The organism is Sphaerisporangium sp. NPDC005288 (genome assembly GCF_040607475.1).
Classification (GTDB): Bacteria; Actinomycetota; Actinomycetes; order Streptosporangiales; family Streptosporangiaceae; genus Sphaerisporangium; species Sphaerisporangium rhizosphaerae.
The window spans coordinates 57,672-113,213 of record NZ_JBEXGT010000034.1 but is presented as its reverse complement, the minus strand read 5'-3'; the positions used below and the strand labels follow the sequence as shown (position 1 = coordinate 113,213).

48 protein-coding genes and 1 pseudogene (1 of these 49 cut by a window edge) are annotated in these 55,542 nt (G+C 72.4%); 15 read left to right on the top strand and 34 right to left on the bottom strand.

The features are described 5' to 3' along the window. From ABZU32_RS28505 to ABZU32_RS28450, 12 genes are all read right to left on the bottom strand, one after another. Positions 1-1,590, bottom strand: a 1,590-nt coding sequence (locus ABZU32_RS28505) for a DEAD/DEAH box helicase (protein ID WP_354926740.1), incomplete at its 3' end; no start/stop codon positions are given. Between the two features lie 390 nt (positions 1,591-1,980). Beyond that, positions 1,981-2,355, bottom strand: a complete 375-nt coding sequence (locus ABZU32_RS28500) for a metal-sulfur cluster assembly factor (RefSeq protein WP_354844944.1) — start codon at positions 2,353-2,355, stop codon at positions 1,981-1,983. A 73-nt stretch (positions 2,356-2,428) separates the two neighbouring features. Continuing rightward, positions 2,429-2,866, bottom strand: a complete 438-nt coding sequence (gene sufU, locus ABZU32_RS28495) for a Fe-S cluster assembly sulfur transfer protein SufU (protein ID WP_354844941.1) — start codon at positions 2,864-2,866, stop codon at positions 2,429-2,431. A gap of 3 nt (positions 2,867-2,869) precedes the next feature. After that, positions 2,870-4,132 (bottom strand): cysteine desulfurase, encoded by a 1,263-nt coding sequence (locus ABZU32_RS28490; protein ID WP_354844938.1) that lies wholly within the window; start codon positions 4,130-4,132, stop codon positions 2,870-2,872. Beyond that, complete coding sequence (sufC, locus tag ABZU32_RS28485) at positions 4,129-4,875, bottom strand: Fe-S cluster assembly ATPase SufC (RefSeq protein WP_354844935.1); 747 nt, start codon at positions 4,873-4,875, stop codon at positions 4,129-4,131. Before sufC ends, ABZU32_RS28490 begins: the two co-directional genes overlap by 4 nt. Next, entirely contained in the window at positions 4,876-5,214 is a 339-nt protein-coding gene (locus ABZU32_RS28480; RefSeq protein ID WP_354844933.1) for a non-heme iron oxygenase ferredoxin subunit, read from the bottom strand. Next, positions 5,211-6,332 (bottom strand): Fe-S cluster assembly protein SufD, encoded by a 1,122-nt coding sequence (sufD, locus tag ABZU32_RS28475; RefSeq protein ID WP_354926738.1) that lies wholly within the window; start codon positions 6,330-6,332, stop codon positions 5,211-5,213. Before sufD ends, ABZU32_RS28480 begins: the two co-directional genes overlap by 4 nt. A gap of 2 nt (positions 6,333-6,334) precedes the next feature. Beyond that, a complete protein-coding gene (gene sufB / locus ABZU32_RS28470) occupies positions 6,335-7,747 on the bottom strand; it encodes a Fe-S cluster assembly protein SufB (protein WP_354844928.1) in 1,413 nt (470 codons plus the stop codon). Then, positions 7,744-8,523, bottom strand: a complete 780-nt coding sequence (locus ABZU32_RS28465; protein WP_354926746.1) for a winged helix-turn-helix transcriptional regulator — start codon at positions 8,521-8,523, stop codon at positions 7,744-7,746. Before ABZU32_RS28465 ends, sufB begins: the two co-directional genes overlap by 4 nt. A 93-nt stretch (positions 8,524-8,616) precedes the next feature. After that, the gene (locus ABZU32_RS28460; protein ID WP_354926736.1) at positions 8,617-9,795 is read right to left on the bottom strand and encodes a multidrug effflux MFS transporter; all 1,179 of its coding nucleotides are present in this window, start codon (positions 9,793-9,795) and stop codon (positions 8,617-8,619) included. 293 nt (positions 9,796-10,088) lie between these two features. Beyond that, positions 10,089-12,575, bottom strand: a complete 2,487-nt coding sequence (locus tag ABZU32_RS28455; RefSeq protein ID WP_354926734.1) for a SpoIIE family protein phosphatase — start codon at positions 12,573-12,575, stop codon at positions 10,089-10,091. 87 nt (positions 12,576-12,662) lie between these two features. Then, positions 12,663-13,652, bottom strand: a complete 990-nt coding sequence (locus tag ABZU32_RS28450; RefSeq protein WP_354926732.1) for a VOC family protein — start codon at positions 13,650-13,652, stop codon at positions 12,663-12,665. Between the two features lie 243 nt (positions 13,653-13,895). Between ABZU32_RS28450 and ABZU32_RS28445 the strand changes: the two genes are divergently transcribed. Both ABZU32_RS28445 and ABZU32_RS28440 read left to right on the top strand, forming a co-directional pair. Continuing rightward, positions 13,896-14,810, top strand: coding sequence for an ABC transporter ATP-binding protein (locus ABZU32_RS28445; protein ID WP_354926730.1), 915 nt, complete (start codon positions 13,896-13,898; stop codon positions 14,808-14,810). A gap of 172 nt (positions 14,811-14,982) precedes the next feature. Continuing rightward, complete coding sequence (locus ABZU32_RS28440; RefSeq protein WP_354926744.1) at positions 14,983-15,696, top strand: ABC transporter permease; 714 nt, start codon at positions 14,983-14,985, stop codon at positions 15,694-15,696. A 9-nt stretch (positions 15,697-15,705) separates the two neighbouring features. On the opposite strand, the gene ABZU32_RS28435 is transcribed toward ABZU32_RS28440, so the two are convergent. Further along, positions 15,706-16,080, bottom strand: a complete 375-nt coding sequence (locus ABZU32_RS28435; protein ID WP_354926728.1) for an STAS domain-containing protein — start codon at positions 16,078-16,080, stop codon at positions 15,706-15,708. Between the two features lie 398 nt (positions 16,081-16,478). On the opposite strand from ABZU32_RS28435, the gene ABZU32_RS28430 reads away from it, so the two are divergent. Continuing rightward, positions 16,479-17,390, top strand: coding sequence for an EamA family transporter (locus ABZU32_RS28430; RefSeq protein WP_354926726.1), 912 nt, complete (start codon positions 16,479-16,481; stop codon positions 17,388-17,390). A gap of 67 nt (positions 17,391-17,457) precedes the next feature. Here ABZU32_RS28430 and ABZU32_RS28425 read toward each other — a convergent pair whose 3' ends face one another. Continuing rightward, positions 17,458-17,952: a carbonic anhydrase gene (locus ABZU32_RS28425; RefSeq protein ID WP_354844905.1), complete on the bottom strand. Its 495-nt coding sequence runs from the start codon at positions 17,950-17,952 to the stop codon at positions 17,458-17,460. 168 nt (positions 17,953-18,120) lie between these two features. Here ABZU32_RS28425 and ABZU32_RS28420 point away from each other — a divergent pair, with 168 nt between their 5' ends. Together ABZU32_RS28420 and ABZU32_RS28415 are read left to right on the top strand one after the other, a co-directional pair. Continuing rightward, positions 18,121-18,552 carry a hypothetical protein gene (locus ABZU32_RS28420; RefSeq protein WP_354926724.1) on the top strand — a complete coding sequence of 144 codons (432 nt, stop codon included), beginning with the start codon at positions 18,121-18,123 and terminating at the stop codon, positions 18,550-18,552. Beyond that, positions 18,549-19,172: a TetR/AcrR family transcriptional regulator C-terminal domain-containing protein gene (locus ABZU32_RS28415; protein WP_354926722.1), complete on the top strand. Its 624-nt coding sequence runs from the start codon at positions 18,549-18,551 to the stop codon at positions 19,170-19,172. The genes ABZU32_RS28420 and ABZU32_RS28415 overlap by 4 nt, the downstream gene beginning before the upstream one ends. A 57-nt stretch (positions 19,173-19,229) precedes the next feature. Here ABZU32_RS28415 and ABZU32_RS28410 read toward each other — a convergent pair whose 3' ends face one another. The 8 genes from ABZU32_RS28410 to ABZU32_RS28375 all read right to left on the bottom strand — a co-directional run bounded on the left by ABZU32_RS28410 (position 19,230) and on the right by ABZU32_RS28375 (position 26,739). Then, positions 19,230-19,904 carry a GntR family transcriptional regulator gene (locus ABZU32_RS28410; RefSeq protein WP_354844898.1) on the bottom strand — a complete coding sequence of 225 codons (675 nt, stop codon included), beginning with the start codon at positions 19,902-19,904 and terminating at the stop codon, positions 19,230-19,232. A gap of 211 nt (positions 19,905-20,115) precedes the next feature. Beyond that, positions 20,116-21,102, bottom strand: coding sequence for an ornithine cyclodeaminase family protein (locus ABZU32_RS28405; RefSeq protein WP_354926720.1), 987 nt, complete (start codon positions 21,100-21,102; stop codon positions 20,116-20,118). After that, complete coding sequence (locus ABZU32_RS28400; RefSeq protein ID WP_354926718.1) at positions 21,099-22,118, bottom strand: proline racemase family protein; 1,020 nt, start codon at positions 22,116-22,118, stop codon at positions 21,099-21,101. Before ABZU32_RS28400 ends, ABZU32_RS28405 begins: the two co-directional genes overlap by 4 nt. Before the next feature lies 1 nt (position 22,119). Then, positions 22,120-22,833, bottom strand: a complete 714-nt coding sequence (locus ABZU32_RS28395) for an ABC transporter ATP-binding protein (RefSeq protein WP_354926716.1) — start codon at positions 22,831-22,833, stop codon at positions 22,120-22,122. Next, positions 22,820-23,650: an ABC transporter ATP-binding protein gene (locus ABZU32_RS28390; RefSeq protein ID WP_354926714.1), complete on the bottom strand. Its 831-nt coding sequence runs from the start codon at positions 23,648-23,650 to the stop codon at positions 22,820-22,822. The genes ABZU32_RS28395 and ABZU32_RS28390 overlap by 14 nt, the downstream gene beginning before the upstream one ends. After that, the gene (locus ABZU32_RS28385) at positions 23,647-24,612 is read right to left on the bottom strand and encodes a branched-chain amino acid ABC transporter permease (RefSeq protein WP_354926712.1); all 966 of its coding nucleotides are present in this window, start codon (positions 24,610-24,612) and stop codon (positions 23,647-23,649) included. Before ABZU32_RS28385 ends, ABZU32_RS28390 begins: the two co-directional genes overlap by 4 nt. Beyond that, entirely contained in the window at positions 24,609-25,502 is an 894-nt protein-coding gene (locus tag ABZU32_RS28380; protein ID WP_354844883.1) for a branched-chain amino acid ABC transporter permease, read from the bottom strand. The genes ABZU32_RS28385 and ABZU32_RS28380 overlap by 4 nt, the downstream gene beginning before the upstream one ends. A gap of 70 nt (positions 25,503-25,572) precedes the next feature. Then, complete coding sequence (locus tag ABZU32_RS28375) at positions 25,573-26,739, bottom strand: branched-chain amino acid ABC transporter substrate-binding protein (protein WP_354844880.1); 1,167 nt, start codon at positions 26,737-26,739, stop codon at positions 25,573-25,575. 273 nt (positions 26,740-27,012) lie between these two features. Here ABZU32_RS28375 and ABZU32_RS28370 point away from each other — a divergent pair, with 273 nt between their 5' ends. Both ABZU32_RS28370 and ABZU32_RS28365 read left to right on the top strand, forming a co-directional pair. Then, a complete protein-coding gene (locus ABZU32_RS28370) occupies positions 27,013-27,291 on the top strand; it encodes a hypothetical protein (protein ID WP_354926710.1) in 279 nt (92 codons plus the stop codon). A gap of 132 nt (positions 27,292-27,423) precedes the next feature. Next, positions 27,424-27,582, top strand: a pseudogene (locus tag ABZU32_RS28365) (transposase); the annotation flags it as partial. A gap of 112 nt (positions 27,583-27,694) precedes the next feature. On the opposite strand, the gene ABZU32_RS28360 reads toward ABZU32_RS28365, so the two are convergent. From ABZU32_RS28360 to ABZU32_RS28335, 6 genes are all read right to left on the bottom strand, one after another. Beyond that, on the bottom strand, positions 27,695-29,050 hold the full coding sequence (locus tag ABZU32_RS28360) for an aldehyde dehydrogenase family protein (RefSeq protein WP_354926708.1): 1,356 nt from the start codon (positions 29,048-29,050) through the stop codon (positions 27,695-27,697). Positions 29,051-29,120: 70 nt separating this feature from the next. Beyond that, on the bottom strand, positions 29,121-30,122 hold the full coding sequence (locus ABZU32_RS28355) for a proline racemase family protein (protein WP_354926706.1): 1,002 nt from the start codon (positions 30,120-30,122) through the stop codon (positions 29,121-29,123). A gap of 4 nt (positions 30,123-30,126) precedes the next feature. Further along, a complete protein-coding gene (locus tag ABZU32_RS28350) occupies positions 30,127-31,020 on the bottom strand; it encodes a dihydrodipicolinate synthase family protein (RefSeq protein ID WP_354926704.1) in 894 nt (297 codons plus the stop codon). Then, positions 31,017-32,501, bottom strand: coding sequence for an NAD(P)/FAD-dependent oxidoreductase (locus ABZU32_RS28345; RefSeq protein ID WP_354926702.1), 1,485 nt, complete (start codon positions 32,499-32,501; stop codon positions 31,017-31,019). The genes ABZU32_RS28350 and ABZU32_RS28345 overlap by 4 nt, the downstream gene beginning before the upstream one ends. Then, a complete protein-coding gene (locus ABZU32_RS28340; protein ID WP_354926700.1) occupies positions 32,498-32,827 on the bottom strand; it encodes a (2Fe-2S)-binding protein in 330 nt (109 codons plus the stop codon). Before ABZU32_RS28340 ends, ABZU32_RS28345 begins: the two co-directional genes overlap by 4 nt. Beyond that, positions 32,824-33,948, bottom strand: a complete 1,125-nt coding sequence (locus ABZU32_RS28335; protein WP_354926698.1) for an FAD-dependent oxidoreductase — start codon at positions 33,946-33,948, stop codon at positions 32,824-32,826. Before ABZU32_RS28335 ends, ABZU32_RS28340 begins: the two co-directional genes overlap by 4 nt. 465 nt (positions 33,949-34,413) lie before the next feature. Here ABZU32_RS28335 and ABZU32_RS28330 point away from each other — a divergent pair, with 465 nt between their 5' ends. Further along, a complete protein-coding gene (locus ABZU32_RS28330) occupies positions 34,414-35,448 on the top strand; it encodes a COX15/CtaA family protein (RefSeq protein ID WP_354926696.1) in 1,035 nt (344 codons plus the stop codon). Positions 35,449-35,454: 6 nt separating this feature from the next. Then, a complete protein-coding gene (locus tag ABZU32_RS28325; RefSeq protein WP_354926694.1) occupies positions 35,455-36,186 on the top strand; it encodes an ElyC/SanA/YdcF family protein in 732 nt (243 codons plus the stop codon). A 532-nt stretch (positions 36,187-36,718) separates the two neighbouring features. Here ABZU32_RS28325 and ABZU32_RS28320 read toward each other — a convergent pair. From ABZU32_RS28320 to ABZU32_RS28305, 4 genes are all read right to left on the bottom strand, one after another. Continuing rightward, complete coding sequence (locus ABZU32_RS28320) at positions 36,719-37,792, bottom strand: lytic polysaccharide monooxygenase (RefSeq protein WP_354926692.1); 1,074 nt, start codon at positions 37,790-37,792, stop codon at positions 36,719-36,721. A 266-nt stretch (positions 37,793-38,058) separates the two neighbouring features. Then, complete coding sequence (locus ABZU32_RS28315) at positions 38,059-39,549, bottom strand: PrsW family glutamic-type intramembrane protease (protein ID WP_354926690.1); 1,491 nt, start codon at positions 39,547-39,549, stop codon at positions 38,059-38,061. A 231-nt stretch (positions 39,550-39,780) separates the two neighbouring features. Then, the gene (locus tag ABZU32_RS28310; protein ID WP_354926688.1) at positions 39,781-42,492 is read right to left on the bottom strand and encodes a dipeptide ABC transporter ATP-binding protein; all 2,712 of its coding nucleotides are present in this window, start codon (positions 42,490-42,492) and stop codon (positions 39,781-39,783) included. A 17-nt stretch (positions 42,493-42,509) separates the two neighbouring features. After that, on the bottom strand, positions 42,510-43,490 hold the full coding sequence (locus ABZU32_RS28305; RefSeq protein WP_354926686.1) for an ABC transporter permease: 981 nt from the start codon (positions 43,488-43,490) through the stop codon (positions 42,510-42,512). Positions 43,491-43,592: 102 nt separating this feature from the next. On the opposite strand from ABZU32_RS28305, the gene ABZU32_RS28300 reads away from it, so the two are divergent. Both ABZU32_RS28300 and ABZU32_RS28295 read left to right on the top strand, forming a co-directional pair. Further along, complete coding sequence (locus tag ABZU32_RS28300) at positions 43,593-45,302, top strand: ABC transporter family substrate-binding protein (RefSeq protein WP_354926684.1); 1,710 nt, start codon at positions 43,593-43,595, stop codon at positions 45,300-45,302. 106 nt (positions 45,303-45,408) lie between these two features. Continuing rightward, complete coding sequence (locus ABZU32_RS28295; protein WP_354926682.1) at positions 45,409-46,851, top strand: FAD-binding oxidoreductase; 1,443 nt, start codon at positions 45,409-45,411, stop codon at positions 46,849-46,851. 74 nt (positions 46,852-46,925) lie between these two features. Here ABZU32_RS28295 and ABZU32_RS28290 read toward each other — a convergent pair whose 3' ends face one another. Both ABZU32_RS28290 and ABZU32_RS28285 read right to left on the bottom strand, forming a co-directional pair. Then, positions 46,926-47,405, bottom strand: coding sequence for a hypothetical protein (locus tag ABZU32_RS28290; RefSeq protein WP_354844801.1), 480 nt, complete (start codon positions 47,403-47,405; stop codon positions 46,926-46,928). Positions 47,406-47,649: 244 nt separating this feature from the next. Further along, positions 47,650-48,585, bottom strand: a complete 936-nt coding sequence (locus ABZU32_RS28285) for a heme o synthase (protein ID WP_354926680.1) — start codon at positions 48,583-48,585, stop codon at positions 47,650-47,652. Between the two features lie 422 nt (positions 48,586-49,007). On the opposite strand from ABZU32_RS28285, the gene tkt reads away from it, so the two are divergent. The 4 genes from tkt to zwf all read left to right on the top strand — a co-directional run. Continuing rightward, positions 49,008-51,119, top strand: coding sequence for a transketolase (gene tkt / locus ABZU32_RS28280; RefSeq protein WP_354926678.1), 2,112 nt, complete (start codon positions 49,008-49,010; stop codon positions 51,117-51,119). A gap of 10 nt (positions 51,120-51,129) precedes the next feature. Beyond that, entirely contained in the window at positions 51,130-52,239 is a 1,110-nt protein-coding gene (gene tal, locus ABZU32_RS28275) for a transaldolase (RefSeq protein ID WP_354926676.1), read from the top strand. Between the two features lie 140 nt (positions 52,240-52,379). After that, positions 52,380-54,008: a glucose-6-phosphate isomerase gene (locus ABZU32_RS28270; protein WP_354926674.1), complete on the top strand. Its 1,629-nt coding sequence runs from the start codon at positions 52,380-52,382 to the stop codon at positions 54,006-54,008. Continuing rightward, on the top strand, positions 54,008-55,542 hold the 5' portion of the coding sequence (gene zwf / locus ABZU32_RS28265; protein ID WP_354926672.1) for a glucose-6-phosphate dehydrogenase. It continues 175 nt past the right edge of the window; only the first 1,535 of its 1,710 coding nucleotides appear in the window; it begins with the start codon at positions 54,008-54,010; its stop codon lies beyond the right edge, outside the window. Before ABZU32_RS28270 ends, zwf begins: the two co-directional genes overlap by 1 nt.

Genomic DNA, 55,542 nt, shown 5'->3' with positions numbered 1-55,542 from the left:
CTGGTGGAAGCGGGATTCCCCCGGCACTTCGTCCCCAGCCGGTGGGGCGGGACGGTCGGCCGGGGCCGGGCGCTCGCCGCGGGGGGCGGCGTCGCGGCGGTCGCCGTCCTCGCGGGGACGGTCGTGGAAGCGGCGCGGACGGCGGTCGCCGCCGCCGTGGCCGCCCTCGCGGCGCGGGCGCTTGGCGACCGGGGCCGCCGGCTCCCACACCGGGACCTCCACACCGCTCGGCCGCTGCGCGCCCGCCACCTCGGCCAGGCGGGGGTGCCCCGGCGTGGCCTTCAGGCGGAACGGCTGGACGCCCGCCCGGCGGGTCATCGTCTCGGTGGAGCGGCGCTCGTTGGGCAGCACGAGGGTCAGGACCGTGCCGCGCTCGCCGGCGCGGGCCGTGCGGCCGCCGCGGTGCAGGTAGCTCTTGTGGTCCATCGGCGGGTCCACGTGCAGGACGAGGCTGACGTCGTCCACATGGATGCCGCGCGCGGCCACGTCGGTGCAGACCAGCACGCCGATGGCGCCCTCGCGGAACTCCGACAGGATGCGCGTGCGCTGGTTCTGCCGCTTGCCGCCGTGCAGGCCACCGGAGCGGACGCCGACCCGGGCGAGCTGCTTGACCAGCCGGTCGACGCCGTGCTGGGTGCGCACGAACATGATCGTGCGGCCTTCGCGGGCGGCGATCTCGGCGGTGACGGCGAACTTGTCGTCCCGGGTGACCTGGAGCACGTGGTGCTCCATCGTCTCCACCGGCGAGGTCGCCGGGGCCAGCGAGTGCGTCACCGGGTCGTGGAGGAAGCGGCGGACCAGCTTGTCGACGTCCCCGTCGAGCGTGGCGGAGAACAGCAGGCGCTGGCCGTCGGACGGGGTGCGCTCGAGCAGGGCGCTGACCACCGGGAAGAAGCCGAGGTCGCACATGTGGTCGGCCTCGTCGATCACCGTCACGCGCACGTCCTGCAGCGAGCACTCGCCCTGCTGGATGAGGTCGGTGAGCCGGCCGGGGGTGGCGACGACGATCTCGACGCCGCGCCGCAGCGCCTCGATCTGCCGGCCCATGGACATGCCGCCGACGACGGTCTTGATGCGCAGGGACAGGCCACGGCCGAGCGGCTCGAGGGCGTCGGTCACCTGCATCGCCAGCTCACGCGTGGGGACCAGGATGACGGCGAGCGGCCGGCGCGGCGCCGCCTTGACGCCACCGAGCAGCGCCATGGTGGGCAGGCCGAAGGCCAGGGTCTTGCCCGAGCCGGTCTGGCCGCGGCCAAGGACGTGGCGGCCGGACAGGATGTCGGGGATGGTGGCCCGCTGGATGGGGAACGGGCTGGTGATGCCCTGCCGGGCCAGCGCGGAGATGAGCGGCTTGGGCAGGCCGAGCAGGGAGAACTCCGCCGGCGCGTCGGCGGCGGACTCGGGGAGGGTCTCGCCGGAGGCGGGGAGGGCCTCGGCGGGGACGGCCTGCGGCCGGGTCTCGGCGGGGGCCGTGGACGCGGAGCCCTTCGGACTGGACACCGCCCGCGCGGACCGCGCGGTCGGCGCGTCCTGGTCGTGCCCCGCGCCGGTCATGGCGTCGGCGGGCATGGCGGTGTTGATGATGGTCACGATTGGTCGTGCCTTTCGATCGAAGAGAGATGGCGCGTCACTTCTGCGAAAGGACGAGCCGGGGGCGTGCGGCCTGCGCCGCACTCGAACACGGGCACCCGGAAGGATGCGAAGCGGTGCGCTCATGGCACACGCGAGCACCACTCGAAACAGTGGGCGAACTGAAGTCTAGCCTATCCTCGCCCGGAGGCGATCAAGCGGGTCGCGGCCGAGGCTCCGCGACGGGCCGTACCAGGGCGCGAAAGCGCGCGGATCGCCGTACCGAGGTCTCGCAGACAGGGAGAACGGCGTCCAACAGGACGCCCCGCACCGATCCCGGCGACGGGGCGGCGGCCCGGCAGGGCCGGGCGCCGCGGGCCGGTCTCGTGGGGGCGTCAGGAGATGTGATGGTCAGACGTTGAATCCGAGCATGCGGAGCTGGTCGCGGCCGTCGTCGGTGATCTTGTCCGGGCCCCACGGGGGAAGCCAGACCCAGTTGATCTTGACGTCGGACACCATGCCCTCAAGGGCCGAGTGCGCCTGCTCCTCGATGACGTCGGTGAGCGGGCAGGCGGCGCTGGTGAGGGTCATGTCGATGGTGGCGACCGGCGGCGCACCGGGCTCGCCCTCGTCGAGGTTCACGCCGTAGACCAAACCGAGGTCCACCACGTTGACCCCGAGCTCGGGGTCGACGACGTCCCTCAGGGCTTCGAGGACCTCCTCCAAACTCGCCTCACCGTCGAACCCGGTGACGGTCCCCGTCGGGGTCTCCACGGGCTTGCTCACGCCGCCTCCTCGCCTTGCCTCGCACATGCCGCCCCGCGCGCGGGGCCGTCCAATCCAACCGGCCGCGGGACGCTCATGCCGAGCTCCTCGCCACGGCGTCCTTGTAGGCCATCCATGCCAGCAGGGCGCACTTCACCCTGGCCGGGAACTTCGCCACACCCGCGAAGGCGACGGCGTCACCCAGCACGTCCTCGTCGGGTTCGATCTGACCCCGGCCCTGCATGAGCCGGGTGAACTCGTCCACCACCGCCAGAGAATGGACAACGGTGGAACCGGTGGCCAGCTCGTGCAGGACGGAGGCGGCGGCCTGGCTGATCGAGCACCCCTGGCCGTCGTAGGACACGTCCTCGACCTGGCCGCCGTCGCCCAGCTTGACCCGCATCGTCACCTCGTCGCCACACGTGGGGTTCACGTGGTGCACCTCGGCGTCGAACGGATCGCGCAGGCCACGGCCCTGCGGGTGCTTGTAGTGCTCGAGGATCAGCTCCTGGTACAGCGACTCGGCGATCATCTTTTATCCGAACACCTTCTGGACGTAATGGATGCCCCGGACCAGTGCGTCGATCTCGTCCGTGGTGTTGTACAGATAGAAAGACGCCCGCGTCGACGCCGGTATTCCGAAGCGCAAATGCAGCGGCCGGGCGCAATGATGCCCGACGCGCACGGCGACGCCGAATTGGTCATCCAATATCTGCCCCACATCGTGGGGATGAATGTCCGGAATGGTGAACGACAGAAGGCCACCGCGGTCCTCAGCCGTGGTGGGCCCGATGATGCGCAGGCCCGGGACCTCGGACAACGCCTTCAGACCGTACACGGTGAGCTCGTGCTCGTGCCGGCGGATGTCGTCCATGCCCACCGCGGTGAGATAGTCGACGGCCGCGCCGAGCCCGATCGCCTCGACGATAGGTGGGGTGCCGGCCTCGAATTTGTGGGGTACCGGAGCAAAGGTCGAGTGGTCCATCCAGACCGCCTCGATCATCTCGCCGCCGCCCAGGAACGGCGGCATGGCCTCCAGCAGCTCCCGCCGGCCCCACAGCACGCCGATGCCGGACGGGCCGACCATCTTGTGCCCGGTGAAGGCCACGAAGTCGACGCCGAGCGCCGCCACGTCGACCGCGCGGTGCGGCACCGACTGGGAGGCGTCAAGCATCATCAGCGCGCCGACCTCGCGGACCCTGGCCACGATGCCGTCCACCGGGTTGACCGTGCCGAGGACGTTCGACTGGTGCACGACCGACACGATCTTGGTGCGCTCGTTGACCAGCTCGTCCAGGCCCGACAGGTCCAGGCGGCCCTCGTCGGTCACCGGGAACCAGCGCAGGGTCGCGCCGGTGCGCTGGGCGAGCAACTGCCAGGGCACGATGTTGGAGTGGTGCTCCATCTCGGAGATGACGATCTCGTCGCCGGGTCCCATGCGGAACCGATCGTCGGCGCAGGTCGGGTTGCCGAAGGAGTAGGCCACCAGGTTGAGCGCCTCGGAGGCGTTCTTGGTGAAGACCACCTCGTCGCGGTCCGGCGCGCCGATGAAGGCGGCCACCTTGTCGCGCGCGCCCTCGTAGGCCTCGGTCGACTCGCCGCCGAGCGTGTGCAGAGCGCGGCCGACGTTGCTGTAGTGCTGTTCCATGTGCTCCCGCATGGTCGCGATGACCTGCGAGGGCTTCTGGGAGGAGTTGCCCGAGTCGAGGTAGACCAGCGGCCTCCCCCCGGGCAGCTCGCGCGACAGGATCGGGAAGTCCTTCCGGATCCTGTCCACGTCGAACATGCCGTTTGTCATGCGGTCGCCTTCGTGTAGCGCTCGTAACCCTCGGACTCGAGCCGGTCGGCCAGTTCGGGGCCGCCCTCCTCGACGACCCTGCCGCCCGCGAAGACGTGGACGAAGTCCGGCTTCACATAGCGCAGGATGCGCGTGTAGTGCGTGATCAGCAGCACGCCGGTCTCGCCGGAGGCGCCGAAGCGGTTGATGCCCTCGGAGACGACGCGCAGGGCGTCGACGTCCAGACCGGAGTCGGTCTCGTCGAGGATGGCGATCTTCGGCTTGAGCAGTTCGAGCTGCAGGATCTCGTGACGCTTCTTCTCGCCGCCGGAGAAGCCCTCGTTGAGGTTGCGCTGGGCGAAGGCGGGGTCGATCGACAGGGCGTCCATGCCCTGCTTGAGCTCCTTGGTGAACACCCGCAGCTTGGGCGCCTCACCGCGCACGGAGGTGACCGCGCTGCGCAGGAAGTTCGACACCGAGACGCCGGGCACCTCGACGGGGTACTGCATGGCGAGGAACAGCCCGGCGCGGGCGCGCTCGTCCACCGTCAGCGACAGCACGTCCTCGCCGTCGAGGGTGACCGTGCCGGAGGTGATGGTGTACTTCGGGTGGCCGGCGACGGCGTAGGCGAGCGTCGACTTGCCCGACCCGTTGGGGCCCATGAGGGCGTGGGTCTCCCCCGCGCGGACGGTCAGGTTGACGCCGCGCAGGATCTCCTTGTCCTCCACGGCGACATGCAGGTCACGAATTTCCAGCGTGGACACTTAAGACTCCCCATTTTCAGCATGGTCTGCGCTGTCGAGCGAGACGAGCACGTCGTCGCCTTCGAGCTTCACTCGGTAGACAGGGACCGGGCGCACCGCGGGCGGCCCGGTGGGCTTGCCGCTGCGCACGTCGAAACACGACCCGTGCAGCCAGCACTCAAGGGTGTCGTCGTAGACGTCGCCCTCGCTGAGGCGCACCTCGGCGTGCGAGCACACGTCGTGCAGGGCGAACACCTCGCCGTCCTTGCGGACCAGCGCGACCGGCGTGCCCTCGACCTCGACGCCGACGACCCCGCCGTCGGGGATGTCGGAGATCGTGCAGGCCTTGATGAACGTCATGAGCCGAGCTCCGCCTCCACCGCGGCCAGAACCCGCTCGCGGATCTCCTCGACCTCGATCTTCTGGATGAGCTGGGCGAAGAACCCGCGGATGACCAGGCGGCGCGCCTCGTCGAACGGGATGCCCCGTGCCTGCAGGTAGAACAGGTGCTCGTCGTCCAGGCGGCCGGACGCCGAGGCGTGGCCGGCGCCGGCGACCTCGCCGGTGAGGATCTCCAGGTTCGGCACCGAGTCGGCGCGGGCGCCGTCGGTGAGGATGAGGTTGCGGTTGAGCTCGTAGGTGTCGGTGCCGGTCGCCTCGACGCGGATGATCACATCGCCGATCCAGACGGCGTGCGCGTCGTCGCCCTGCAGGGCGCCGCGGTAGTCGACGTTGCTGCGGCAGTCGGGGACGCTGTGGTCGACCAGCAGGCGGTGCTCGATGTGCTGGCCGGCGTCCACGAAGTACAGCCCGCTCAGGTCGGCGTCCCCGCCGCGGCCGGTGTAGGTCACCGACGGCGACAGGCGCACCAGGTCTCCGCCGAGGGTGACGACGAAGCTCCGGTAGGTGGCGTCCCTGCCCAGGTGGGCGTGGTGCTGGGAGACGTGCACGGCGTCGTCGGCCCAGTCTTGCAGGCTGACGACCTTCAGCTTGGCGCCGTCGCCGACGACGAACTCGACGTTGTCGGCGTACACCGCGCTGCCCTGGTGGTCGAGCACGACCACGGCCTCGGCGAGCGGCTCGACGGCGACCACGATGTGGCCGTACACCGCGCCGCCGCCCTCGCCGCGCAGGCTGATGACGGTCGGCCTGGAGGTGACGGCCTCCTTCGGCACCGTGATCACGGTGGCCTTCTCGAAGGAGGTGAACGCCTGGACGCTGACCCGGTCGGTCGGCGCGAACGCCTTGCCGATGCGGGGGTCGTCGCGGCCGACGGTCTCGACCGAGACCTCGGGCGCGGCGTCCACGTTGACGACGACCGTGCCCGAGCCCGCGGCGGTGCCGTCGTGCAGGCCACGCAGCCGCGACAGCGGCGTGAAGCGCCAGGCCTCCTCGCGGCCGGTGGGGACCGGGAAGTCCTCCAGCTTGTAGGAGGCCTTGCCGTGCAGGGTCGACAGTGGCTTGGAATCCAGCCCCATGGTCAGCCCACCGCTCCTTCCATCTGCAGCTCGATGAGCCGGTTCAGCTCGAGCGCGTACTCCATGGGCAGCTCGCGGGCGATCGGCTCGACGAAGCCGCGCACGATCATCGCCATGGCCTCGTCCTCGTTCAGGCCGCGGCTCATGAGATAGAACAGCTGGTCGTCCGACACCTTGGAGACGGTCGCCTCGTGCCCCATGGAGACGTCGTCCTCGCGGACGTCGACGTAGGGGTAGGTGTCGGAGCGGCTGATCTGGTCGATGAGCAGGGCGTCGCACTTGACCGTGGAGGCCGAGCCCGCCGCGCCCTCCTCAATCTGGACCAGGCCCCGGTAGGAGGTGCGGCCGCCGCCGCGCGCGACCGACTTGGAGACGATCGTCGAGGAGGTCTTGGGCGCCAGGTGCACCATCTTGGCGCCGGCGTCCTGGTGCTGGCCCTCGCCGGCGAAGGCGACGCTCAGCGTCTCGCCCTTGGCGTGCTCGCCCATGAGGTACACGGCCGGGTACTTCATCGTGACCTTGGAGCCGATGTTGCCGTCGATCCACTCCATGGTGGCGCCCTCGTAGGCGACGGCGCGCTTGGTCACCAGGTTGTAGACGTTGTTCGACCAGTTCTGGATGGTCGTGTAACGGCACCGGGCGTTCTTCTTCACGATGATCTCGACGACCGCGCTGTGCAGCGAGTCGGAGGAGTAGATCGGCGCCGTGCAGCCCTCGACGTAGTGGACGTAGGAGCCCTCGTCGACGATGATCAGCGTGCGCTCGAACTGGCCCATGTTCTCGGTGTTGATCCGGAAGTAGGCCTGCAGCGGGATCTCGACGTTCACGTTCGGCGGCACGTAGATGAACGAGCCGCCCGACCACACCGCGGTGTTCAGCGAGGCGAACTTGTTGTCGCCGACCGGGATGACAGACCCGAAGTACTCCTTGAAGATCTCGGGGTGCTCCTTGAGGCCGGTGTCGGTGTCGAGGAAGATGACGCCCTTCTCCTCGAGGTCCTCACGGATCTTGTGGTAGACGACCTCGGACTCGTACTGCGCGGCGACGCCGGCGACCAGGCGCTGCTTCTCGGCCTCGGGGATGCCCAGCTTGTCGTAGGTGTTCTTGATGTCCGCCGGCAGCTCGTCCCAGGAGGCGGCCTGCTTCTCGGTGGAGCGGACGAAGTACTTGATGTTGTCGAAGTCGATGCCCGACAGGTCGGACCCCCACGTGGGCATGGGCTTCTTGCCGAACAGGCGAAGGCCCTTCAGCCGCAGGTCGAGCATCCACTCGGGCTCGTTCTTCAACGCGGAGATGTTTCGCACGACCTCTTCGGACAGGCCGCGGCGCGCGGTCGCGCCGGCCACGTCGGCGTCGGCCCAGCCGAACTTGTAATTCCCGAGGCCTTCAAGCTCCGGGCGGTCGGTGAGAGTCACCTTCCGGTCTCCTTGCTCTCGATCGCGTTCCGCGAAGTGCTTATGGTCACATCGCCGGAGTCGTCTGAGGTGTCCACGGTCGCGGTGCGCCGGGGGGTCACAGGTTGGTTCCGCTGTGCGGCCAGCGCCCTCGGGCTCACGTGGGTGGTGCACACCCCGTCGCCGTGGGCGATGGTCGCCAGGCGCTGGACGGGGGTGCCGAGAAGCTGCCCGAAGGCCTCGGTCTCGGCCTCGCACAACTGCGGGAACTCCGCCGCCACGTGCGCCACGGGGCAGTGGTGCTGGCACAACTGCTCGCCGCCCGACTTCGCCTGGCTGGCCGAGGCTGCATAGCCGTCTGCGGTCAGCGCCTCGGCGAGCACGCGCACCCGCTGGTCGGCGGGCACCTCGCTCATCGCCGGGGCCAGCCGCCGCACCAGGCCGCTCACCTGGGACCGGGCGAACTCCGCGACGGCCTCCTCGCCCGCGCGCTCGGCGAGGAAGCGCAGGGCGCCCCCGGCCAGGCCGTCGTAGGCGTGCACGAAGGCGCTGCGGCCCGCGTCGGTGATCACGAACAGCTTGGCGGGCCGCCCGCGCCCTCGCTGACCGCGGGGACGCACCGTGCGGGGCTCAATCATGCCTTCGGCGAGCAGCGCGTCGAGGTGTCTGCGCACCGCCGCCGGTGTCAGCCCGAGCCGCTCACCCAGGGCGGCGGCGTTGATCGGGCCGTGCTCCAGGATGAGCCGTGCGACGCGCGCGCGCGTACCGCGCTCGGCGCCCTTCTCGGCGTTCGTCATCCCGGTCACGTTTTTCACAACATCAGTGTGCCGTAATTCCTTCCCGGCACACAACTCGACGTTCATGGGGTACGTCACGCAGGTAAGGCTTACCTAAGCTGGGGAAACGCCGGTCGCGGGCGTGCGGCGGCGCAGCCCGAGGAAGGTCATCAGGGCCGCCACGGTGAGCACCACCATGACCAGCGCCATCGGCAGCGCCGTCCCGGTGCCGCCAAGGCCCGCGAGCGGCGCGGACAGCCCGCCGAAGCCGAACTGCAGCAGGCCGAGCAGCGCGGAGGCGCTGCCGGCCACCTGGGGCGCCTGGCCGGCCAGCGCGAGCGCCCCCGACCCGGGCAACGAGAGCCCGGCCCCGCACATCAGCGTGAACAGAGAGGCGACCACCACGGGCAGGCCGAGGCCGGCGAGCACGGCGCCGGCCAGACCGGCGGCGCCGACCACGCCCAGCAGCAGGCCGATCAGCACCAGCCGCGCCGGGGGGACCCGGCCCGCGGCCCGGCCGCCCACCTGGGCCATCAGGGTCAGGCCGAGCGCGTTGGTCGCGAAGATCACCGAGAAGCCGGTCGGGGACACCCCGTAGATCTCCTGGAGCACGAACGGCGACCCCGAGATGTAGGCGAACATGCCGGCGAAGCCGAGCCCGCCCGCCATCGCCGCCGCCATGAACGACCGGTCGCGCAGCAGCACTCCGAAGATCACCAGAGTGTGCCGCAACCCGCCGCCGCCCCGCTCCCCGGCCGGCAGCGTCTCACGCACACCGGCCAGCACGGCCAGCAGCAGGACCAGCCCGGCGGCGCCGAGGGCGACGAACACCCCGCGCCAGGAGGTGACCCGCAGCAACTGGGCCCCGGCGATCGGGGCCAGGATGGGCGCCAGCCCGCTCACCAGCATCAGCGTCGCGAAGATGCGCGCGATCGCCGGTCCGTCGTAGAGGTCGCGCACGATCGCCCGGACGATCACCAGCGCCGCGCCGCCGGCCAGGCCCTGCACCAGGCGCAGCCCGACCAGCGCCCAGACCGTGGGGGCGAACGCGCACAGCAGCGAGGCGAGCGCGTAGGCGCCGACCCCGAAGATCAGCGGGCCGCGCCGTCCCCGCACGTCGCTCAGCGGCCCGGCGACGAGCTGGCCCACCGAGACCCCGACCAGGCAGGCGGTCAGCGTGAGCTGGATCTGGGCGGCCCCGGTCATCATCTCCCCGCTGATGGCCGGCAGCGCGGGCAGGTACATGTCGATGGACAGCGGCCCGATCGCCGACAGCGCGCCCAGGATGAGCACGAGCACTCCCCGCCGGCGCCTCTGGCCGGCGGAGCGATCCGCCGGGGCGTCTTGCTGCACAGCGGTCGCGCGCATGCGATCCCTTTCGTGAGCTGAGGTATGAAACAGCCCACAAGGGGGCGAGGAACCCCCAACCTCTACAAAGCCCACCTAATTCCCGGTTCCCTATAACTTTCCGGTCCCCGTCTTCGCGGACGCCCTCGAACCGGACGCCCTCGAAACGGACGCCCTCGAACCGGCCATGGACCTTCCGCGGGAGCGGGCGCAGGATCCCCTCGCCGGTGACGCCACGCTCACACGACTTCCGGGAACGCCTCGCGTGCCCCATCGCTCGGCACGGAGGCCGGCAGAACCTGTTCGCACCAGATCGTCTTGCCCGAGGTGGTCTGCCTCGTCCCCCAGCCCTGGGTCAGCTGTGCGACCAGCAGCAGCCCGCGGCCCCCCTCATCGAAGACGCGGGCTCGGCGCAAGTGGGGCGCGGTGCTGCTGCCGTCCGAGACCTCGCAGATCAGCGTGTTGCCGCGGATCAGCCGCAGCTGGATCGGGGGAGCCGCGTGGCGGATGGCGTTGGTGACCAGTTCGCTGACCACGAGTTCGGTGATGAACTCCATCTCGTCCAGGCCCCAGGCGTGGAGCTGGTCCATGGCCAGCCGGCGGGCGTGCGAGACCCGGGCCGGGTCGGCAGGGACGTCCCACGTGGCGAACCGGTCCGCAGAGAGGGCTCCGGTGCGGGCGAGGAGAAGGGCCGCGTCATCGGTCGCGCGACGACCGTCGAGCAGCGCACCGGTCACGACGTCGCAGGCGTCTTCGAGCGACGCCGCCGGCATCGCCAGGGCACGGCGCAACTCGGCGAGCCCCTGCTCGATGTCGCGGTCGCGGACTTCGACCAGGCCGTCGGTGAACAGGGCGATCACGCTGCCGGGGGCCAGGAACAGCTCGGTGGTCTCGAAGGGCAGGCCGCCGATGCCGAGGGGAGGGCCGACAGGCCCGTTCACGACCTCCGTGGTGCCGTCGGGCATGATCAGGACGGGCAGGAAGTGACCGGCGGTGGCCATGGTGCAACACCGCGAGACCGGATCGTAGACGGCGTACACGCACGTGGCTCCCAGCTCCCCGAAGATCCCCGCCTCGCCTTCGGACGCGCCGGGTTGCTGCTCGTTGAGCAGGTGGATGACCAGGTCGTCCAGATGGGTGAGAAGCTCGTCGGGCGGCAGGTCGACGTCGGCCAGCGTGCGCACGGCGGTGCGCAGCCGCCCCATGGTGGCGGAGGCGTGGATGCCGTGGCCGACGACGTCCCCGATGACCAGGGCGACCCGGCAGCCGGACAGGGGGATCACGTCGAACCAGTCGCCCCCCACACCCGCCTGCACACCCGCGGGCAGGTAACGGGAGGCGATCTCCACCGCCGGCCGGTCGCACAGCCGCTGGGGCAGCAGGCTGCGCTGCAGGGTCAGCGCCGTGTCGCGCTCCTGGGTGTAGCGGCGGGCGTTGTCGATGGCGACGCCGGCCTTGGCGACCAGCTCCGCCGCGTAGGACAGATCCTCATCGTCGAATGCCTCATGCGGATGGGAGCGCCAGAAGCTGACCACGCCCATCCGCATTCCATGAGCGGACAGCGGGGTCGTGATCAGCGAATGGCAGCCGCGATCGAGGATCCGCGCGGCCTCCTCGCCGTCCTGGGACCGCCATGCGGTGCCACCCCGCAGGTCGGGCTCGACCATGGTGATCCCGTGGCGGAGACTGTCCGCCTGCGGGGTGGACGGCCGCCAGGTGATCAGGCTGCCCGCCGGCTGGAAGGGGACGACCTCCCCGATGCCTCCCCTGGCCACCCGGCACAGTTGCTCCCACTCGGCCGGAGGATGCTCCTCACCTCGCTGGACGGACACCGATAGGTCGACGGTGACGAAGTCGGCGAACTCGGGGACCACCACCTGCACCAGTTCTTCCGCCGTCCGGCCCACGTCGAGCGTGGTGCCCACCGCCGTGCCGGCCTCGTACAGCAGCTTGAGGCGCATGTGCGCCTCGTCCGCCAGCCTGCGGCTCTCCTCCAGCGAACTCCCCATGCCGTTGAACGCGGCTTCGAGCGCCCCTATCTCGCCGGTGCCGGTTTCGGGCATGCGCGCCGAGAGGTCACCGCCGGCGAGCCTGGTGGCGACGGCGGCCGCCCGGCGCACCGGCCGGACGATCGCCCGTGTCAGATACCCGTTGTAACCGGCGATGAGGAGGACCGATGCCACCAGCCCGCCGGCCGCCGCCGCGGTCGCCCAGCGAACCTTGGCCTCGGCGGCCTGCTCCTGCGCCGCCAATATGGACCGCGCCTCGCGGTCGAACCGGTCGAACTGAGCCCTGAAGTGGTCGACGCGTCGTTTCCCTTCCACCGTCGTCGCCACGCTCCAGGCGGAGGGATCCCCCCGCTTCGCCGCCTCGACCAGCGGGACCGAATAGTCGCGGAGGAAGGAATCGCCGTCACCGGCGATCTCGACGGCCTGGCGCCGCAGCTCGGTCGTGCGGGCGAGAGCGATCACCTTCCGCGCCTCCCCCGGGAAGGCCTCCCTGGCGGCCTCCCACGGCTGGAGGAAACGCTGCTGACGGGTGATGAGGTAGCCGCGCGCCCCCGTCTCGAGGTCGAGGACGAGCTTCTGGAGGCCGTTCATCTCGACGAGCGTGACGCGGGTGTGCTCTCGCGCGTCCGTCGCGCGGAGCAGGTCGGTGATCGCCCAGAACGGCGCCCCGAAGACAAGCCCCACCAGCATCGCGAGCACGCTGCTCGCGATGAGCATGAGGGGTGTCAGCCCTCTTCCGACACTCCGTCCCGATCGGGTTGCGCTCATGGTGGACCCTGCCGGTAGCCCCGCTACCAGGCGATTCTACCCTCGGGGCGCAACCTGCCCGTTAAGAGGAGGTCCGCTCTCCCCGGACGAGGGGAGCGCCGGCCGGGCCCCGCCGGGAGGGCTCGGAGCCATGACGGCGAAGACGGCGCCGCACGGATCGGCGAGCACGGCGTGCCGTCCGGCGGGCAGGTCCCGCGGCGGGCTCACGACCGCGCCGCCGCACCGTTCGGCGAGGACGGCGGTGGCCTCGCAGCCGGCCACGGCGAAGACCGCCAGCCAGTGCGGCGCGTCCGGCGAGGACGGCGCCCCGCGGTCCGGCACGGGCGGCGTTTCTGCCTCGGACACGGACCGCGTACCTGCCTCCGGCACGGACGGCGCACCTCCCGGAGACGGCGCCACCCGCTCCCCCAGGGACGGCGTCCCGCGGCCGGGAGGGGAGGGCACTCCGTTCATGGTCCGCAGGCCGGCCACGGGCCTGCCGTCCAGCAGCCACTCGGCGCGGTCGCCGCCCCCGGGGCCCGTCAGGCTCCGGGCGCTCCAGCCGAAGACCTCGCCGTAGAAGGCTTTCGCCCCCTCGGGGTCGCGGCAGGCCAGCTCGCTCCAGCAGAGCGCGACCGGCTCGTCCACGAGCTGCGCGCCTTGGTGCCGCACCGGCTCCCAGACCAGGAACGAGGCGCCTTCGGGGTCCTGGAAGACCGCCATGGTGCCCTCGTCGAAGACCTGGACCGGCCCGACGGCGACCCGTCCCCCCGCCTCCTTGATCCGCTCGGTGGCCGACTCGGCGTCCCCGGTGGCGAAGTAGGTGTTCCAGGCCGAGGGACGGTCAGGGGAGAACGTCGGGCCGATGCCCGCCACCAGCCTGCCCCCCTGGGAGAAACGGCCGTACACCCCCGCTTCCCCGCAGGTGTCGAACGCGGCCCGCCAGCCGAACAGCGCCTCGTAGAAGGCGACCGACGCGGTGAGGTCGGTGCTGGCGAGGTCCACCCAGCAGGGCACGCCGGGCTTGTAACCGGTACGCGTGGGCATGCCGGACCTCCTTGACGGCGGATGTTCAACGCCCGAGCCGCCGCCCGCGTCCGCGCGGGCGCGGCAGGGGACGAGCGTCAGCCTCACACGGCGACACGGCCGACATGTCCCGCGACCGCCCGCCTTGATGGGAAGTGCTGCGAAGCTTTACCGTCACGCGGCACGCGAAGCTTTACCGTCGCGCGGCACCGGACGCCCCGGTCGCCGCCGGGACCGCGGCGCGCGGTCCCTAGACTCGTCCTCATGAACGCCCCAGCCGTCGCGCTCACCGACCTGGTCAAGCGATACGGCCGCACGCTCGCGATCAACGGTCTGAGCCTCGTCGCCGAACGCGGCGCGGTCACCGCGATCCTCGGCCCCAACGGCGCGGGCAAGACCTCCACCGTGGAGATCTGCGAGGGGTTCCGGCGCGCCGACGGCGGCACCGTGCGCGTGCTCGGCCTGGATCCCGCGCGCGACGGGGCCGCGCTCAAACCCCGGGTCGGGGTGATGCCGCAGTCCGGCGGCGTGCCCCCGGCCGCCCGCGCCGGGGAGTGGCTGCGGCTGGTGGCCCGCTTCCACGCCGCCCCTCTCGACCCCGGCGTCCTGCTCGACCGGCTCGGCCTGACCGAGCACGCCCGCACCCCCTACCGCCGCCTGTCCGGCGGACAGCAGCAGCGCCTGTCGCTGGCGGCCGCGATCATCGGCCGGCCCGAGCTGGTCTTCCTCGACGAGCCGACCGCCGGGCTCGACCCGCAGGCGCGGCACGCCTGCTGGGACGTCATCGCCGAGCTGCGCGCCCGCGGGGTCTCCACGGTGCTGACCACCCACCACATGGACGAGGCCGAGAAGCTCGCCGACAAGGTCGTCATCATCGACCGCGGCAGGGTCGTGGCCGAGGGCAGCCCCCGGTCGCTCACCGGGGCCGAGCGCCAGCTGCGCTTCCGGGCGCGCCCCGGGCTCGACCTGGACGAACTGCTGAACGCGCTGCCCACGGGGAGCACGGCCAAGGAGTCCCCGAGCGGCCACTACGTCATCGAGGGCCACGTGGGTCCCGAACTGCTGGGCACGGTGACCGCCTGGTGCGCCTCCGAGGGCGTCACCACCGACGACCTGAGCGTCGAGCGCCGCACCCTGGAGGACGTCTTCCTCGAACTCACCGGACGGGAACTGCGATGACCCCTCCGCGCTCGCGCGCCCTCGCCCGGGCCGCCTCCGCTCGCGTCCCGGCCCCCGCGGGCATCGCGACGCCGGGCGCCCACTCTCTGACCCCGATGCTCTCGAGGAGATCCCGGTGACCGCGCCCGTGCTCGACTTCACGCCGGCTCCGGGAGCGGCGCCGCTGCGCCGCATGGTGCTCGCGCAGGCCGGCGCGGAGATCCGGGCCGTGCTGCGCAACGGCGAGCAGCTCCTGCTCACGCTGATCATCCCGATCCTGGTGCTGGTGGGCTTCTCCGCGATCCCGTTGCTGGAGGTGCCCGGCAGGCGGGTCGACTTCGTCACCCCCGGCGTGCTCGCGCTCGCGATCATGTCCACGGCCTTCACCGGGCAGGCGATCGGCACCGGCTTCGAACGGCGGTACGGGGTGCTCAAGCGCCTGGGCGCCACTCCCCTGTCCCGGCCCGGCCTGCTGCTGGCCAAGACCCTCGCGGTGATCACCGTGGAGGCGCTGCAGGTGGTGGTCGTGGCGGCCGTCGCCCTGGCCATGGGCTGGCATCCCCGGGGCAACCCGCTGTGGGCCGCGCTGCTGCTCCTGCTCGGCACGGCCGCATTCAGCGGGCTGGCCCTGCTGATGGCGGGCACTTTGCGCGCCGAGGCCACACTGGCGGCCGCCAACCTCGTCTACCTGGTGCTGCTCGGCCTCGGCGGCGTGGTGGTGCCGGTGTCGGCCTTCCCGCACCCGCTGCGCGCCGTCGTTGAGCTGCTGCCGATCACGGCGCTGACCGAGGGGGTGCGCGCGGCGCTGTCCGGGGCGAGCGGCTTCCCGGCGCGCGACGTGCTCGTCCTGCTGGCGTGGGCCGTGGTCTCCCTGGCCCTGGCGTCCCGCTTGTTCCGCTGGGAGTGAGGCGCCGGACTACGCCGACCGGGTTCTGAGGGGCGCCCGGTGCGGTACCCGGCAGGCGGCGGGAGGCGGGGTGTGCTGAATGGTGAAGGCGTCGGCGAGCCGGGTGACCTCCAGAACGCGCCGCAGGACGCCGTGAACGCCTGTGAGCGTCATGGTGCCCTGGACCTGCGCCAAGGCGCGCTGGGCCCGCAGCAACGCCCACAGTCCCGAGGAGTCGCAGAAGGCCAGTTCGGAGGCGTCCACGGTGAGGTGCCGATGACCGTCGTACAGTGCCGCCTCGACGGCGTCGTCCAGGTGGACGGCCGAGGTCATGTCGAGGTCACCGATCAGGGCGAGGGTGGTGCGATCTTGGTCGTGCGCCATCTGGATCGACAGGGCTGTCACGATCGGATTCCGATCCCACGGTGCGAGAGTAATCGCCTATGCGCTCGAACCGGGCGCGAGCAAGTCACCGCTTCTCTCTCACCCTACGCGCATCGCCGAACTTGTCACAGAAGTCAGGGCGCCCGCGCGTGGGCCGTGTCGGCCGGCGCGCGTTGCCCGCGGAACGCCGCGGTGGCGGCACGTCGGTCATCGGCGACGCCGGTCCGGTGACGACACCGGCGTCGACGGCCCGTGCGGCCCGGTGGCCGATCTGAAGAGCGGCCCACGCGGCCCCCGGTGGCCGATCTGAGGAGTCCGGCGGCCTATGCTCTAACGCGCCGGAGTGCCGCCGGCGAGCGGCCGGCCGCCCCGCCTCCCCGACCGCACGCCCCGTGCGAGGAATCCGAGGACCGACGCCCATGACCGTGCACTCCCTGTCCTCCTCCGCCGGCCCCTTCCCCCGGGGCCGGGCGCGGCCGGGCGCCATGGCGCGCGCCGCGATCGGCGCCGTGCCCCCGTCCGGACTGGTGATCCTGGCGATCCTGTCGGTGCAGATCGGCGCCGGCCTGGCGAAGAACCTGTTCGCCGCGCTGCCGCCCAGCGCGGTGGTGTTCCTGCGCATCGCGGCGGGCGCGGCCATTCTCACCGTGGTCGCCCGGCCCCGCCTGCGCGGGCTCAGCCGGCGCGACCTGGCCGCGGGGGCGGCCTTCGGCGTGACGCTGGGCGTGATGAACCTCTCGTTCTACGAGGCCCTGGCCCGGTTGCCGATGGGCATCTGCGTGACCATCGAGTTCCTCGGACCGCTCGGAGTCGCGGTCGCCGCCTCGCACCGGCGCAAGGACCTGCTGTGGGTGGCGCTGGCCGCCACCGGCATCCTGCTGCTCGCGCCGTGGGGCCAGACGAGCGGGCTGAACTGGGCCGGCATCGCGTTCGCCGCCGTGGCGGGCGGGTGCTGGGCCGCTTACATCCTGCTCTCGGCCGCCGTGGGCGGCCGGTTCCCGGGGACCTCGGGGCTGTCGTTCGCCATGCTGGTCGCGGTGGTCGTGATCGCGCCGATCGGGGTGACCAGCGGCGGCACGGCGCTGCTCACCCCCGAGCTCCTGCTGCTGGGAGCGGGCGTCGGCCTGCTGTCGTCGGTCATCCCCTACAGCGTGGAGCTGGAGGCGCTGCGGCGGATGCCCAAGCGGGTCTTCGGCATCCTGATGAGCCTGGAACCCGCCATGGCCGCCCTGGTCGGGCTCGTGGTGCTCGGCGAGGTCCTCCACCTGCGCGAATGGGCGGCCATCATCTGCGTCGTCATCGCCTCCGCAGGGGCGACCCGCAGCACGTGACCGCCCGCACCACCTGACCGCCGCCCGCCCGCGTCCCCCGACGCCGGCGGCTTCGCCCGGCCGCCCGTCAGGCCTTCACCTCGCGGAGCCGGCCGGTCTCCACCTCGTAGACGAAGCCGCGGACCGAGTCCTTGACGGGGATGAACGGGTCGGCGTGGATGCGGGCGATGGACTGGCGGACGTCCTCGTCCAGGTCGGCGAACGCCTCGGCGGCCCAGTCGGGCTTGAGGCCGGTCTCGCCGGCGATGGCGTCCTTGAAGGCGTCGTCGGTGAAGGTCAGCATGCCGCAGTCGGTGTGGTGGATGAGGATGATCTCGCGGGTGCCGAGCAGGCGCTGGCTGATGGCGAGGCTGCGGCGCTCGTCGGCGGTGACCACCCCGCCGGCGTTGCGGATGACGTGCGCGTCGCCCTCGGTGAGCCCGAGCAGCCCGTACACATTGAGGCGGGCGTCCATGCAGGCCAGGACGGCGACCTGCCGGGCGGGCGGCAGCGGCAGGTGCCCCTTGCCGAAGTCCGCCGCGTAGCGCTCGGCGTTGGCGAGCAGTTCGTCGGTGACGCTCATGAAGCCTCCACGGTCGTTCGGGAGCGGCCGGTCTCCGTCCCAGCTTTCCCTGTATTACCTACTCAGTCAACAGCCTTTAACGTTCGGTCACCAGGCCCGGCCGGACTCTTGCGCCCTAGTTTGTGTACGACGTAAGCTTACCTTGTACACAAACTACATGGAGGCGCCATGACCACGTTCGCGATCATCGTCCCGCTCGTCTGGCTGGCCTGGCTGGCCGTGACCGAGTGGGTGCCCATGTTCCCGCTCAACGACCTGGCCCCCGGCAACGTCGGCCGGCGGCTGGCCGCGGCGGCGATCAACTACCCCTTCCCCCTGCTGATCGCCGCGGGGGTCGCCCTGCACCAGACCTGGTCGCTCATCACGGCCAGCCTGCTGTGCTGCCTGGTCGTGGGCGGCCACCTGTGGAACTGGTGGGTGCCCTACTTCCGCCCCGCCTCCGCCGCCCAGCGGGAGACCTACCTGCGCGACTACGGCCGCACGCTGAAGATCCTGTCCACCGACGGCCACGACGTCGTGATCGACGTCCAGCACATGGTGGTGGGCGCGCTTTCCCTGCAGATGCTCGCGACCACCCTCGCCGCTACCCTGACCGCATGAACCCACCAGCGGGGAGCCGGCCCCGCGCGGCCGGGCGCGGCGGGCGGCCCGCCGTGCTCAGCCGCGAGCGCATCGTGGCCGCGGCCGTGGAGATCCTCGACGCCGAAGGGCTGGAGGCGCTGACCATGCGCCGCCTGGGCACCCGTCTCGATGTGGCGGCCATGTCCCTGTACCGGCACCTGCCCAACCGCGACGCCCTGCTCACCGCGCTGGTCGGCCACCTGTTCGCCGAGGCGGTCGCCGAGCCCGTCCCGGCCGTCCCGTGGACCGAGGCCCTGCGTCTGTTCGCCCTCGCCTACCGGCGGACGCTGCTCGCCCACCCCGACGCCGTGCCCCTGCTGGCCACCCATCCCGTCGACGTCGACACCGGTCTCACCCTGCTGGCCGGCCTGCTGGAGCGCTTCGCCGCCTCGGGCGTCGCCCGGCAGGACGCCCTGACCGCCGTGCAGTCGGTGGGCGTCTACGTCCTCGGCCACGCCCTGGCCCAGGTCGGCCGCCCACCGGGGACGCGGCCGGCCGCCCCGGTCGCCGACCCCGCCGTGGCGGCGTTCTACGACGAGTGGTTCGAGGCCGGCCTGCTCGCCATGGTCACCGGCTTCGAGCGGCGCCTCACCGCGTAGACGGGCGGACGGGCGGGACGGGCCGCGGTTCCGGCGTACCGGCCTCGGGCCCCTTCGTCACTCCGGGCGGTCGGCCCAGATGCCCCGCACGTGCTGGATGTGGTGGTCCATGAGGGTGCGGGTGGCCTCGGCGTCACCGCGGGCGAGGGCGTCCAGGATGTCCAGGTGCTCGCGGGCGGAGTCGGCCAGCGTGCCCCGCTCGGACATGGTCTTCAGGCCGTACAACCGGGCGCGGTAGCGCAGGTCGCGGGCGATCTCCACCAGGTGGGCGTTGCCGGCCAGGGCCAGCAGGTCCATGTGGAAGCGCAGGTCGGCGTTGACGTAGGCCAGCAGGTCGCCGCGCTCCGCCGCCGAGACGATCTCCTCGGCCACCGGCCGCAGCCGCTCGGCGTCCCCGGCGGCGGGGGCGCCCGCCAGCCGGGCGACCGTGGGGACCTCCAGCAGCCTGCGGATCTCGGTCAGCTCGTCCAGGTCGCGCTCGGACAGCTCGGTGACCCGGAACCCCTTGTTGCGCACCGCCTCGACCAGGCCCTCCTTGGCCAGGTCGAGCATCGCCTCGCGCACCGGGGTGGCCGACACGCCGAACTGCGCGGCCAGCACCGGGGCGGAGTACACCACGCCGGGGCGCATCTCGGCGGCCACCAACGCGTCGCGCAGCGCCTGGGCGACCTGCTCGCGCAGGCTCTGGCGCCCGCCCATGACGGGCAGGTCCAGCCTCCCCTCCTCGCTCACGCCCGACCACCCCGCCCGGAGCGCCCCGTCCGGACACTCCCCCCGGAGCCGCTCACGCGGACAGTCCCCCAAGAGCCGCTCACGCGGACGCTTCCCATGGAGCCGCTCACCCGGTCACGCCGCCCGGAGCCGCTCACGCGGTCATGCGGCGCGGGCGCGCACGCCCGGCCACCTCGCTCGGCCCTCGCCATCCCGGCACCCCTCCCCAGGCTCATCGGCCCGCCCACGCCTCGTGGACGGCGGCCGCCACGACCAGATCCTCCCAGGCCATGCCCACGCTCTTGAACACGCGAGGGCCGGGGCCCGGCTCGACGCCGCCCCGCACGAGCTCGGCGAGGTCGCCCGCGATGTGGCCGGCTCCGATCAGGCCCGTCTTGACGGGGATGACCAGGTCGCCGGCCTCCGCGAGCGCGGCGGCCCGGGACTCGACGACCACGGTCGCCCGCGCGACCAGCTCACCGTCGATCTCGCGGGCGTCCGGCTCGTGCGACCCGACCGCGACGACGGTGGCGCCGTCGGCGACGAGCGCGCCCGGGAACAACGGCTCTCTGGCGCTCGTGCAGCAGGCGATCAGGTCGGCGGACGCCACGGCCTCCTCCACCTCCGCCGTCCCCGCCGATCCGGCCCCACCGGCCGGGACGGCGTCGCCGGCGATGCGCAGAGCCGTCGCGGCGAGGCCGAGGCCGGCGCACCGTTCGGCGAACGCGCGAGCGCGGGCGGGGTCGCGGGCCACGACGGTGACCCGCTCGACGGGGCGGACGGAACGCAGCGCCTCGACGTGGCCCCGCGCCTGGGGACCGGTGCCGAAGACGGTCAGCGAGCGCGCGTCCGGCCGGGCCAGGAGCCCGGCGGCCAGCGCCGAGACCGCCGGGGTGCGCAGCGCGGTGAGCGCGGCCCCGTCCATCGCGGCCAGCGGGGCCAGGGTGTCCCCGTCGAGCAGCAGGTAGGCGCCCTGGATGCGCGGCAGCCCGCGCGCCGGGTTGCCGGGCGCCACCCCGGCGACCTTGACCCCCGCGTGCCGGCCGTGCCAGGCGGGCATCAGCAGGAGCTGCCCGGCGGGCACGGCGGCCACGGCGCGGGGCGGGCCGCCGTCGGGGTCGAGCCCGGCGCGCAGCGCGTCGTGCAGGACGCGCACGGCGCGGTCCATCGGCATCAGCGCCCGCACGGTGTCCCCGTCGAGATACGGCAGCTCGCTCATCGCAGCGTGAACCCCGCCCCGAGGGCGTCGCGCGGGTCGATGGTGAACCGGTGGACGCCGGTCCGGTAGGCCATGCCGGTGATCTCGGGGATGACGGCCTCCCCGCGCTCCTCGGCCACCCGCCCGGTGAACACGCTCCCGACGATGCTCTCGTGGACGAGCTCCCCGGTGAACCCGTCGGCGTGCAGCAGGGCGAGCCGGGCGGCGGTGCCGGACCCGCAGGGTGAGCGGTCCACCTCGCCGTCGGCGAAGACGGTGACGTTGCGCTGGCGGCCCGGCGCGAGCTCGTCGTAGAAGATCACCCCGTAGATGCCCGACAGCCGGTCGTCGGCGGGATGCCACGCGGCGGGGTGGTCGGCGAGGAACGCCTTGATCGAGCGGCCGAGGACGATCAGCTCGGTGAGGTGGCGCGGCTCCACGGCCAGCCCGAACGCGCCGGCGGGCACCGAGACGTACAGGGCTCCGCCGTAGGCGATGTCGACCTCGGCCTGCGCCGCGACGCCGCCGGCGGTGACGGCGATCACCGGCACCTTCCGGGCGGCGACGTGGGAGGCCACGTTGCGGAAGGTCACCGACTCGATCAGCCCGCCGGAGCGGCGGACGCGCGCGGTGACCCGTCCCGAGGGCACGTCGACGACCACGTCGGTGTCGCCGTCGGGGCCGGCCTCGACCAGCCCGGACTCCACGGCGTGGACGCCCAGGGCGATCGTGCCGTGGCCGCAGGCGGTGGAGTAGCCGTCCTTGTGCCAGAACAGCGCGCCCAGGTGGGCGCCGGGGTCGTCGGGCGGGACCAGGAAGCAGCCGTACATGTCGGCGTGACCGCGCGGCTCGTGGCACAGCAGCCTGCGCACCCGGTCGATCGCGGGCGCGCGGGCCGCGTCGCGGCGGTCCAGGACCGTGGCGCCGGGGATGCCTTCGACCCCGGCGGTGACGACGCGGAACGGCTCGCCGCCGGTGTGGTAGTCGACGGTGTGGATCTCGGCGCCGTGGGCGGGCGGCTCGGGCGTGGCGGTCATGTCAGACCCCTCCCAGGTATGCCTCGACGACGCGGGAGTCGCCGGCCAGCTCCGCCGCCGACCCGGCCAGCACGCACCGGCCGTTCTCGATCACGTAGCCGCGGTGGGCGATCTTGAGCGCGGCCTTGGCGTTCTGCTCGACCAGCAGCACCGAGACCCCTTCGGCGTTGACCTCGCGCACCAGTTCCATGACCGAGGCGACGACGAGCGGGGCCAGGCCCATCGAGGGCTCGTCCAGCAGCAGCATGCGCGGCCCGGTGACCATCGCGCGCCCGATGGCCAGCATCTGCTGCTCGCCGCCGGACAGCGTGCCGCCCTGCTGGGCGCGGCGCTCGGCCAGGCGCGGCAGCAGCGCGTACACCCGCTCGATGCGCCGGCGGACCTCCGCCTGGTCGCGCACCAGGTAGCCGCCGACCTGGAGGTTCTCGTGCACGGTGAGGGTGCTGAAGACCCTGCGCCCCTCGGGCACGTGCACCAGGCCGGCGCCGACGATGGCCTCGGGCCTGGCGCGGGTCACGTCCCGGCCCCGGAAGGTGATCGTGCCGGCGGTCGGGCGCACCAGGCCGGAGGCCGCCGACAGGGTGGTGGTCTTGCCGGCCCCGTTGTTGCCGAGCAGGGCGACGACCTCGCCCTCCCCGACGGTGAGCGACATCCCGCGCAGGGCGTGGACGCCGCCGTAGTGGACGTCCAGCCCCTCGATCTCAAGCGCCGCCATCGCGGCCTCCCCTCGCCGTCCCGCCGCCCGCCTCGTCGGCGTAGGCGTCGGCGTCGGCGTCGTCGCTGCCGAGGTAGGCCTCGATGACGGCCGGGTCGCGGCGCACGTCCTCGGGACGGCCGTCGGCGATCTCGCGGCCGAAGTTCAGCACGACCACCCGCTCGGACACCTCCATGACCAGACCCATGTCGTGCTCGATCAGCACGATGGCGATGCCGAGGCCGCGGATCCTGCGGATCAGGTCCAGCATCTCGGCCTTCTCGCCGTGGTTCAGCCCGGCCGCCGGCTCGTCCAGCAGCAGCAGGCCGGGCCTGCGCGCCAGGGCGCGGGCGATCTCGACCCTGCGCTGCTCGCCGTAGGGCAGGTGGCGGGCCTCGCCGAACCGGTCGCCGCGCAGGCCCACGAAGTCGAGCCAGTGGTGGGCCTGCTCGGTGGCCTCCCGCTCGCCGCGGCGGTAGCGCGGGGTGTGCAGCAGCGCGTCCAGGAAGTTCTGCCGCAGCCACAGGTGGGCCCCGGCGCGGACGTTGTCCAGCACCGACATCTCGCCGAACAGCCGCAGGTTCTGGAAGGTCCGCGCCACCCCGAGCCCGGCGATGCGGGAGGGCCGCAGGCCGGTGATCTCCCGGCCGGACAGCACGACGCGCCCGGCCGTGGGCTTGTAGAACCCGGTCACGCAGTTGAAGGCGGAGGTCTTCCCCGCGCCATTGGGGCCGATCACCGAGACGATCTCGGCCTCGCCGACCGTGAACGACAGCCCGTCGATGGCCAGCAGTCCGCCGAAGGACAGCCGCAGATCCTCCACCGCCAGCAGGGTCATGAGCTCGCCTCCCTGGACCGGTGCGGCCACAGCCCCTGCGGGCGGAGCAGCATGACGACGATGAGCAGCACCCCGAAGGCGAAGAACCGGTAGTCGGCGAAGTCGCGCAGCACCTCGGGCAGCAGGCTGATGACGATGGCGCCGATCACGACGCCGGGCGTCGAGCCCATGCCGCCCAGCACCACGGCCATGAGCACCAGGGCCGACTGCAGGAAGGTGAAGCTGCCGGGCGAGATGGCCGACAGCTGCGCGGCGAACAGCACGCCGGCCAGCCCGCCCCAGATGGCGCCCGCGATGTAGGCGGCCAGCTTGACCCGGTAGGTGTGCACGCCCATGGCCTCGGCGGCGTCCTCGTCCTCGCGGACGAACCGCCACGCCCGCCCGAGGCGGGAGCGGCCGAGCCGGGAGGCGCCGATGACCGCGAGCGCCACGATCACCACCGTGAGGTAGTAGAAGACGACCGGGCCGCCGCCGAGGCCGGGGATGCCGTAGATCCCCGAGGGGCCGCCGGTGACCTCCAGGTTGTTGGCGGTGATGCGGATGATCTCGCCGAAGCCGAGCGTGACGATGGCCAGGTAGTCGCTGCGCAGCCGCAGGGTGGGGGCGCCGATCACGACGCCCGCGACCACGGTCACCGCGATGACGGCGGGGACCGTGACCAGCAGGGGAAGGTCGAACCGCGTGCTCAGCACGCCGCTGGTGTAGGCGCCGACGGCGAAGAAGGCCACGTATCCGAGGTCGAGCAGGCCGCAGAAGCCGACGACGATGTTCAGGCCGGAGGCCAGCATGACGAAGATGGCCGCGCTGGTCATCACCGACAGCGCGTACGGGGTGGCGATCACGAACGGGGCCAGGGCGGCGACGGCCAGGCCGGCCAGGCCCGCCCACTTGCTGTCCAGCAGCCGCGACGCGGCCCGGCCGACGGGCGTCCCCCGCCCGCGCGCCTTGGCGCCGGTCGTCATACCCGCTCCGTCACGCGCTCGCCGAGCAGGCCGGTCGGCCGCACGGACAGGAACAGGATGAGCACCCCGAAGGCGAACACGTCGCGCCACTCGCCGCCGAGCCAGTAGGTGCCGAAGGACTCCAGCAGGCCGAGCAGCAGGCCGCCGAGCATGGTGCCGGGGATGTTGCCGATGCCGCCGATCACCGCCGAGGTGAACGCCTTGAGCCCGATGAGGAACCCCATCAGGAAGTCGATCTTGCCGTAGTAGGCCCCGGCCATCACCCCGGCCGCGCCGGCCAGCGCCGAGCCGAGGAAGAAGGTGCGGGAGATGACGGCGTTGACGTTGATGCCCATCAGCGCGCTCGTGCGCGGGTCCAGGGCGATGGCGCGCATGGCGCGTCCCTCGCGGGTGCGCGTGACCAGCAGATTCAGCCCGGCCATCAGGGCGACGGCGACGATGATGAGCGCGATCTGCTGCAGGGTGACGCGGGCGCCCAGCACCTGGACCGCCGTGCCGCCGAGCCGCAGCGGGTAGACCTGCGGGTCGGCGCCCGCGGCGGCCCGCATGCCGTACTCCAGGGCGAAGGAGGCGCCGACGGCGGTGATGAGCAGCGAGAGCCTGGGCGCGTTCCGCAGGGGGCGGTAGGCGACGCGTTCGAGGACCACGCCGGACAGGCCCGTCACGGCCATCGTGACGACGAGCACGCCGAGCAGCACCGGGAGCGCCATGCCGGGCGAGACGCCGCCGACCGCGCCGAGGACGGCGAAGCCGGTGAAGGCGCCCAGCATGTAGATGTCGCCGTGGGCGAAGTTGAGCAGCTTCATGATCCCGTAGACCATGCTGTAGCCCAGCGCCACCAGCGCGTAGAACGAGCCGACGAACAGGCCGTTCCAGATCAGCTGTGACATGTGAGGTTTCCTCCGGGGCCCGCGACGGCCGGCGCGCCGCCGGCCGTCCCTGGGTGTCGCTCGCGCACGGTCACTTGAGCGCGTCCTGCAGGGCGAACTTGCCGGACTTCACGACCAGGATCTGGAAGCCGCCGGTGGACAGGGTGTGGTCGGGGGTGAACTTCAGCGGGCCGGAGAACATCGCGAACCCGTTGACGGCCTCCAGCGCGGAGATGACCTTGGCGCCGTCGGTGGACCCGGCGTTCTTGACGGCCTCGGCGGCCAGGCGCACGGCGTCGTAAGCCTGGTTGGAGTACGGGCCGGGGGGCGAGCCGAACTTCTTGGTGTAGTCGGCGATCCAGGTCTCGGCGCCCTGAAGGGTCTCGGGGGTCTGGGTCATCGTGGCGTAGACGCCCTCGGCCGCCTCGGCCCCGGCGATCTCGGCGATCTTCTCCGACACCGACCCGTCGCCGACCATGATGGCGCCCTTGTACCCGGCCTGCCGGAGCTGGCGGATGATCAGGCCGCCCTCCTGGAAGTAGCCGGTCCAGTACACGAAGTCGGGGTTCTTGGCCATGATGTTGTGGATGTTGGCGCTGTAGTCGCTCTCCTTGGGCGTGACCGCCTCGAGGATCGCCGTCTCCGGGCCGCCCTGCTCGTCCAGGAGCTTCTGGGTGCGGACGGCGATGTCCTTGGAGTAGCTGGTGTTGTCGTGCACCAGCGCGACGTTCTTGGCGCCCTGCTTGGTGATCCACGCCATGGCGGCCGTCGCCTGCTGGGTGCCGGTGCCGTTGATCAGGAAGACGTGCTTGAGGTGCTGGTCGACCAGCTCCTGCGAGTTGGCCGCGGGGATGATCATCGGAATGTTCGCCTTGCCGAAGACCGGCAGCGTGGGCAGCGTGGCCCCCGAGCAGTAACCGCCGACCGAGACCTTGACGCCCTCGGTGACGAGCTTGTTGGCGCCGGCCACGGCGGTCTGGGCGTCGCAGGCGTCGTCGGCGACCTTGAGCTCCAGCTTGCGGCCGAGGACGCCGCCCTTGCCGTTGATCTCGTCCACGGCGAGCTGGGCGGCGTTCTTCATGTACGGGCCGATGGCCGCCTCGCTGCCCGACTGCGGGACGAGCATGCCGAGGGCGATGGGGCCCTTGTCCCCGCCCTCCTCCGAGCCGCCGCCGAGCAGGCCCTGGCCGCATCCGGCCGTCAGCATGCCCACGGCCGCCGCCAGCGACCAGACCAGCGCTATGCGCGATTTGCCCATCGTGTATCTCCTCGCGGGTGCTGCACGGCTCAGATGATGTGTGACATTGCACACGTGCCGACAGCGCTCGTCAAGGCCCCGATACCAGACCGTTGCAAGCCTGGCGAACGCCGATATGCCCGGTGAGACCGGACATCTCCGCCCGGCCGGAGCCCCGCCGCCCGGGAGGACACCGTTGGCGAAGCAGACCAGACGGAAAGGCCCCGTGATCACCAATGTGACCACGGGGCCTTTCCGATCGGCCTGTTCCCGGTCACCCGATCCGGCCTCGGGATGGCCCTGCTGGCCTGCCAGGACGACGAGAACGTCCGCGCCATGTGGGCCACCAGCGCGAACGAGACCCCGGTCGAACAGGTCCTCACCGATCTCGCGGAGATCCGTGAAGCCGGTTTCGCCCTGCGCGCCGGCAAAACCGAACGCACCGTTGCCGTCACCGTCGGCTCGGCACCGTACGCCGCGGTCGGCATGTCCGGCCGCTTCACCGACGCGCACTTACCTGAACTCGTCAGCGCACTCCGGCACGCGGCAGAAATGATAGAGAAGAACGGCTGAGGCGGACCGGGCCGGACCGTCGCCTGGCCCCGTACGCCGATCGGCGGTCTCCGGAGTCACCCCCGCGTGAACAGGAGGAGATGTCGGCCGCCGAGGTCATCAGGAGGGCAGCGGCCGCACGGACGGCAGCAACGCCATGCCCACAGGGCAGGCGTGGAGGGCACCATCGCCCAGGGCGTCAGAGGCTTCGGCCTGCGGCGATCCCGCTACCGCGGGACCGCCGAGACCCATCTCCAGCACATGCTCATCGCGGCGGCGATGAACCTGACCAGGCTCGACGCATGGCTTACGGAACACGGCGGGCGGGGGCTCCAGGACCGGGTACACGCGATGGCGTGCCCGGGACTCCGGGCCGGGCGCCGGGAGGCGGGGCGGGGCCTCCCGGCCCGGGTCGCGGAGCCGGTCAGGCGCCGGCGGGGCCCAGGGCGATGGTGTGGGTGGAGGTGTAGAACTCCTGCGCCGCCTTGCCCTGCTCGCGCGGGCCGTAGCTGGAGTCCTTCTCGCCGCCGAAGGGCAGGTAGAAGTCCACGCCGCTGGTCGGGTTGTTCACCTTGACCAGGCCGCTCTCCAGCCGTGAGGAGACCTCCAGCGCCCGGTCCAGGTCGCGGGTGTAGACCGCGGAGGCCAGCCCGTAGGGCACCCCGTTGGCCAGCGCCACCGCCTCCTCCACCGACCCGGCGTCCTGCACCAGGCAGATCGGCCCGAACACCTCGTCACGGGCGAGAACGTGGTCGGCGGCCACCCCGTCGACCAGGGTCGGGGCGGCGAACCACCCGTCGCGGTCGAGGGCCTGCCCGCCGGTGAGCACCCGGCCGCCCTCCGCGGAGGCCACCACCCGGTCGCGGGCGGACTCCTCGATCACCGGCCCGACGGCGGTGCCGGGGTCGGCGGGGTCGCCCACGCCGAGCTTGGCGACGGCGGCGACCAGCGCCTCGCGCACCTCCCCGGCGTTGCCCACCGTGATCACCCGCTTGGTGGCGGTGCACTTCTGCCCGGCGTACCCGAACGCCGCCGCGGCGATCTGCGCGGCGGCGGCCTCCAGGTTGGCGTCGTCCAGCACGATGCTGGGGTTCTGCCCGCCCATCTCGGCCTGCACGGGGACGCCCCGGGTCGCCGCGGCGACGCTCACCTTGCGGCCCACGGCGGCCGACCCGGTGAAGGACACGACGTCCGCCGCCTCGATGAGCGCCACGCCCTCCTCGGCGTCCCCGGGGACCACCTGGAACAGCTCCTCGGGCAGGCCGAGGATCTCGGCCAGGCGCAACGCGGTGCCGAGCGCCTGCGGAGCGGGCTTGAGCACCACGGCGTTGCCGAAGGCAAGAGCGGGCGCGGCCTTCCACAGGGGGATGGCCAGCGGGAAGTTCCACGGCGTGATCAGCCCGGCGACGCCGCGCGGGCGCCTGCGGGTGTAGGACAGCCCCGCGCCGGACGGCTCGTACAGGGCGCCCACCGGGTCGAAGACCTGCTGGGAGTAGTAGCGCAGGATGGCCACCGCGCGCGCCACCTCGCCCTTGGCCTCGGTGACCGGCTTGCCGACCTCCCGGACGGCGAGCGCGGCCAGTTCGTCGGCGGCGGCGGCGACGTTCGCGGCGGCGGCGGCCAGGACGCCGGCCCGCTCGGCGGCGCCCGCCCCCGCCCACCGCCGCTGCGCGGCGCGCGCGCGGCGCACCGCCTCGGCGACGCCCTCGCTCCCGGCGGACGCGGCGCTCGCGACCACGTCGGCCGGGTTCTGGGGGGACCGGCTCTCGACAACACCCATCGTGAATCCCTCTCCAACCTCAGGGGTGAAATCCCGCTTCATGGAAACCTAGTCCACGTCATCGACCGGCTCAGAGCAGGAAGCCCTCGGGGAAGGGGTCGGACGGGTCCAGGAAGTGCTGGGCGGTGCCGGTCACCCACGCCCGGCCGGTGATGGCGGGGACGACCGCCGGCAGGCCGGCCACCTCGGTTTGTTCGACCAGGCGCCCGGTGAAGCGGGTGCCGATGAACGACTCGTTGACGAAGTCCTCCCCGACCGCCAGCTCGCCGCGCGCGTGGAGCTGCGCCATGCGGGCGCTGGTGCCCGTCCCGCACGGCGAGCGGTCGAACCAGCCCGGGTAGATGGCCATGGCGTGCCGCGACAGCCGGGCGTCGGAGCCGGGGGCCACGAACTGCACGTGGTGGCAGCCCCGGATGCCGGGGTCGAGGGGGTGGACCGGCTCGGCCGCCTCGTTGATCGCCGCGGAGACCGCGAGGCCCGCGTCCAGGATGCGCTGCCCGTAGGCGCGCTCGAACGGCAGGCCCACCGACTCGATGGGCAGGATGGCGTAGAAATTGCCGCCGTAGGCCAGGTCGTAGGTGATCTCGCCGACGCCGGGGACCTTCACCACGGCGTCCAGCGCGACGCTGAAGGAGGGCACGTTCTGGATGGTGACCGCCGTGGCGGCTCCGTCCTCCACGCGCACCGAGGCGACGACCAGCCCGGCCGGGGTGTCCAGCCGCACGGTCGTCACCGGCTCGGCCACCTCGACCATGCCGGTCTCCACCAGCACCGTCGCGACGCCGATGGTGCCGTGCCCGCACATCGGCAGGCAGCCGGAGACCTCGATGAACAGCACGCCGTAGTCGGCGTCCGGCCGGGTGGGCGGCTGCAGGATCGCGCCGCTCATCGCCGCGTGCCCGTGCGGCTCGTACATCAGCAGCTTGCGGACGTGGTCCAGGTTCGCCATGAAGTACTCGCGCCGCTCGGCCATGCTCGCGCCGGGGATGACGCCCACTCCCCCGGTGACGACGCGGGTCGGCATGCCCTCGGTGTGCGAGTCGACCACGTGAAAGATCTTCTTGGAGCGCACGACGTCACCGCAGCCCTTCGGCCAGCGCCTTCTCGGTGGCCGCGCGGACCACGGCGTCCTGCTCGGCCGTCAGCGACACGCGCGGCTGCCGGCACGGGCCGCCGTGCAGGCCGGCCAGGTCCATCGACAGCTTGATCGCCTGGACGAACTCGGTCCTGGCGTCCCAGCGCAGCAGCGGGTGCAGCGTGCGGTACAGCGGCAGCGCGGTGGCCAGGTCGCCCGCGACGGCGGCCCGGTACAGCGCCGCGCACGAGGCCGGGAGCGCGTTCGGGTATCCGGCCACCCAGCCGGTCGCGCCGGCGAGCGCCAGTTCCAGCACCACGTCGTCGGAGCCGATCAGCACCTCCAGGCCCGGGGCCAGCTCGGCGATCTCGTAGGCCCGCCGCACGTCGCCGGTGAACTCCTTGACGCCGACGATGAGCCCCTCGGCGTGCAGTTCGGCCAGCAGCGAGGGGACCAGGTCCACCTTGGTGTCGTAGGGGTTGTTGTAGGCCACGATCGGCAGGCCGGCCTTGGCGACCTCGCGGTAGTGCGCGAGGACGGCCCGTTCGTCGGCCCGGTAGGCGTTCGGGGGCAGGAGCATGACGACCTGGCAGCCGGCGTCCCTGGCCTGCTCGGCCCAGCGGCGCGCCTCGGCCGCGCCGTAGGCGGCCACGCCCGGCATCACGCGGTCGCCGCCGATCGCCGCGACCGCCGTCTCGACGACGCGGGCGCGCTCCTCGGGGGTGAGCGTCTGGTACTCCCCGAGGGAGCCGTTCGGCACCACGCCGTCGCACCCCTGCTCGACCAGCCGGCGGCAGTGCGCGGCGTAGCCGTCGAAGTCGACGCTCAGGTCCTCGCGCAGCGGCAGCGCGGTCGCCACCATCACGCCGTGCCAGGGCTTCTCACGGGTCGTCATCGAGGGTCCTCTCCTCCGGGGTCTCCTGCTGGTTCTTCTCCGAGGTCTTCCGCCGGGTCTCCCGCGAGGTCGCCGAGCCTGACCGGCTGGGCGACCGGCCGCCGCGGCGGCCCGGGGTCCTCGCCGGCCAGGCGGGCCACGGCGTAGCCGCAGACGCGCCCTTGGCACCAGCCCATGCCGGGGCGGGCCAGCAGTTTCATCGAGCGGGCGTCGGTGGCTCCGAGCCGCGCCGCCTGCTTGATCCGCGCGTAGGGGACCTCCTCGCAGCGGCAGATCAGCGTGTCGTCCGTCAGCCAGCCCTTCCACCCGTCGCGGACGGGGTAGGCGGCCTGCAGGGCCCTGGCGAAGGCCGCCAGCCGGTCCCTGCGCGCGGACGGCCCCGGATCGGGCGGCACCCGGCGGCCGAGGTCGGCGGCGGCGGCGCGCCCGGCGATCCGGCCCTCCACCTCGGCCAGCTCGGCCCCGCCGACGCCGGTGGGCTCCCCCGCCGCGTACACGCCCGGCACGCTGGTGCGCATCCCGGCGTCCACGGCGACGACCGGGGTGCCGTCGGTCCCGGCGCGGGTGGCGCAGCCGAGCTGGACGGCCAGTTCGATCTGCGGGACGAAGCCGTAGCCGACGGCCAGCGCGTCGCAGGCGATCGTGCGGCGGCGGCGCGGCGCCCAGTCGCGGTCGAGGTCGGCGACGGTGACGTGGGTCAGTTCGCGGTCCCCGTGGGCGGCGATGACGGCGTGCCGGCCGAGATAGGGGATGCGGTGCCGGGCCAGGCCGTAGCCGTAGCCGGCGGCCTCGGCGAGCCTGCCCGGGTGGCCCGCCATGGCGGAGGCCGGGCCGAAGCGGCCGTTGGCCTCAAGGACCGCGGCGACGCGGGCGCCGGCGGCGGCCAGCGCGGTCGCCACCGGCAGCAGGAACGGGCCGGTGCCGGCCACGACGACCCTGCGCCCGGCGGTCACCAGGTCGCCCTTGAGCAGGGCCTGCGCGCCTCCGGCCGTGAACACTCCGGGCAGGTCCCAGCCGGGGAAGGGCAACGGCCGGTCGTGGGCCCCGGTGGCGATCAGCAGCCGGCGGGCCTCGACGCTCTCCCGCCGCTCCTCCCGGTCGCCCGCCAGGCAGTGCAGCACCACGCCGCCGTCGCCGGCGGCATCCGTCGCAGGTGGTGTGACCGGCGAGCCCGAGTCCGTCGCGGGTGGTGTGACCGGCGAGCCCGGGTCCGTCGTCCGCTCGACGGCCCAGACGCGGCGGCGCAGGCGCACCTCGACGCCACGGCGCCCCAGCTCGGCGGCCAGCGCGGCGAAGCGCCCGAACCCGTGGTGCAGCGCCCCGGGCCGCCGCGCGCGAAACCCCGCGGGCGCGTGGCGGAAGTACTGCCCGCCCAGGCGCGCCCCGGAGTCGACGAGCACGACGCTCAGCCCGGCCCGCGCCGCCGCGACGGCGGCGGCCATCCCGGCCGGGCCGGCTCCCACGATCGCCAGGTCCCTCATCCGGTCGTCACCTCGTCTCCGGGGCGGGCCTCGGTCTGGCAGGCGCGCAGGGACGGCTCGCCGTTGACGGTGACCAGGCAGTCGAAGCACACGCCGATGCCGCAGAACAGGCCGCGGGGACGCCCGCCCAGGCGGGTGGTGCGCCACGACCGGACGCCGTTGGCGTACAGCACCGCCCCGACCGTCTGGCCCGGCACGGCCATCACCGGCCGCCCGTCCACGGTGATCGGGAACCCCGGCTCCGGCCGCGCCCTCACCAGGCGACCGGCGTGCGGCGGCTCCCCGGCGGGCGGGACGAGGCCGTGGGGATCGGGTGATGAGGTCACGCCGCGAACCTTTCCGGTCGGAAGGGCGCCGGGTCGAGGCCGGGGGCGGCGCCGGTGAGCTGCCCCGCGATCAGGTGGCCCGTGGCGGGGGCCAGGCCGATGCCCGCGCCCTCGTGGCCGCAGGCGTGGTACAGCCCGGGCGCGCGCGGGTCGGCGCCGATCACCGGCAGATGGTCGGGGCAGTAGGGGCGAAAGCCGCAGTAGGCCCTGATGACCCGGCGCGCGGCCAGAGCCGGGAACAGGGCGACGGCCTGGCGGGCGAGCGTCTCCAGCACCGGGATGGAGACGGTGCGGTCGAAGCCGACCCGCTCGCGGCTGGCGCCGATGAGCACCGTGCCGGCGGGCGTGCCCTCGATGACGGCGCTGGTCTCAAGGGCGGCCGAGTCGCTGGCCACGCCGGTGACGTACGCCGCGGTGTAGACCTTGTGCCGGATCAGCGGGGCGGCGAGCGGCTCGGTGACCAGGATGAAGCCCCGGCGCGGCAGCACCGGCAGGTCGAGGCCGGCCAGCGCGGCCACCTCGCCGCTCCAGGTGCCGGCCGCGTTGACCACCGCGCCCGCCGGGATGTCCCCTTTGTCGGTGCGGACGCCGGTGACCCGGTCGCCGTCGCGCAAGAGGCCGGTGACCGTGGTCCCGGTCCGCAGGCGCGCGCCGGGAGCGTGCCGCAGCAGCACGGCGGCGGCGAGCATGGGCTGGACCTGCGCGTCCTGCGGGTAGAAGACGCCGCCCGCGAGGCCGGGGGAAAGGTGGGGCTCGTAGTCGCGCAGTTCGCCGGCGCCGACCGGCCGGCGCTGGACGCCGAACCCGTCCTGGGCCACGGCGAGCGCGGTGAGCGCGTCGAGCACCTCGCCGGTCTCGGCGACGACCAGGCCGCCCTTGGGCTCGAACTCGAACCCGCCGAGGGCCGCCAGCTCGCGCCAGAGGCGGTTGGACAGCAGGGCGAGGTCGAGCTCGGGGCCGGGCTCCTTGTCGGAGACCAGGATGTTGCCCTCGCCGGCCCCGGTGGTGCCCGAGGCGACCGCGCCGCGCTCGACGACGGTGACGCTCAGCCCGGCGCGCGCGGCGTAATAAGCGCAGGCCGCCCCGACGACCCCCGCCCCGATCACCACGACGTCGGCCATCCCACCCCCAGCCCTTTCACAAACAAGTCAGTAATATGTCACATATCCACCACGGTAATCAATGCTCGCCCCACCCCCGAGCCCGGCGACGCCGACCGGCCCTCTCCGACCACCACCTCAAGGACACCCCGAACCCGCTGAACGATTCCAACGGATCGGCCACAAGACCCGCTCGGGGCGCGGCGGTGCTGTGAGGAGGAGGGAGGGGTCAGGAACGAACCCCGTACGACGACGAACGGCGCCGCCTCAAGGGCGCCCCGAGCCCGCCTAGCGGAGCGAGGCCGAGCAGCACGGCTCGGGGCGCGGCGGTGTTCTGAGGAGGAGAGAGCGAGTGCGAGGAACGAGCGCTCGTGAATGACGACGAAGGACACCGCCTCAAGGGCGCCCCGAGCCCGCCGAGCGGAGCGAGGCCGAACAGCACAGCGCGATTCGGGACCGGCTGGGTGGACGCCTACGATGTGTGCCGTGACCGCAGCAGACCAGCCCCGCGACGGTGCGGGGGGCGCCGGGACCGGCGCCCTCCTCGACCGGGCGCGTGGCCAGGCCCTCGACCTGTTCCACTCCGCGTGGTCGGCCACGCCCGCCACCGTCAGGCGGTGGGCGCTGGCAGCCGTGATCGTCAACGCGGGCATCGCGGTGACCGGCGCGGCCGTCCGGCTCACCGGCTCCGGCCTCGGGTGCCCCACCTGGCCGCGCTGCACGCCCGACAGCTTCGTCCCCGCCGCGCACGACGCGCACTCGCCCCTGAACATGGCCATCGAGTTCGGCAACCGCCTGCTGACCTTCCTGGTGCTGGCCGTGGCCGTCGGCTGTGTGGTCGCCGTCATGCGGGTGGTGCCCCGCCGCTCCAGCCTGGTGTACCTGGCGTGGATCCAGCCGCTGGGCGTCGCCGTGCAGGCGCTGTGGGGCGGCGTGGTCGTGCGCACGCTGCTCAACCCGGTCACGGTCAGCGTGCACTTCCTGCTGTCCATCGGCATGATCGCGGCGGCGTTCGCGCTGTACGCGCGGTCGGGCGAGGGCGACCAGCCGCCGCGGCGGCTGGTCCACCGCGACATCCGCACGCTGGGCTTCGTCCTGGTCGCCGCCGTGCTGGCGCTGCTCATCGCCGGCGTCGTGGTCACCGGCACCGGGCCGCACTCGGGGGACGAGGCCGCCTCGCGGTTCGGCTTCGACATCCAGTCGGTGGCCCGGCTGCACGCCGACGCCGTGTGGGTCGTGCTCGGCCTGACCTTCGCCCTGCTGTTCGCGCTGCACGTGACCGACTCTCCCGGCCGGGCACGCCGGGGCGCGCTCATCCTGCTCGGCGTCGAGCTGGCCCAGGGCGTGATCGGGTACGTGCAGTACTTCCTGGCCGTGCCGGCGCTGCTGGTGGGCCTGCACGTGCTCGGCTCGACCCTGGTCTGGATCGCCACGTTGCGCGTGGTGTACCTCATGCGCTCGCGCGGCCCGGCCGGCGCGCCCTTCACCGGGGAGAACCTACTGGACGCCGCCGGCGTCTGAACCATCGTGATCCCTCCTGCCGTGGCGCGGTGGACCCGCGCCGCCCGGGTGTCGCTGCGCTCGCGCGCCGTCCGGCGCCGCGCGTTCCACGGCGCCGTGGCGCTCAGCCTGCTCGGCCTGGCGCCGATGACCTGGGCCTGGCTGTCCACCACGCGCTACCGGCTCACGGCCGGAGCCGCGCCGGGGTGGACGCGCCAGGTCCCGACCGCCCCGGTGGGGCTGGTGCTCGGCGCCGGGCTGTACGGCCACTCCCCCACGCCGATGCTGGCGACCCGGCTGGACATCGCCGCCCGGTTGCTGCGAGTGGGGAAGGTGCGGGCCCTTCTGCTGTCGGGCGACAACAGCCGGCCCGGCTACGACGAGCCCTCCGTCATGCGCGACTACCTGGTCGCGCGCGGGGTGCCGGCCGGGGTGCTGGTGCTGGACTACGCCGGGTTCGACACCTGGGACTCCTGCGTGCGGGCCCGCCGGGTGTTCGGGGTCCGTGCCCTCACCGTCGTCACGCAGGATTTCCACCTGCCGCGCGCCGTCGCCCTGTGCCGGGCCGCGGGCCTTGACGCCTTCGGCGTCGGTGACGACTCCGCCGCCCGGTTCCCCGCCCAGACCTACGTCTACGCCGTGCGCGAGTTCGGCGCGACCGCGAAGGGGTTCCTGGACGCGGTGGTGCTGAGGTCCCCGCCGGTCTTCCCGGGGCCGCGCGAGACCTCGCTCGACCGCGTCCTCGGCGCCCGCCGCTGAACGCCCCCGCGACCGAAGTTTCGGTTCCGGCGCGAAAGTTTCATCGGGCTTGCCAGCGCCGGAGGTCGCAAGCTGCGGCTTCTCGGCCGCCCGCCCTTGCCGTGAAGTGAGGGCTTCGTCACCGGCGGGCCTGCGGGGTATGGTCCCTTCGCGCGCATGGGAGCGCTCCCATAATCATCTGTCCCTCGCCCGCCGGCAAGGAAGGGGTGACGCCCCTCGGCAGTGCCACGACAACCGCGTATCCCGTCCTGAACTCGGACGCTGCAACCGTGAGGCGGAAGTGCCTCTCCGCCTCACGGTCCGGCGCCCGGGTTTCCGCATGCCCGGACGCCGCCTCCCCTCGCCGCCGCCCCCTCCCTGCCGGCCTCTTGACCAGCCGGCCGCTCCCAGCCGCCTCGCCCAGCGGGCCTCTCCCAGCCGCCCCTGCCAGTCGGCCTCTTCCGCTGGTCGTACACGCTTGAGGTCCCTCTCGCGAGGAGCAAACGCGGGCGCGCCGGCCGGCGCCGAAGGCCGGCGTGCCCGCGCCCGCGAACTATCCGCAGTTCACATCGGTGAACGTCGGAGTCCCCGACCCTGTCATGGTGGCCAGGAACCCGGCGGTCGCCGAGGCCCCGGGGTCGAGCTTGAGAGCCCATGACGGCGCGTGGATCATGCCGCTCGGGCCGCTCTGCATCATCGTCCCGTTCCACGCCTGCGTCATGGTGATGCCCAGCGGCATCATCCAGGAGACGTACCACTCGTTGATCGGCGTGGACCCGGTGTTCTTGATCGTCACCGTGGCCTGGAACCCGCCCTGCCAGCTGCTGGCGAGCGTCACCGTGGCCTGGCAGGCGATGGCGCCGGGCGAGGACGGCGTCGGGGTGGGCGTGACCGGCGGCGGCGAGCTCGGCGGCGGGGAACTGGGCGGCGGGGAGCTCGGCGGGGGTGAGCTCGGCGGCGGCGTCGAGGTGCCTCCGAAGATCACGTCCGAGCAGCCGTAGAAGGTCTCCTTGCTGTCGGAGCGGTACCACACCGAGTAGATGACGTGCCGGCCGCTCTTGTTGGGCAGCCGCCCGGAGAACCGGTAGGCGCCGTTGCTCACCCCCGGCTCGGGATCGGCCGTCAGGAACGGCTGATCCTCCATGTCGGCCCAGGTCAGCGGCGCGGTGGGGTTGTAGCCGTCCTTGGTGACGTACAGCTTGAACCCGCCGGGGTGGGGCACCCAGGCCCCGTAGACGAAGTTGAACATCGCGCCGGGCTGCACCACCGTGGCCGGCCAGTCGGCCCTGGGCGCGTCGTAGGCGGCGTACTTGTCGAACCCGCCGCTGCAAAGCTTTCCGTCGGGGATGAAGCCCTTCGTGCGACCGGCGCCGTCCGAGCGCAGCACCCCGTACCAGTCGTACAGCGGCTGGGTACCGCCCGCGGCGACGGCCTGGGCGCAGGCGGGGTTCTTCGGCTTGATCTCGTTGCTGGAGGTCAGCCCGTCGGTGTAGCAGGCGTAGGTCCTGCTGGCGGGCGCCTGGAGCGCGCCGTGCGCCAGGGCCGAGCGCTGGAGGCCCAGCGTCGTCAACCCGGCGGCCACGACCGCCACAGCGGTCAGAATCGCCACCTTTACCTTGGTTTTCACGCTTCCTCTTCACATCGCGGATGCCACCGCGCGGGGGCGGCGGTCGGACGAGCGGGCGCAGGACGCGCGCCGCTCCGGTCTGTCTCAGGGCGCGCGCGGCGGCGGCGCCGGCCGCGCGCCCACTCTGGCCCGGCCACCCGGAAAAGGGCATCGGAAGTGGCCACAGACATCCGCGTAACGCGATTGAAACACGGGGCCACGCGCGCGGCAAGGGCGCGCGGGCGACCAGGGACGATGCGAGGACGGCGGGAGGACTGCGGGGCGGGCTAGCGCGCCCCACCCGGACCGGGCCCGGGCATCCCGGGCGGCCCGGGCCGGTACTCGGGGCCGGACGTACCGGGCCGGTACTCAGGGCCAGACCCGCCGGACCGGAACTCAGGGCCAGACCCGCCGGGCTGGTGCGCGGGGCCGGACGGCCCCGGGCGGTACTCCGGGCCGGGAGTGCCCGGCGGGGCGGGCCGGTATCCGGAAGGCGGCCGGCCCGGGCGGCGCTCGGGGCCGGGCGCGCCGTCGGCCGGGTACGGGTCGCCGGGCAGGCCGTCGCGCGGCGGGTAGGGGGAGACCGAGTGCCAGGTGTCGTGCCCGGGGGCGTAGCCGGGCGGGGCCATGCCCTTGGCGATCGTGGCCTGGTGCCGCTCGGGGACGGGGAAGGCCGCCTTGGCGACGCTCATGCACGCCAGCAGCGCCTCCCGCCGGGTCTCGAACGTCTCACGGTCGATCACCCCGCGCACGCCGCGCTCGTGGAGCAGGCCCAGTTCGGTGGCGGCCACCTGGTAGTCGCGCATGGCGTGCAGCCCCGCCTGACCGCCGTAGGCCTTGGCCCACTGGCGGGCCTGGCGCCGCCCCTGCAGCGACGACAGCATGAACACGTCGAAGTCGGTGACCAGCCCGAGCCCACCGTACGGCGGCAGGTAGAGCTGGATGAGGCCGACGATGCGCTTGCGGTCCTTGACGACCACGCTCAGCTCGACGAAGAACAGGATCATCAGCAGCAGGTAGGCCAGCGACAGCCCCTGGAACCCGCCGTAGGAGGTGAAGCCGTTCCAGATGCCGTGCAGCATGATGGCGCCGGCCCAGCCGAGCAGGACCACTCCACCGCGCACCGGCCCCTGGCGCTGCGCCGCGTACGCGACCGCGATGCCGATCATCGAGGTGAACAGCGGATGCGCGAACGGCGACAGGATTCCGCGCAGCACCACGGTCACCGCCAGCCCCTGGAAGCCGTGCTGGTCCTGCGCCATGATGTAGTAGCTGACGTTCTCGCTCATCGCGAAGCCGAGGCCCACCATGCCGGCGTAGATGATGCCGTCGGTGGGGCCGTCGAGCTCCTGGCGGCGCCAGCGCAGCAGGCCCAGCAGCACCAGGCCCTTCATCGTCTCCTCGACCACCGGGGCCACGAAGGTCGCCACCAGGTTGCGCGCGTCGGTCGGGTCGTGCAGGGCGTTGGTGACGTACCTGAGGTTGAGGCTGTTGAGGATGCCGGCCACCAGCACCGCGACGCCCGCGCCCCACATGAACGCGAAGGCCAGGTCCTTGCCCGGCTCGGGCTCCATGCGGTCCAGGCCGAGCAGCGCGGCCAGCAGCAGCGGCACCGGCGCCAGCGCCAGGACGAGCGCGATGAAGAACTGCACCGGCTCGCCGTTGAAGATGTCGAAGGAGAACGAGACCAGCGCGCAGATGCCGGCCACGACGAGGCCGATGATGAGCCCGAGAGAGGGGCGCTCCCTCAGCACCCAGCGGGGATCACGGTTCGTCATGGGCGCGAGCGTAATCGACCGGCCACGACCTGTCCGCTCGGCGTCCCCGGCCCGCGCCCGGCCCGCGCCCGCACGGCGCGCTACCTCCGCGTCCGTACGGCTCGCCCCACGTGATCACCGCACCACCCCGTACACGACCCGGCTCCGAACCCTTTGGTCTTCCCCCGTCGACCGGCCCCCACACCTGCGCCAAATGGTACATCTTCCGACTTGCCCGCCCGGTGAGCCCGGTCAGGCGACACCGGGGTGGTGGCAGGCGACGACGTGCCCGGCGCCATGGGCCACCGGTTCGGGGTCGGCCGTCTCGCAGGGGACCCGCCGCTCCGCCGGGAGGCTCGCGTAGACCGGGCACCGGCCGCGGAAGCGGCACCCGACCGGCCGCGCGGTGGCGCCCGGAGGGTCGCCGGCCAGCAGGATCCGTTGCCGGCGGCGCTCCAGGGACGGGTCTGGGATCGGGACCGCCGAGATCAGCGCCCGCGTGTAGGGATGCAGGGGCGCCTCGAAGAGCGTGGCGGTGTCGCCGCTCTCGACGGTCCTGCCGAGGTACATCACGCTGACCCGGTCGGCGATGTGCCGGGTCACGGCCAGGTCGTGCGAGACGAACAGGTAGGCGAGGCCCAGCTCGTCGCGCAGACGGGCGAGCAGCGCGAGGATCCCGGCCTGCACGGTGACGTCCAGTGCCGACACCGGCTCGTCCAGGACGACGAGCTTGGGTTCCACCGACAGCGCCCGCGCGATGGCGACGCGCTGGCGCTGCCCGCCGGAGAACTGGTGGGGGTACCGCTCGGCGTGGGCCGCGGACAGGCCCACCTGCTCCAGCAGCGCGGGCACCCGCGCCAGGGCCTCCCTGCGGGGGACGCCGAGCGTGAGCAGCGGCTCGGCGATGATGTGGCCGGTCGTCATCCGCGGGTCGAGGCTGGCCATGGGGTCCTGGAAGACGATCTGGATCTCGCCGCGCAGCCGCGCCGCCTGTCCGCGGGTGAGCGCGGCCGTGTCGGATCCGAGCACCTCGATCGTGCCCTCGGCGGGGCGGGCGAGCGACATGATCTCGAACAGGGTCGTGCTCTTGCCCGAGCCCGACTCGCCGACCAGGCCGAGCGTCTCGCCGCGGCGTACGAGCAGGTCCGCGCCGTCGACCGCGCGGACCGAGCCGACCTCGCGCCGGAACACCGTGCCACTGAACAGCGGAAAGGTCCTGGTCAGGCCGGAGACCCGCAGTACCGGCGGCCGGCCGGACACGTCGCGCGGGGGCGGCGCCTGGTCCAGCCGGGGCACGGCGGCCAGCAGCTCACGCGTGTAGTCCTCCTTGGGCCGGGCGAAGACGTCCTCGACCGTCCCGTGCTCGACCACCAGCCCGTCGCGCATGACCACGACGCGGTCGGCCAGCCCGGCGATGACGCCGAGGTCGTGGCTGACGAACACCAGGGCCGCCCCGGTCCGGCGGCGGGCCTCGCGCAGCAGGTCCAGGATCTGCGCCTGGACGGTCACGTCGAGGGCCGTGGTGGGCTCGTCGGCCACGATGACCTCGGGGTCGTTGGCCATCGCCATCGCGATCATGGCCCGCTGCCGCATACCGCCGGAGAACTCGTGCGGGTAGGAGCCCGCGCGCAGGGCCGGGTCGGGGATGCCGACCATGCGCAGCAGCTCGACCGCGCGCCGCCCGGCCTCGGCCCTGGACACCCGCTGGTGGACGCGGACTGCTTCGGCGAGCTGGTCGCCGACGCGCATCACAGGGGTGAAGGCCGACAGCGGGTCCTGGAACACCATGGCGACCCGCCTGCCGCGCAGTGCCATGAGCGTGGGCACCGGCGCGCCGATGATCTCCGTTCCGGCCAGCCGGACCGAGCCGCTCACCGAGGCGGAGGGGGGAAGCAGGCCCATCGCGGCCAGCGCCGTGACCGACTTGCCCGATCCGGACTCACCGACGATGCCGAGCACCTCTCCGCGTCGCAGGTCCCAGCTCACTCCCTTGACCGCCTCCTGTCCGCCGAAGGCGACGCGCAGGTCCCGGACCGACACAACGACGTCGTCCGGCACCGGCTCGCGGGGAGTGCGCGCCGCCGGCGACGCGGCGGGACGCGGACGGCGGGCGCGGCGGGCACGGCGGGCGGGCCGGGGGGTGGGGTCCACCGCGTCGCGCAGCCCGTCGCCGACCATGCTGACGGCCAGGACGAACACGATGAGCAGGCCGGCCGGGAAGAAGAACATCCACGGGTAGGTGGTGGCGCCGCCGGTCGCGTCGGCGATGAGCGTGCCGAGGGAGACGTCGGGCGGCTGCACCCCGAACCCGAAGTAGGACAGCGTCGTCTCGCTCATGACGGCGCCTCCCACCGCGATCGTGGTGTCGACGATCAGGAACGAGGCCACGTTGGGCAGGACGTGCCGCGCGATCACCCGCGCCCCGCCGACGCCCATGAACTCCGCGGCCCGGACGAACTCGCGTTCCTTGAGCGACAGCGTCATCGAGCGGACGATCCTGGCGCTGACCATCCAGCCGAGGACGCCGAGCAGCAGCGCGAACACCGGCCAGCCCGACCCGCGCAGGACCGGCGAGATCATCGAGATCACCAGGAAGCCGGGGAAGACGAGGAACAGGTCGATCAGGAAGCGGACGGCCCGATCGGCCCAGCCGCCGAAGTAGCCCGCCGCGGCTCCGGCGAGGGTCGCCAGGACGGTGGAGAAGACCGCGACCACCAGGCCGATGACGAGCGACTTCTGCAGCCCGTGGGTCACCTGGGCGAAGACGTCCTGCCCGATGCCGTTGGTGCCCCACCAGTGCTGGGCCGACGGAGGCTCCCGGAGGGCGGTGAAGTCGATGTCCCCGAAGTGCCACGTGGTCAGCAGCGGGCCGGCGAAGGCGAGGGCGAACAGCAGGAGGATGACGGTGAAGCCGGCCGCGGCGCCCTTGGCCGCGGCGAGCCTTCGCAAGGTGATACCGATCACGGAGGTGTCTTCCCGGCCTAGGCGTCGCGGACGCGGGGGTCCAGTACGGCGTGCAGCAGGTCGGCGACCAGGCCCGAGGCCAGGACCACGACCGCGGCGAAGAGGTTGACGGCGACGACCGCGTTGACGTCGTTCTTGTTGACCGCGTCGACGAACCACTCCCCCATACCGTGCCAGCCGAAGATCGTCTCGGTGAGGGTGGCGCCGGTGAAGATGGCGAGGAAGCCGTAGGCGAAGAAGGTCGACAGGGGGATCAGCGCGACACGCAGCCCGTGCTTGAGCAGGGCCGTCCGCGGCGCGAGCCCCTTGGCGACCGCGGTGCGCAGGTAGTCCGAGCCGAGGACGTCGAGGGTGCTCGCGCGCTGGTAGCGGCTGTAGATGGCGATGGCGCCGAGGGCGATGGACAGGGTCGGCAGCAGCAGGTGCACGGCGCGGTCGCCCGCCTGGGCGAGCAGGCCGCCGGTGAGGCCGGGCGTCTTCTCGCCGGTGTAGCCGATGACCTGGCCGAAGGTCTCGTTGATCCACCGCGCGCCGGTCTTGAGCAGCACGGCGAGCAGGAAGACCGGGGTGGACAGCAGGACGAAGGAGGTGACCGTGACCAGGCGGTCCGAGAGCCGGTACTGCCGTACCGCGCTCCACACGCCGGCCAGGATGCCGATCACGGTGCCGAGCAGGGTGCCGACGAGCAGCAGCCGCAGGCTCACCCCGACGCGCCGGCCGAACTCCTCGCCCACCGAGGTGTCGAAGATCGTCCGTCCGAGGTCGCCGGTGAGCGCGTGCCCGGCCCAGGTGCCGAACCGCACGAGGAGCGGGTCGTGGTCGTTGACGCCGAGGTGGGTGAGCTGCGCCTCCACGGCGGCGGCCGGGGGTCTCGGCTGGCGGCCCTCGAAGTAGGCGCGGGGTTTCAGCGCGGTGGCGGCCACGGCGTAGGAGAGGAAGACCGCGACGGTGAGCAGCACCAGGTAGTACCCGGCCCGTCTGACGAGGAAGCCCGTCACGCCGTGCCCCTCCCTTCTTCCCGCCTGACCCGGTGGCTAATGTTGAGTAATCCTACCGTTAAAGTCTGTTTTGTTCGCAAACAGGACCCCAGGGGAGAGCACGTGACGACAGGTACCCGGCTGTGGGCGGTGGCCGCCGCGGCGACGCTGGCACTCGCGGGATGCGGAGGGAACACCCCCTCCCCCGGTTCCGGCGCGGCGGCGGCGGGTTCGCCGGGCGCCGCGAGCGGCGGCCCGGCCGTCGACGCGGCCGACATCAACCCCCAGCCCCTGGACCGCCTCAAGGACGGCGGCACGCTGCGGATGAGCATCCAGCAGTGGATCACGCAGTACAACAGCCAGCAGGTGGACGGCACGCAGGGCGACGGCTCCGCCATCGTGGCCCTCGTCGAGCCCGACCTGTTCTCCTACGACGCCAAGGGCGTCCCCCACCCGGTGCCGGACTACCTGGAGTCGGCCGAGGTGACCTCCACCTCGCCCCAGGTGGTCACCTACAAGCTCAACCCCAAGGCCAGGTGGTCGGACGGCGCCCCGCTGAGCTACAAGGACTTCCAGGCGCAGTGGAAGGCCCTGAACGGCAGGGACAAGTCCTACCTGTCCGCCGGGTGGGCCGGGTACGACCTGATCGGCAAGGTCGAGCAGGGGGCCGGCCCGCAGGAGGTCAAGGTGACCTACGACAAGCCGTTCGCCGACTGGCGGCAGACGTTCGACCCGTTGTTCCCCGCCGCCGCCTACGACACCCCGGAGAAGTTCAACAAGGGCTGGCTGGAGAAGGTGCCGATCACCGCCTCGGCGTGGAAGATCGGCTCCTACGACAAGACGGCGCAGACCATCACCGCCGTCCGCGACCCGAACTGGTGGGGCGCCAAACCCAAGCTCGACTCCGTCGTCTTCCGCGCGCTGGACCCGGCCGCCGCCCTCGACGCCTACCTGAACAAGGAGATCGACTACGTCGCGGCCATCCGTCCGGAGGCCTACGGCCGCGTCAAGGACGACCCGGACACCGCCATCCGCGTCGGCGCGCGCTGGGACGAGGTGCACATCACCCTCAACGGCGGGCGGGGCCCGCTGCAGGACCTCAAGGTGCGCAACGCCGTGGAGAAGGCGGTCGACCGCGGCGCCCTCACCGAGGTGGCCTTCAAGGACCTGCCGTTCAAGGGACGGCCGCTCGGCAACCACTTCTTCATGCCGAACCAGGAGGGCTTCCAGGACAACTCCGGCGAGTACGGCAAGTACGACCTGGAGGGCGCGAAGAGGCTGCTGGACGAGGCGGGCTGGAAGGACAACGGCGCCGGGCAGCCCCGCACCAAGGACGGCGCGCCGCTGAAGCTGTCGTTCGTGATCAGCGCGGACTCCACCTCCCAGCAGGCCGACCAGGCCACGCTGCTGCAGAACATGCTCGCCCAGGCGGGCATCCAGATCACGATCGACAAGGTGCCCGGCAACGACTACTTCGAGAAGTACGTCTACCGCGGCGACTTCGACCTGGTCTCCTTCCGCAACGTCGACCAGCTCTTCCTGTCGCAGGCGTTCCCCCAGTACCAGAAGCCCGAAGGCGAGAACGTCTACCAGAACTACGGCCGGATCAGCTCGCCGGAACTGGTCGACCTGCTGACCAAGGCGCAGACCACCACCGACCGGACCGAGGCCGTCAAGCTGTACAACCAGGCGGACGCGCTGGTCTGGCGGCTCGGCCACACCATCGAGCTGTACCAGCGGCCCCAGGTGCTGGCCGTGCGCAAGGGGCTGGCCAACTTCGGCGCGGGCGGCCTGTCCTCCGACGACTTCACCAAGGCGGGATGGGAGAAGTGAGCCTCTGAGGTACTCCCGCGCCGCGGATGACACGATCGGACCGCCTGGGCCCTAATATCCGTCTTTGGGCTGTATGTCCGCACATACAAGGCGGTAAGGAACGAGTATGACCCGCTTGAACGGCACGCCGTTGACCGACGACTTCGCCAACGGCGGGGTCTCGTTCTGGTACCGGCAGATCGGCGTCCCGGAACGCCGGCCCGCGCTGCCGGGGCCGCGCGACTACGACGTCGCGATCGTCGGCGGCGGCTACACCGGCATGTGGACGGCCTACTACCTGAAGAAGGCGCAGCCGGACCTGCGCGTCGCGATCCTGGAGCGGGAGTTCGCCGGGTTCGGCGCCTCCGGCCGCAACGGCGGCTGGCTGTCGGCCGAGTTCGCCGGCTCCCGCGAACGGCACGCCGCCGCCCGCGGCAGGCAGGCGATGATCGACCTGCAGCACGCGATGTTCGCCGCGGTGGAGGAGGTCATCGAGGTCACCCGCGCCGAGGGCATCGACGCCGACGTCCACAAGGGCGGCCTGGTCCACGTGGCCACCAACCCGGCCCAGGACCGCCGCCTGCGCGCCGAGGTCGCCGACCTGCGCCGGTGGGGGTTCGACGAGCAGGACATGCGGCCGCTCACCGCCCAGGAGCGCGAGGAGCGCATCCACGTGGCGGGGGCGCTGTCGGCCGCCTACAGCCCGCACTGCGCCCGCATCCAGCCCGCCAAGCTCGCCGTGGGGCTGGCCCGCACGGTGGCCGCCCTCGGCGTCGACGTCTTCGAGGGCACCACGGTCACCGAGATCCGGCCGCGGACCGGGGACGGCCCGGGCAAGGCGGGCAGGGCGGCCGCGGTGACCGACCGCGGCACGGTCACCGCCGAGTACGTCATCCGCGCCACCGAGGGCTTCACCGCGAGCATCCGCGGGCAGCGCCGCCAGTGGCTGCCGATGAACAGCTCGATGATCGTCACCGAGCCGCTCGGCGAGCGGGTGTGGGAGCGCATCGGCTGGCAGGGCCGGGAACTGCTCGGCGACCAGGCGCACGCCTACATCTACGCCCAGCGGACCGCCGACGGTCGCATCGCCATCGGCGGGCGGGGCGTGCCCTACCGCTTCGGCTCGCGCACCGACGTGCGCGGCGCCACCCAGCCGCAGACGGTGGCGGCGCTGTACCGGATGCTCACCACGCTGTTCCCGGCGACCGCCGGCGCGCGGATCCAGCACTCCTGGTGCGGCGTGCTCGGCGTGCCCCGCGACTGGTGCTCGACCGTCCACCTCGACCACGCCACCGGCCTCGGCTGGGCGGGCGGCTACGTCGGCAGCGGGGTCACCACGACCAACCTGGCCGGGCGCACCCTGCGCGACCTGGTGCTGCGCCGGCGGACCGAGCTCACCGGGCTTCCGTGGGTGGGCCGTCAGGTGCGCCAGTGGGAGCCCGAGCCGCTGCGCTGGCTCGGCGTGCAGGCCATCTACGCGCTCTTCCGCACCGCCGACCGCCACGAGAACGCCCAGATGTCGCGTACATCCGCCTATGCCCGCCTGGCGGGCCTGATCTCCGGCCGCTGAGGGCCGCTGACGACCGCCGACGACCCTGACGACCGAGGGCGGCCGCGCTTGGCGCGCGGCCGCCGTGGCGGCGCTCAGCCGCAGTTACCCCAGGAGTTGCGGCCGCCGGTGGCGATCGCCGCGTCCCGCCGGGTGTCCCAGATCGTGCCGGAGTACTTGACGCAGAAGCCCTTGGCGTACAGCTTCACCGGGCCCGCGTAGTACTTGTACTTGCGCCCGTCGGTCTTGCTGTTGGTCCTGACGGGCTCGTCCTTGATCCGCTTGGTCTGCGTGGTCAGCGTCGCCGAGGTGTAGGTCGGCGTGCCGACGTACACCGTCTTGATGGTGGTGACGCAGTTGTAGCCGGTCTTGCGGTTGTAGAGCAGGTAGACGTAGCCGAACACGTCCCCCTCGCGGGTCTTCACCACCCGCTTGCTGTCGGCGACGCGGTGGAACCCCGCGCCGCAGACCCCCTCGGGGGTTCGGGCCGAGGCCACCGCGTACGCGGGGTTGGCGACGACGCCTCCGATCGACAGAGCCGCGGCCAGGAGAACCGTCTTGGTGGTCCTTCGCATCCAATGATCCCTTCCAGGCCCCCACCCGCCTGCCGGGCGGCGGCCGGCAGATCATTCTGCCGGACGATCACACATCGGATGACCGTAATAGTCAGATTCGGAAGGCGCGACGGACGCGGAACGGCAGCTCGGCGGCCACAGGGAGCCGCCCCGGAAAGGGAAACCAGAGCCACCTCGGAAAGGGAGGAACCGCCTCCTGAAGGGGAACCGGAGGAACCGGAGCCACCTCAGGAAGGGAACCGCCTCAGAGCAGGGAGTCGACGGCCACGGCGAGGAACAGCAGGGCCAGGTAGGCGTTGGACCAGTGGAAGAAGCGCATCGGGCGCAGCGCCACGCCGGTCTTGCCGGCGTTCAGGCGGCCCAGCAGGCGGTAGACCTCCCACAGGCACACCGCGCCGAGGACGGCGGCCGCCACCGCGTAGAACGGCGTGGTGTGGGCGACCGGCCACAGCAGCAGCGAGCACAGCACGGTGGCCCAGGTGTAGGCCACGCTCTCGAGCACGACCCGGCGCTCGCCGGCGACCACCGGCAGCATGGGCACCTTGGCGGCGGCGTAGTCCTCGCGGTAGCGCATGGCCAGGGTCCAGGTGTGCGGCGGCGTCCAGAAGAACACCACGCCGAACAGCACCACCGGCGCCCAGTCGACGCGGCCGGTGATGCCGGCCCAGCCGATGAGCACGGGCATGCACCCGGCGATGCCGCCCCACACGACGTTCTGCGAGGTGCGCCGCTTGAGCAGCATCGAGTAGACGAAGACGTAGAACAGGATCGCCCCGAGCGACCCGCCGGCCGCCACCCAGTTGACGCTCAGGCCGAGCCCGAGGGTGGACAGGACGCCGAGCACGACGCCGAAGATCAGCGCGTTGCGGGGCGTGACCTCCGCCATCGCCAGCGGGCGGCGGCGGGTGCGGCGCATGGTGGCGTCGATGTCGCGGTCGATGTAGCAGTTCAGCACGTTGGCGCTGCCCGCCGACAGGGTGCCGAAGACCAGGACGGCCACGGCGGCCCACAGCGGCGGGAAGCCGCGTGCCGCCAGGAACATCACCGGAAGCGTCGTGATCAGCAGCAGCTCGATGATCCGCGGCTTGGTCAGCGCCACGTAGGCCCGCACGGTGGCGAGCGTCGATCGGCGCGCGGCCGAAAGCGCGGCCGTGGGCGGCTTTGTGGTCAGCACCGTCATGGCGCTTCCAGCGGGTGCGGGGTCAACGCGTAACCTCTGATTAGAGCGGATCCGTGATTGCGGGCATGAGCCAGCGCTGTGAGGACTCACTGTAGTGCGGGGTGGCGTCGGTCCCGGCATCGGGGGCGAATGCCCCTCGCGCGGGCACCCTGGGGAGGGGGTCGTCCGCGCTGGTGAACGCCCCGTCTTCCCGGCGCCGGCGCGGTTCCCGGCCGGTGGGGCCTTTCGCGTTCCAGACCGAGTCTCAGGGGCAAGGTTGTAAGGACGCGAGCACCATGTTCCCCGGCCGCATGTCACAAGAACAATGCATCTACGGTGGGGGAATCGACCCATTAAGGTCCGGTGTTGGGAGCGAAGGTGCCCAAAGACCGGACGGGCGCGCGAGCCGAACCGGCGCCATTGACCTATAGGAGATCGAGCAGTTGAGCAGCGAACTCGTGCCAAACCTTGAGTGGAGCGACCTCGATCGGCGCGCGGTCGACGTCGTACGCGCGCTCGCCATGGACGCGGTGGAGAAGGCCGGATCCGGACACCCGGGCACCGCGATGAGCCTGGCCCCCGCCGCCTACCTGTTGTTCCAGCGCGTTCTGCGCCATGACCCCTCCGACCCGGCGTGGACCGGCCGCGACCGTTTCGTCCTGTCGGCCGGCCACTCCAGCCTGACCCTCTACATCCAGTTGTACCTGTCGGGCTACGGGCTGACCCTGGACGACCTGAAGGGTCTTCGCCAGTGGGGCAGCCTGACCCCGGGGCACCCGGAGCACGGCCACACGATCGGGGTGGAGACCACCACCGGCCCGCTCGGCCAGGGCCTCGGCAACGCGGTCGGCATGGCCATGGCCGCCCGCCGCGAGCGGGGCCTGTTCGACCCCGACACCGCGGCCGGCGACAGCCCCTTCGACCACCGCATCTGGGCCATCGCCTCCGACGGCGACATCGAGGAGGGCATCAGCCACGAGGTGAGCTCCATCGCGGGCCACCAGAAGCTGGGCAACCTCAACGTCATCTACGACGCCAACCACATCTCCATCGAGGACGACACCAACATCGCCCTGTCGGAGGACGTCGCCGCCCGCTACGAGGCGTACGGCTGGCACGTGATCAAGGTCGACTGGACCGCCACGGGCGAGTACGTCGAGAACGTCGAGGAGCTGTACGCGGCCTACCGGGCGGCCATCGAGGAGACCGAGCGTCCGACGCTGATCCGGCTGCGCACGATCATCGGCTGGCCCGCGCCGAACAAGCAGAACACCGGCAAGATCCACGGCTCGGCGCTGGGCGCCGACGAGGTCGCCGCCACCAAGGAGGTCCTCGGCCTGGACCCGTCCAAGGACTTCGACGTGCCCGAGGAGGTCCTGGCGCACACCCGCCAGGTGGTCGAGCGCGGCCGGGCCCTGCACGCCGAGTGGAGCAAGGGGTTCGAGAGCTGGCAGGCCGCCAACGCCGAGCGCGTCGCCCTGTTCGAGCGCATGAGCGCCCGCAAGCTCCCGGCCGGCTGGGACGAGGCCCTGCCGACCTTCGAGGCCGGCAAGTCGGTCGCCACCCGCAAGGCCTCCGGCCAGGTGCTGAACGCGCTGGCGCCGGTGCTGCCGGAGCTGTGGGGCGGCTCGGCCGACCTGGCCGAGTCCAACAACACCACGATGGAGGGCGAGCCGTCCTTCATCCCCGAGGAGCACCAGACCAAGGCGTTCCCCGGCAACCGCTACGGCCGCACGCTGCACTTCGGCATCCGCGAGCACGGCATGGGCTCGATCCTCAACGGCATCGCCCTGCACGACGGCACCCGCCCCTACGGCGGCACCTTCCTGGTCTTCAGCGACTACATGCGCCCGGCCGTGCGCCTGGCCGCCCTGATGGGCCTGCCGGTCACCTATGTGTGGACGCACGACTCCATCGGCCTGGGCGAGGACGGCCCGACCCACCAGCCCGTCGAGCACCTGTGGGCGCTGCGGGCCATCCCGGGCCTGGACGTGGTCCGCCCGGCCGACGCCAACGAGACCTCGGCCGCGTGGAAGACCGTCCTGGAGCACACCGACCGTCCGGCGGCGCTGGCGCTGACCCGGCAGAACCTGCCGGTGTACGAGGGCACGGCCGACTTCGACAAGGTCGCCAAGGGCGGCTACGTCCTGCAGGACGCCTCCAACGGGCAGCCCGAGGTGATCCTCATCGGCACCGGCAGCGAGGTCGAGCTGGCCGTCGGAGCGCGCAAGCTGCTGGAGGAGGAGGGCATCCCGGCCCGCGTGGTCTCCATGCCGTGCGTCGAGTGGTTCCAGGCCCAGGACGACGCCTACAAGCAGTCGGTCCTGCCTCCCGCGGTCCGCGCGCGCGTCGCCGTCGAGGCGGGAATCGCCCTGGGCTGGCGGCAGTTCGTGGGTGAGGAGGGCGAGGTCGTGAGCCTTGAGCACTTCGGCGCCTCCGCGCCGTACAAGACGCTGTACGAGCAGTTCGGCCTGACCGCCGAACGTGTGGCCGCCGCGGCGAAGGGCAGCCTCGCCAAGACCGGGGCCGACAAGGGCCAGACGACCGGAAACTGAGGAACGAGCCATGAGTGAGAACCTGAAGCGCCTGACCGGCCAGGGCGTGTCGATCTGGCTGGACGACATCAGCCGCGAGCGGCTGCGCAGCGGCAACCTCGCGGCGCTGGTGCGCGACAAGCAGGTCACCGGCGTCACGTCCAATCCCACCATCTTCGCCTCTGCGCTGAGCAAGGGCGACGCCTACGACGACCAGTTGCGCGACCTTACCGTGCGGGGCGTGGACGTGGGCGAGGCGGTCAGGGCCATCACGACCTATGACATCCGCTGGGCCGCCGACGTGCTGCGGCCGGTGTTCGACGCCACCGACGGCGTGGACGGCCGGGTGTCCATCGAGGTCGACCCGCGTCTGGCGACCGACACCGCCGAGAAGACGGTCGCCGAGGCGCGCGCGCTGTGGTGGCTGGTGGACCGGCCGAACGTCCACATCAAGATCCCGGCGACCGTCGAAGGCCTGCCGGCGATCACCCAGGCGCTCGCCGAGGGCATCAGCGTCAACGTCACGCTGATCTTCTCCCTCGAGCGCTACCGCGCGGTGATGGACGCCTGGCTTTCGGGCCTCGAGAAGGCCAAGGCCGCGGGGCTGGACCTGTCGAAGATCGAGTCGGTGGCGTCCTTCTTCGTCAGCCGCTTCGACACCGAGATCGACAAGCGCCTGGAGAAGATCGGCACCCCCGAGGCGCTCGCGCTGCGCGGCAAGGCCGCCATCGCCAACGCCCGCCTGGCCTTCGCCGCCTACGAGGAGGTCATGGCGAGCGATCGGTGGCAGGCGCTCAAGGCCGCCGGGGCGCACCCCCAGCGTCCGCTGTGGGCCTCCACCGGGGTGAAGAACCCCGACTACCCGGTCACCATGTACGTCGACCAGCTCGTGACCTCCGGCACGGTGAACACCATGCCGGAGAAGACGCTGGACGCCACGGCCGAGCACGGCTCCATCGACGGCGACACCGTGCGGTCGGGCTACACCGAGGCATGGGACACCATGGCGGCGCTCAAGCAGGTCGGCATCGACTACGACGACGTGGTGCGGGCGCTGGAGGAGGAGGGCGTCGAGAAGTTCGTCGCCTCGTGGACCGAGTTGCTCGGCACGCTCGAGTCGGAGCTGGAAAAGGCCCGCTAAGGCCCGCCCCCTGCAGCCTGGGCGGGCCGGCCGCGCGACCGCGCCGGCCCGGCCCGCCCCACGGCCGGCACCGGCTGCGGGCGCACGCCCGCAGCCGCGGCCACCGGCCCCGGCCGGCCACGCGAGGAGAAGACTTCAGAATGGATATTTCCGTAACATTCGGTGACGAGGAGGTCGCCGCGCAGGCCGAGGAGGCCGTGCGGAAACTCGTCGAAGACGGGGTGCCGCGGGCGCTGACCGCGGGCGACCCCGCCTTGTGGGGGCCGGAGGCCGAGGAGGAGGCGAAGATCCGCCTCGGCTGGCTGAACCTGCCCGCGTCCTCCCGCGAGCTGCTCCCCCAGATCACCACGCTGGCCGAGCGCGTCCGGGCCGACGGCCTGGAGCACGTCGTGCTCGCCGGCATGGGCGGCTCCTCGCTGGCTCCCGAGGTCATCTGCGCCACCTTCGACGTGCCGCTGACCGTCCTTGACACCACCGACCCGGGCCAGGTGCGCCGGGCGCTCGACGACCGGCTGGACCGCACGGTCCTGGTGGTGGCCAGCAAGAGCGGCGCCACGATCGAGACCGACGCCCACCTGCGCGTCTACGAACGGGCCTTCCGCGAGGCCGGCATCGACCCGGCCGGCCGCGTCGTGGTCGTCACCGACCCCGGCTCCCCGCTGGAGCGCACCGCGACCGAGGCCGGGTACACCGTCGTCCTGGCCGACCCCGCGGTCGGCGGCCGCTACAGCGCCCTGTCGGCGTTCGGCCTGGTGCCGAGCGCGCTGGCCGGAGCCGAGGTGTCGCGGCTGCTCGACGAGGCCGAGCAGGCCCGCGCCACCCTGTCCGCCGATGACGGCCCGGGCCTCGCGCTCGGCGCGGCCATCGGCGCCGCGGCCCTGTCCGGCCGCGACAAGCTGCTGCTGGACGACAGCCTCTCGCCGATCAACGGCCTGCCCGACTGGGCCGAGCAGCTCGTCGCCGAGTCGACGGGCAAGCACGGCAAGGGCATCCTGCCGGTCGTCGGCATCGACCCGACCGGCGCCGCCGACGAGTTCGTCGCCGGCATCGACACCGACGGCGACGTCGAGGTGCGCGGGCCGCTGGGCGCCCAGTTCCTGATCTGGGAGTACGCCACCGCGGTCGCCGGGCGGCTGCTCGGGATCAACCCCTTCGACCAGCCGAACGTGGCCGAGTCCAAGGAGAACACCGCGCGGATCCTCGCCGGGGCGGGCCAGGGCCCGCTGCCGACCGGCGTGCCCGCGCTGGTCGACGGCCCGGTCGAGGTGTACGGCGAGATCCCCGAGCACGTCAAGGACCTTCCAGGAGTGCTGACCGCGCTGCTGGAGGGCATTCCGGCCCACGGTTACCTCTCCATCGGCGCCTTCCTGGACCGCGAGGCCGCCTTCGACGTCCCGGTGCCGGAGGACGCCTCCTTCGAGGTGATCACCGACATCTGGGCGGCGCACGACCCGGCCAGCCTGCAGGGGCTGCTGTCGATCAGGACCGACCGGCCGGTGACCTTCGGCTGGGGCCCGCGCTACCTGCACTCGACCGGGCAGTACCACAAGGGAGGCCCGCGGAACGGCGTCTTCCTGCAGATCACCGGTGCCGTGGACGACGACCTCGAGGTGCCGGGCAGACCGTACACCCTGGGCAGGCTGGAGCTCGCCCAGGCTCTCGGCGACCTGGACGCGTTGCGCGAGCGCGGGCGTCCGGTCCTCCGCCTGCACCTGACCGACCGCGAGGCCGGCGTCAGGCACCTGCTCACCGCCGCACGGGAGGTTTGATGAACGACAGCGAGCAGCCGGGCTCGGCCAACGCCGATGACACGGGCCCGGCGAACGTGCCCGCGCCATCGATCCACGAGACCGAACTGGCCAACCATGCCGGAGAGGACCAGCCGAAGGTCACCCCCGACGAGTCGCTGAAGGCGGCCCAGGCCGTCGCCAGCACCGCGACGACGATCGACGTGATCGAGGCCAACCCGCTCCGCGACCCCCGCGACCGGCGCCTGCCCAAGGTGGCCGGCCCCTGTGTGCTGGTGCTGTTCGGCGTGACGGGCGACCTGGCCCGGCGCAAACTGCTGCCGGCGATCTACGACCTGGGCAACCGCGGGCTGCTGCCTCCGGGGTTCTCCCTGGTGGGCTTCGCCCGCCGCGACTGGGCGCACCAGGACTTCGCCCAGATCACCCACGACGCCGTCAAGGAGAACGCGCGCACTCCCTTCCGGGAGGAGGTCTGGAAGCAGATCTGCGAGGGCCTGCACTTCGTGCCGGGCTCCTTCGACGATGACGGCGCGTTCGACGCGCTGGCCATGGCGCTGAAGGAGATCGACGAGACCCGGGGCACCGGCGGCAACTACGCCTTCTACCTGTCGGTTCCGCCCAAGGCCTTCCCCGTGGTCGTCGAGCAGCTCAAGCGCACCGGCCTGGCCAAGCCGCCGGAGGGCTCCTGGCGGCGCATCGTCATCGAGAAGCCGTTCGGGCACGACCTGCAGAGCGCCCGCGAGCTGAACGCCATCGTCGACTCGGCCTTCAAGCCCGACTCGGTGTTCCGCATCGACCACTACCTGGGCAAGGAGACCGTCCAGAACATCCTGGCGCTGCGCTTCGCCAACACGTTGTTCGAGCCGATCTGGAACCGCGGCTACGTCGACCACGTGCAGATCACGATGGCCGAGGACATCGGCGTCGGCGGCCGGGCCGGATACTACGACGGCATCGGCGCGGCCAGGGACGTCATCCAGAACCACCTGCTCCAGTTGCTGGCGCTGGTGTCCATGGAGGACCCGACGGCGTTCGGCGCCTCGTCGCTGCGCAGGGAGAAGGAGAAGGTCCTGGAGGCCGTCACCCTGCCCGAGGACCTCGGCCTGGCCACCGCGCGCGGCGCCTACACCTCGGGGTGGCAGGGAGGCGTGCCGGTCAAGGGCTTCCTGGAGGAGGACGGCATCCCGCAGGGCTCCAAGACCGAGACCTACGCCGCGATCAAGGTGGAGATCGCCAACCGGCGCTGGGCGGGCGTGCCGTTCTACCTGCGCACCGGCAAGCGGCTCGGCCGGCGGATGACCGAGGTGGCCGTGGTGTTCCAGCGGGCGCCGCACCTGCCGTTCAGCAAGACCGACACCGAGATACTGGGGCACAATGCCCTGGTGATCCGCATCCAGCCGGACGAGGGCATCACGGTGCGGTTCGGCTCCAAGGTGCCGGGCACCGCGATGGAGGTCAGGGACGTCAACATGGACTTCGCCTACGGCGAGGCGTTCCTGGAGTCCTCGCCGGAGGCCTACGAGCGGCTGCTGCTGGACGTGCTCATCGGCGACCC

Bases quoted from the DNA above. Each gene is read 5' to 3' on its own strand.
- sufU (WP_354844941.1), bottom strand. From the start codon at position 2,866: ATGATCGCCGAGTCGCTGTACCAGGAGCTGATCCTCGAGCACTACAAG.
- ABZU32_RS28490 (WP_354844938.1), bottom strand. From the start codon at position 4,132: ATGACAAACGGCATGTTCGACGTGGACAGGATCCGGAAGGACTTCCCG.
- ABZU32_RS28480 (WP_354844933.1), bottom strand. From the start codon at position 5,214: ATGACGTTCATCAAGGCCTGCACGATCTCCGACATCCCCGACGGCGGG.
- sufD (WP_354926738.1), bottom strand. From the start codon at position 6,332: ATGGGGCTGGATTCCAAGCCACTGTCGACCCTGCACGGCAAGGCCTCC.
- ABZU32_RS28465 (WP_354926746.1), bottom strand. From the start codon at position 8,523: ATGACGAACGCCGAGAAGGGCGCCGAGCGCGGTACGCGCGCGCGCGTC.
- ABZU32_RS28455 (WP_354926734.1), bottom strand. From the start codon at position 12,575: ATGCTCATCGCGAGCAGCGTGCTCGCGATGCTGGTGGGGCTTGTCTTC.
- ABZU32_RS28450 (WP_354926732.1), bottom strand. From the start codon at position 13,652: ATGCCCACGCGTACCGGTTACAAGCCCGGCGTGCCCTGCTGGGTGGAC.
- ABZU32_RS28445 (WP_354926730.1), top strand. From the start codon at position 13,896: ATGAACGCCCCAGCCGTCGCGCTCACCGACCTGGTCAAGCGATACGGC.
- ABZU32_RS28440 (WP_354926744.1), top strand. From the start codon at position 14,983: ATGGTGCTCGCGCAGGCCGGCGCGGAGATCCGGGCCGTGCTGCGCAAC.
- ABZU32_RS28430 (WP_354926726.1), top strand. From the start codon at position 16,479: ATGACCGTGCACTCCCTGTCCTCCTCCGCCGGCCCCTTCCCCCGGGGC.
- ABZU32_RS28425 (WP_354844905.1), bottom strand. From the start codon at position 17,952: ATGAGCGTCACCGACGAACTGCTCGCCAACGCCGAGCGCTACGCGGCG.
- ABZU32_RS28420 (WP_354926724.1), top strand. From the start codon at position 18,121: ATGACCACGTTCGCGATCATCGTCCCGCTCGTCTGGCTGGCCTGGCTG.
- ABZU32_RS28415 (WP_354926722.1), top strand. From the start codon at position 18,549: ATGAACCCACCAGCGGGGAGCCGGCCCCGCGCGGCCGGGCGCGGCGGG.
- ABZU32_RS28405 (WP_354926720.1), bottom strand. From the start codon at position 21,102: ATGAGCGAGCTGCCGTATCTCGACGGGGACACCGTGCGGGCGCTGATG.
- ABZU32_RS28400 (WP_354926718.1), bottom strand. From the start codon at position 22,118: ATGACCGCCACGCCCGAGCCGCCCGCCCACGGCGCCGAGATCCACACC.
- ABZU32_RS28395 (WP_354926716.1), bottom strand. From the start codon at position 22,833: ATGGCGGCGCTTGAGATCGAGGGGCTGGACGTCCACTACGGCGGCGTC.
- ABZU32_RS28390 (WP_354926714.1), bottom strand. From the start codon at position 23,650: ATGACCCTGCTGGCGGTGGAGGATCTGCGGCTGTCCTTCGGCGGACTG.
- ABZU32_RS28385 (WP_354926712.1), bottom strand. From the start codon at position 24,612: ATGACGACCGGCGCCAAGGCGCGCGGGCGGGGGACGCCCGTCGGCCGG.
- ABZU32_RS28380 (WP_354844883.1), bottom strand. From the start codon at position 25,502: ATGTCACAGCTGATCTGGAACGGCCTGTTCGTCGGCTCGTTCTACGCG.
- ABZU32_RS28375 (WP_354844880.1), bottom strand. From the start codon at position 26,739: ATGGGCAAATCGCGCATAGCGCTGGTCTGGTCGCTGGCGGCGGCCGTG.
- ABZU32_RS28370 (WP_354926710.1), top strand. From the start codon at position 27,013: ATGGCCCTGCTGGCCTGCCAGGACGACGAGAACGTCCGCGCCATGTGG.
- ABZU32_RS28360 (WP_354926708.1), bottom strand. From the start codon at position 29,050: ATGGGTGTTGTCGAGAGCCGGTCCCCCCAGAACCCGGCCGACGTGGTC.
- ABZU32_RS28350 (WP_354926704.1), bottom strand. From the start codon at position 31,020: ATGACGACCCGTGAGAAGCCCTGGCACGGCGTGATGGTGGCGACCGCG.
- ABZU32_RS28345 (WP_354926702.1), bottom strand. From the start codon at position 32,501: ATGAGGGACCTGGCGATCGTGGGAGCCGGCCCGGCCGGGATGGCCGCC.
- ABZU32_RS28335 (WP_354926698.1), bottom strand. From the start codon at position 33,948: ATGGCCGACGTCGTGGTGATCGGGGCGGGGGTCGTCGGGGCGGCCTGC.
- ABZU32_RS28315 (WP_354926690.1), bottom strand. From the start codon at position 39,549: ATGACGAACCGTGATCCCCGCTGGGTGCTGAGGGAGCGCCCCTCTCTC.
- ABZU32_RS28295 (WP_354926682.1), top strand. From the start codon at position 45,409: ATGACCCGCTTGAACGGCACGCCGTTGACCGACGACTTCGCCAACGGC.
- ABZU32_RS28290 (WP_354844801.1), bottom strand. From the start codon at position 47,405: ATGCGAAGGACCACCAAGACGGTTCTCCTGGCCGCGGCTCTGTCGATC.
- ABZU32_RS28285 (WP_354926680.1), bottom strand. From the start codon at position 48,585: ATGACGGTGCTGACCACAAAGCCGCCCACGGCCGCGCTTTCGGCCGCG.
- tal (WP_354926676.1), top strand. From the start codon at position 51,130: ATGAGTGAGAACCTGAAGCGCCTGACCGGCCAGGGCGTGTCGATCTGG.
- ABZU32_RS28270 (WP_354926674.1), top strand. From the start codon at position 52,380: ATGGATATTTCCGTAACATTCGGTGACGAGGAGGTCGCCGCGCAGGCC.